Source organism: Candidatus Pelagibacter sp. HIMB1542 (assembly GCF_052047835.1).
GTDB lineage: Bacteria > Pseudomonadota > Alphaproteobacteria > Pelagibacterales > Pelagibacteraceae > Pelagibacter.
Genome location: NZ_JBNAJB010000001.1, coordinates 287,929 through 345,599 on the forward strand (window position 1 = coordinate 287,929; position 57,671 = coordinate 345,599).

Annotated in this window: 58 protein-coding genes, 1 tRNA gene and 1 pseudogene (2 of these 60 only partly in view); 31 read left to right on the plus strand and 29 right to left on the minus strand. The window is 31.2% G+C overall.

Going from position 1 to position 57,671, the window contains the following annotated elements; translation table 11 throughout:
• The 3 genes in view from ACTTBI_RS01515 to ACTTBI_RS01525 are tightly spaced (at most 9 nt apart) and all read left to right on the plus strand, a layout consistent with a single transcriptional unit that may run on beyond the window.
• A protein-coding gene (locus ACTTBI_RS01515) for an ABC transporter permease (RefSeq protein WP_440648075.1) crosses the window boundary here: on the plus strand, positions 1–1,439 show its 3' portion. Its footprint begins 67 nt before the window's first position; only the last 1,439 of its 1,506 coding nucleotides appear in the window; its start codon lies beyond the left edge, outside the window; it ends in the stop codon at positions 1,437–1,439.
• Positions 1,440–1,448: 9 nt separating this feature from the next.
• Complete coding sequence (locus ACTTBI_RS01520) at positions 1,449–2,066, plus strand: LysE/ArgO family amino acid transporter (RefSeq protein ID WP_440648073.1); 618 nt, start codon at positions 1,449–1,451, stop codon at positions 2,064–2,066.
• A complete protein-coding gene (locus ACTTBI_RS01525; RefSeq protein ID WP_440648071.1) occupies positions 2,063–2,818 on the plus strand; it encodes an alpha/beta fold hydrolase in 756 nt (251 codons plus the stop codon). The genes ACTTBI_RS01520 and ACTTBI_RS01525 overlap by 4 nt, the downstream gene beginning before the upstream one ends.
• On the opposite strand, the gene ACTTBI_RS01530 is transcribed toward ACTTBI_RS01525, so the two are convergent.
• The 7 genes from ACTTBI_RS01530 to ACTTBI_RS01560 form a co-directional block, all read right to left on the minus strand.
• Positions 2,805–3,470: an HAD-IA family hydrolase gene (locus ACTTBI_RS01530; RefSeq protein ID WP_440652297.1), complete on the minus strand. Its 666-nt coding sequence runs from the start codon at positions 3,468–3,470 to the stop codon at positions 2,805–2,807. The genes ACTTBI_RS01525 and ACTTBI_RS01530 overlap by 14 nt on opposite strands.
• Complete coding sequence (locus ACTTBI_RS01535; RefSeq protein WP_075505887.1) at positions 3,467–4,348, minus strand: carbohydrate ABC transporter permease; 882 nt, start codon at positions 4,346–4,348, stop codon at positions 3,467–3,469. Before ACTTBI_RS01535 ends, ACTTBI_RS01530 begins: the two co-directional genes overlap by 4 nt.
• Before the next feature lie 2 nt (positions 4,349–4,350).
• A complete protein-coding gene (locus ACTTBI_RS01540) occupies positions 4,351–5,379 on the minus strand; it encodes a carbohydrate ABC transporter permease (protein ID WP_440648067.1) in 1,029 nt (342 codons plus the stop codon).
• A 49-nt stretch (positions 5,380–5,428) separates the two neighbouring features.
• Positions 5,429–6,649 (minus strand): ABC transporter substrate-binding protein, encoded by a 1,221-nt coding sequence (locus ACTTBI_RS01545; protein WP_440652298.1) that lies wholly within the window; start codon positions 6,647–6,649, stop codon positions 5,429–5,431.
• An 85-nt stretch (positions 6,650–6,734) separates the two neighbouring features.
• Positions 6,735–7,862, minus strand: coding sequence for a cobalamin-independent methionine synthase II family protein (locus ACTTBI_RS01550; protein ID WP_440652299.1), 1,128 nt, complete (start codon positions 7,860–7,862; stop codon positions 6,735–6,737).
• Positions 7,863–7,865: 3 nt separating this feature from the next.
• Positions 7,866–8,828, minus strand: a complete 963-nt coding sequence (locus ACTTBI_RS01555) for an ester cyclase (RefSeq protein WP_440652300.1) — start codon at positions 8,826–8,828, stop codon at positions 7,866–7,868.
• The gene (locus tag ACTTBI_RS01560) at positions 8,828–9,772 is read right to left on the minus strand and encodes a cupin domain-containing protein (protein ID WP_440652301.1); all 945 of its coding nucleotides are present in this window, start codon (positions 9,770–9,772) and stop codon (positions 8,828–8,830) included. Before ACTTBI_RS01560 ends, ACTTBI_RS01555 begins: the two co-directional genes overlap by 1 nt.
• Positions 9,773–9,821: 49 nt before the next feature.
• Here ACTTBI_RS01560 and ACTTBI_RS01565 point away from each other — a divergent pair, with 49 nt between their 5' ends.
• A complete protein-coding gene (locus ACTTBI_RS01565; protein ID WP_440652302.1) occupies positions 9,822–10,907 on the plus strand; it encodes an ester cyclase in 1,086 nt (361 codons plus the stop codon).
• On the opposite strand, the gene ACTTBI_RS01570 is transcribed toward ACTTBI_RS01565, so the two are convergent.
• The 6 genes from ACTTBI_RS01570 to ACTTBI_RS01595 all read right to left on the minus strand — a co-directional run bounded on the left by ACTTBI_RS01570 (position 10,904) and on the right by ACTTBI_RS01595 (position 17,853).
• Complete coding sequence (locus ACTTBI_RS01570; RefSeq protein ID WP_075505893.1) at positions 10,904–11,269, minus strand: rhodanese-like domain-containing protein; 366 nt, start codon at positions 11,267–11,269, stop codon at positions 10,904–10,906. The two genes, ACTTBI_RS01565 and ACTTBI_RS01570, sit on opposite strands and share 4 nt — an antisense overlap.
• Positions 11,270–11,293: 24 nt before the next feature.
• Entirely contained in the window at positions 11,294–12,574 is a 1,281-nt protein-coding gene (gene hisD, locus ACTTBI_RS01575; protein ID WP_440614200.1) for a histidinol dehydrogenase, read from the minus strand.
• 61 nt (positions 12,575–12,635) lie between these two features.
• Positions 12,636–13,547, minus strand: a complete 912-nt coding sequence (locus tag ACTTBI_RS01580) for a bifunctional enoyl-CoA hydratase/phosphate acetyltransferase (protein ID WP_440652303.1) — start codon at positions 13,545–13,547, stop codon at positions 12,636–12,638.
• Between the two features lie 4 nt (positions 13,548–13,551).
• Positions 13,552–14,607 carry an ABC transporter ATP-binding protein gene (locus tag ACTTBI_RS01585; protein ID WP_440633527.1) on the minus strand — a complete coding sequence of 352 codons (1,056 nt, stop codon included), beginning with the start codon at positions 14,605–14,607 and terminating at the stop codon, positions 13,552–13,554.
• A 3-nt stretch (positions 14,608–14,610) separates the two neighbouring features.
• Positions 14,611–16,803, minus strand: a complete 2,193-nt coding sequence (locus ACTTBI_RS01590; RefSeq protein WP_440652304.1) for an ABC transporter permease — start codon at positions 16,801–16,803, stop codon at positions 14,611–14,613.
• 12 nt (positions 16,804–16,815) lie between these two features.
• Positions 16,816–17,853 carry an ABC transporter substrate-binding protein gene (locus ACTTBI_RS01595; protein ID WP_262590513.1) on the minus strand — a complete coding sequence of 346 codons (1,038 nt, stop codon included), beginning with the start codon at positions 17,851–17,853 and terminating at the stop codon, positions 16,816–16,818.
• 155 nt (positions 17,854–18,008) lie between these two features.
• Between ACTTBI_RS01595 and ACTTBI_RS01600 the strand changes: the two genes are divergently transcribed.
• On the plus strand, positions 18,009–18,857 hold the full coding sequence (locus ACTTBI_RS01600) for a bile acid:sodium symporter family protein (RefSeq protein WP_440652305.1): 849 nt from the start codon (positions 18,009–18,011) through the stop codon (positions 18,855–18,857).
• On the opposite strand, the gene ACTTBI_RS01605 is transcribed toward ACTTBI_RS01600, so the two are convergent.
• The gene (locus ACTTBI_RS01605) at positions 18,850–19,806 is read right to left on the minus strand and encodes a MarR family transcriptional regulator (RefSeq protein WP_440652306.1); all 957 of its coding nucleotides are present in this window, start codon (positions 19,804–19,806) and stop codon (positions 18,850–18,852) included. The two genes, ACTTBI_RS01600 and ACTTBI_RS01605, sit on opposite strands and share 8 nt — an antisense overlap.
• A 114-nt stretch (positions 19,807–19,920) precedes the next feature.
• Between ACTTBI_RS01605 and ACTTBI_RS01610 the strand changes: the two genes are divergently transcribed.
• Complete coding sequence (locus tag ACTTBI_RS01610) at positions 19,921–20,118, plus strand: hypothetical protein (protein ID WP_440652307.1); 198 nt, start codon at positions 19,921–19,923, stop codon at positions 20,116–20,118.
• On the opposite strand, the gene ACTTBI_RS01615 is transcribed toward ACTTBI_RS01610, so the two are convergent.
• From ACTTBI_RS01615 to ACTTBI_RS01625, 3 genes are read right to left on the minus strand one after another with little or no spacing between them, the layout of a single operon-like run.
• Positions 20,098–21,111 carry an Ldh family oxidoreductase gene (locus tag ACTTBI_RS01615; RefSeq protein WP_440652308.1) on the minus strand — a complete coding sequence of 338 codons (1,014 nt, stop codon included), beginning with the start codon at positions 21,109–21,111 and terminating at the stop codon, positions 20,098–20,100. The genes ACTTBI_RS01610 and ACTTBI_RS01615 overlap by 21 nt on opposite strands.
• Positions 21,112–22,266 (minus strand): epoxide hydrolase family protein, encoded by a 1,155-nt coding sequence (locus ACTTBI_RS01620; protein WP_440652309.1) that lies wholly within the window; start codon positions 22,264–22,266, stop codon positions 21,112–21,114. It lies immediately after the preceding gene.
• A 3-nt stretch (positions 22,267–22,269) separates the two neighbouring features.
• Complete coding sequence (locus ACTTBI_RS01625) at positions 22,270–23,757, minus strand: aldehyde dehydrogenase (RefSeq protein WP_440634456.1); 1,488 nt, start codon at positions 23,755–23,757, stop codon at positions 22,270–22,272.
• A 224-nt stretch (positions 23,758–23,981) separates the two neighbouring features.
• On the opposite strand from ACTTBI_RS01625, the gene ACTTBI_RS01630 reads away from it, so the two are divergent.
• The 3 genes from ACTTBI_RS01630 to ACTTBI_RS01640 all read left to right on the plus strand — a co-directional run bounded on the left by ACTTBI_RS01630 (position 23,982) and on the right by ACTTBI_RS01640 (position 26,905).
• Positions 23,982–25,022: a TRAP transporter substrate-binding protein gene (locus ACTTBI_RS01630; RefSeq protein WP_440614214.1), complete on the plus strand. Its 1,041-nt coding sequence runs from the start codon at positions 23,982–23,984 to the stop codon at positions 25,020–25,022.
• A gap of 90 nt (positions 25,023–25,112) precedes the next feature.
• Complete coding sequence (locus ACTTBI_RS01635; protein ID WP_440633518.1) at positions 25,113–26,396, plus strand: TRAP transporter large permease; 1,284 nt, start codon at positions 25,113–25,115, stop codon at positions 26,394–26,396.
• Entirely contained in the window at positions 26,396–26,905 is a 510-nt protein-coding gene (locus ACTTBI_RS01640; protein ID WP_440652310.1) for a TRAP transporter small permease, read from the plus strand. Before ACTTBI_RS01635 ends, ACTTBI_RS01640 begins: the two co-directional genes overlap by 1 nt.
• Positions 26,906–26,923: 18 nt before the next feature.
• Here the strand turns inward: ACTTBI_RS01640 and ACTTBI_RS01645 are convergent, their stop codons facing one another.
• The 3 genes from ACTTBI_RS01645 to ACTTBI_RS01655 all read right to left on the minus strand — a co-directional run bounded on the left by ACTTBI_RS01645 (position 26,924) and on the right by ACTTBI_RS01655 (position 30,674).
• A complete protein-coding gene (locus tag ACTTBI_RS01645) occupies positions 26,924–28,849 on the minus strand; it encodes an ABC transporter permease subunit (RefSeq protein ID WP_440652311.1) in 1,926 nt (641 codons plus the stop codon).
• Complete coding sequence (locus ACTTBI_RS01650) at positions 28,849–29,646, minus strand: ATP-binding cassette domain-containing protein (RefSeq protein ID WP_179850418.1); 798 nt, start codon at positions 29,644–29,646, stop codon at positions 28,849–28,851. Before ACTTBI_RS01650 ends, ACTTBI_RS01645 begins: the two co-directional genes overlap by 1 nt.
• A gap of 86 nt (positions 29,647–29,732) precedes the next feature.
• Entirely contained in the window at positions 29,733–30,674 is a 942-nt protein-coding gene (locus ACTTBI_RS01655; RefSeq protein ID WP_440614218.1) for an ABC transporter substrate-binding protein, read from the minus strand.
• A 202-nt stretch (positions 30,675–30,876) separates the two neighbouring features.
• Here ACTTBI_RS01655 and ACTTBI_RS01660 point away from each other — a divergent pair, with 202 nt between their 5' ends.
• From ACTTBI_RS01660 to ACTTBI_RS01670, 3 genes are read left to right on the plus strand one after another with little or no spacing between them, the layout of a single operon-like run.
• Positions 30,877–32,223, plus strand: coding sequence for an aspartate aminotransferase family protein (locus tag ACTTBI_RS01660; RefSeq protein WP_440652312.1), 1,347 nt, complete (start codon positions 30,877–30,879; stop codon positions 32,221–32,223).
• A 30-nt stretch (positions 32,224–32,253) separates the two neighbouring features.
• Positions 32,254–33,372, plus strand: a complete 1,119-nt coding sequence (ald, locus tag ACTTBI_RS01665) for an alanine dehydrogenase (RefSeq protein ID WP_440652313.1) — start codon at positions 32,254–32,256, stop codon at positions 33,370–33,372.
• Positions 33,373–33,374: 2 nt separating this feature from the next.
• On the plus strand, positions 33,375–35,819 hold the full coding sequence (locus ACTTBI_RS01670; protein ID WP_440652314.1) for a GcvT family protein: 2,445 nt from the start codon (positions 33,375–33,377) through the stop codon (positions 35,817–35,819).
• A gap of 9 nt (positions 35,820–35,828) precedes the next feature.
• Here ACTTBI_RS01670 and ACTTBI_RS01675 read toward each other — a convergent pair whose 3' ends face one another.
• Complete coding sequence (locus tag ACTTBI_RS01675) at positions 35,829–36,302, minus strand: DM13 domain-containing protein (RefSeq protein ID WP_440652315.1); 474 nt, start codon at positions 36,300–36,302, stop codon at positions 35,829–35,831.
• Between the two features lie 58 nt (positions 36,303–36,360).
• Here ACTTBI_RS01675 and ACTTBI_RS01680 point away from each other — a divergent pair.
• Positions 36,361–36,437 (plus strand) — tRNA-Met (locus tag ACTTBI_RS01680).
• Position 36,438: 1 nt separating this feature from the next.
• Here the strand turns inward: ACTTBI_RS01680 and ACTTBI_RS01685 are convergent.
• Positions 36,439–36,966: an adenine phosphoribosyltransferase gene (locus ACTTBI_RS01685; RefSeq protein WP_440618283.1), complete on the minus strand. Its 528-nt coding sequence runs from the start codon at positions 36,964–36,966 to the stop codon at positions 36,439–36,441.
• A 33-nt stretch (positions 36,967–36,999) separates the two neighbouring features.
• Here ACTTBI_RS01685 and ACTTBI_RS01690 point away from each other — a divergent pair, with 33 nt between their 5' ends.
• The 8 genes from ACTTBI_RS01690 to ACTTBI_RS01725 are packed head-to-tail and all read left to right on the plus strand — an operon-like array spanning position 37,000 to position 43,724.
• Positions 37,000–37,872: an S-methyl-5'-thioadenosine phosphorylase gene (locus ACTTBI_RS01690; RefSeq protein WP_440652316.1), complete on the plus strand. Its 873-nt coding sequence runs from the start codon at positions 37,000–37,002 to the stop codon at positions 37,870–37,872.
• On the plus strand, positions 37,869–38,939 hold the full coding sequence (gene mtnA, locus ACTTBI_RS01695) for an S-methyl-5-thioribose-1-phosphate isomerase (RefSeq protein WP_440652317.1): 1,071 nt from the start codon (positions 37,869–37,871) through the stop codon (positions 38,937–38,939). Before ACTTBI_RS01690 ends, mtnA begins: the two co-directional genes overlap by 4 nt.
• Positions 38,936–39,571, plus strand: a complete 636-nt coding sequence (locus ACTTBI_RS01700) for a class II aldolase/adducin family protein (RefSeq protein ID WP_440652318.1) — start codon at positions 38,936–38,938, stop codon at positions 39,569–39,571. The genes mtnA and ACTTBI_RS01700 overlap by 4 nt, the downstream gene beginning before the upstream one ends.
• Complete coding sequence (speD, locus tag ACTTBI_RS01705; RefSeq protein ID WP_440652319.1) at positions 39,571–40,611, plus strand: adenosylmethionine decarboxylase; 1,041 nt, start codon at positions 39,571–39,573, stop codon at positions 40,609–40,611. Before ACTTBI_RS01700 ends, speD begins: the two co-directional genes overlap by 1 nt.
• A 57-nt stretch (positions 40,612–40,668) precedes the next feature.
• Positions 40,669–41,520: a transporter substrate-binding domain-containing protein gene (locus ACTTBI_RS01710; protein WP_440652320.1), complete on the plus strand. Its 852-nt coding sequence runs from the start codon at positions 40,669–40,671 to the stop codon at positions 41,518–41,520.
• 44 nt (positions 41,521–41,564) lie between these two features.
• A complete protein-coding gene (locus ACTTBI_RS01715) occupies positions 41,565–42,257 on the plus strand; it encodes an ABC transporter permease (RefSeq protein ID WP_440618288.1) in 693 nt (230 codons plus the stop codon).
• Complete coding sequence (locus ACTTBI_RS01720) at positions 42,257–42,934, plus strand: ABC transporter permease (protein ID WP_440633503.1); 678 nt, start codon at positions 42,257–42,259, stop codon at positions 42,932–42,934. Before ACTTBI_RS01715 ends, ACTTBI_RS01720 begins: the two co-directional genes overlap by 1 nt.
• 1 nt (position 42,935) lies before the next feature.
• The gene (locus ACTTBI_RS01725) at positions 42,936–43,724 is read left to right on the plus strand and encodes a phytanoyl-CoA dioxygenase family protein (protein ID WP_440652321.1); all 789 of its coding nucleotides are present in this window, start codon (positions 42,936–42,938) and stop codon (positions 43,722–43,724) included.
• Here ACTTBI_RS01725 and ACTTBI_RS01730 read toward each other — a convergent pair.
• The gene (locus tag ACTTBI_RS01730) at positions 43,714–44,103 is read right to left on the minus strand and encodes a DUF6165 family protein (RefSeq protein WP_440652322.1); all 390 of its coding nucleotides are present in this window, start codon (positions 44,101–44,103) and stop codon (positions 43,714–43,716) included. The genes ACTTBI_RS01725 and ACTTBI_RS01730 overlap by 11 nt on opposite strands.
• A gap of 32 nt (positions 44,104–44,135) precedes the next feature.
• On the opposite strand from ACTTBI_RS01730, the gene ACTTBI_RS01735 reads away from it, so the two are divergent.
• On the plus strand, positions 44,136–45,077 hold the full coding sequence (locus ACTTBI_RS01735) for a glycosyltransferase family 9 protein (RefSeq protein ID WP_440652323.1): 942 nt from the start codon (positions 44,136–44,138) through the stop codon (positions 45,075–45,077).
• Here the strand turns inward: ACTTBI_RS01735 and ACTTBI_RS01740 are convergent.
• On the minus strand, positions 45,067–46,140 hold the full coding sequence (locus tag ACTTBI_RS01740) for an AbrB family transcriptional regulator (RefSeq protein ID WP_440652324.1): 1,074 nt from the start codon (positions 46,138–46,140) through the stop codon (positions 45,067–45,069). The genes ACTTBI_RS01735 and ACTTBI_RS01740 overlap by 11 nt on opposite strands.
• 80 nt (positions 46,141–46,220) lie before the next feature.
• Here ACTTBI_RS01740 and ACTTBI_RS01745 point away from each other — a divergent pair, with 80 nt between their 5' ends.
• The 3 genes from ACTTBI_RS01745 to ACTTBI_RS01755 are packed head-to-tail and all read left to right on the plus strand — an operon-like array spanning position 46,221 to position 49,196.
• Entirely contained in the window at positions 46,221–47,201 is a 981-nt protein-coding gene (locus ACTTBI_RS01745; protein ID WP_440652325.1) for a tripartite tricarboxylate transporter substrate binding protein, read from the plus strand.
• A 28-nt stretch (positions 47,202–47,229) separates the two neighbouring features.
• Positions 47,230–47,700 (plus strand): tripartite tricarboxylate transporter TctB family protein, encoded by a 471-nt coding sequence (locus ACTTBI_RS01750; RefSeq protein WP_440652326.1) that lies wholly within the window; start codon positions 47,230–47,232, stop codon positions 47,698–47,700.
• Entirely contained in the window at positions 47,697–49,196 is a 1,500-nt protein-coding gene (locus ACTTBI_RS01755) for a tripartite tricarboxylate transporter permease (RefSeq protein ID WP_440652327.1), read from the plus strand. The genes ACTTBI_RS01750 and ACTTBI_RS01755 overlap by 4 nt, the downstream gene beginning before the upstream one ends.
• Here ACTTBI_RS01755 and ACTTBI_RS01760 read toward each other — a convergent pair.
• From ACTTBI_RS01760 to ACTTBI_RS01770, 3 genes are read right to left on the minus strand one after another with little or no spacing between them, the layout of a single operon-like run.
• Positions 49,193–50,083: a DMT family transporter gene (locus ACTTBI_RS01760; RefSeq protein ID WP_440652328.1), complete on the minus strand. Its 891-nt coding sequence runs from the start codon at positions 50,081–50,083 to the stop codon at positions 49,193–49,195. The two genes, ACTTBI_RS01755 and ACTTBI_RS01760, sit on opposite strands and share 4 nt — an antisense overlap.
• Positions 50,080–51,162 (minus strand): glycosyltransferase family 4 protein, encoded by a 1,083-nt coding sequence (locus tag ACTTBI_RS01765; RefSeq protein WP_440652329.1) that lies wholly within the window; start codon positions 51,160–51,162, stop codon positions 50,080–50,082. Before ACTTBI_RS01765 ends, ACTTBI_RS01760 begins: the two co-directional genes overlap by 4 nt.
• Entirely contained in the window at positions 51,162–51,716 is a 555-nt protein-coding gene (locus ACTTBI_RS01770) for a thioredoxin family protein (protein ID WP_440652330.1), read from the minus strand. The genes ACTTBI_RS01765 and ACTTBI_RS01770 overlap by 1 nt, the downstream gene beginning before the upstream one ends.
• Positions 51,717–51,736: 20 nt before the next feature.
• On the opposite strand from ACTTBI_RS01770, the gene ACTTBI_RS01775 reads away from it, so the two are divergent.
• The 3 genes from ACTTBI_RS01775 to ACTTBI_RS01785 are packed head-to-tail and all read left to right on the plus strand — an operon-like array spanning position 51,737 to position 53,496.
• Positions 51,737–52,249, plus strand: coding sequence for a gamma carbonic anhydrase family protein (locus tag ACTTBI_RS01775; RefSeq protein WP_440652331.1), 513 nt, complete (start codon positions 51,737–51,739; stop codon positions 52,247–52,249).
• 11 nt (positions 52,250–52,260) lie between these two features.
• A complete protein-coding gene (locus ACTTBI_RS01780; protein WP_440652332.1) occupies positions 52,261–53,178 on the plus strand; it encodes an ROK family protein in 918 nt (305 codons plus the stop codon).
• Between the two features lie 27 nt (positions 53,179–53,205).
• Positions 53,206–53,496 (plus strand): DUF1330 domain-containing protein, encoded by a 291-nt coding sequence (locus ACTTBI_RS01785; RefSeq protein WP_440652333.1) that lies wholly within the window; start codon positions 53,206–53,208, stop codon positions 53,494–53,496.
• Here the strand turns inward: ACTTBI_RS01785 and ACTTBI_RS01790 are convergent.
• Together ACTTBI_RS01790 and ACTTBI_RS01795 are read right to left on the minus strand one after the other, a co-directional pair.
• A complete protein-coding gene (locus ACTTBI_RS01790) occupies positions 53,493–54,098 on the minus strand; it encodes a flavin-binding protein (protein ID WP_440652334.1) in 606 nt (201 codons plus the stop codon). The genes ACTTBI_RS01785 and ACTTBI_RS01790 overlap by 4 nt on opposite strands.
• 3 nt (positions 54,099–54,101) lie before the next feature.
• Entirely contained in the window at positions 54,102–54,977 is an 876-nt protein-coding gene (locus ACTTBI_RS01795; protein ID WP_440652335.1) for an NAD(P)-dependent oxidoreductase, read from the minus strand.
• 11 nt (positions 54,978–54,988) lie between these two features.
• Between ACTTBI_RS01795 and ACTTBI_RS01800 the strand changes: the two genes are divergently transcribed.
• The 3 genes and pseudogenes from ACTTBI_RS01800 to dusA all read left to right on the plus strand — a co-directional run.
• A complete protein-coding gene (locus tag ACTTBI_RS01800; protein ID WP_440652336.1) occupies positions 54,989–56,197 on the plus strand; it encodes an MFS transporter in 1,209 nt (402 codons plus the stop codon).
• A 45-nt stretch (positions 56,198–56,242) separates the two neighbouring features.
• Positions 56,243–56,623: pseudogene (rpoZ, locus tag ACTTBI_RS01805) on the plus strand (DNA-directed RNA polymerase subunit omega); the annotation flags it as partial.
• Between the two features lie 180 nt (positions 56,624–56,803).
• Positions 56,804–57,671, plus strand: partial view of a tRNA dihydrouridine(20/20a) synthase DusA gene (gene dusA / locus ACTTBI_RS01810; RefSeq protein ID WP_440652337.1) — the 5' portion only. 125 nt of this gene lie beyond the right edge of the window; 868 of the gene's 993 nt are visible here — the first part of the coding sequence; it begins with the start codon at positions 56,804–56,806; the stop codon falls past the right edge of the window.

Genomic DNA, 57,671 nt, shown 5'->3' on the forward strand with positions numbered 1-57,671 from the left:
CTGAATATTATATTAAAGAATTTCAAAAAATTGGTAGCAAACCTTCTTTTTCATTTTCATTCAATTTGTATGCTGGAATTTTAGGACCAATATGGTTTGGAATGAGAAATATTTGGAATTGGGCTTTGGCTTTCCTAATAATAGAGACTTTTTCTGTAGTTCAAATAATAAGAGGTTTGTTTGGTAATATTACCAAAGAAGCTGTAGAAAAAATCAAACAAGTTGAATCAACAATAGCTTTTAGAAATAAGCAGTTAGAAGCAGCCATTACAAATAATCCAGATAAAGTTGATGTTTATAAAAGAAATATCAAATCACTAGAAGATGCAATGCAAGGCTATATAGATGAAGTAGCAAGAATTGAAGCATCAGCTATTTGGATTACGATTTTTGGTATTGGATTGTTAATTGCCATTAAAATTGTTCAAGGAATACTAGCTAACTCGATATTAGAAAAAAGATATTCAGAATGGTTATCAGACAAAACCCTAAGACCTGGAATGCAAGTTAAGAATTTTGTATCAAGCGCAATGTTTGCTGCAGTTATTATGTTTTTTTCTGTAGTGCATTATAGTTTTCCTGGTGTAATTTCATTAATGGATGATTTTCCAACTCATCCAGATATCAGGTTAACATCAATAAAATGGGTAGAAACAATCTTTGATTATGCAGTATTGAAAGGAGATGCGTTATTTACAGCAATTACCATAGGTATTAGATCAGTACTAGATTTCTTAGAGTTACTTTTTGTAAAAACTCCTTGGATAGTAATTATTACAACCATCGTAACCTTAACTGGATTAGCGGCAGGACCTAGAGCTGCAATATATTCAGCAGGATTTTTGTGCTACATGGGATTTTTAGGTTTCTGGGTTAAAGCTATGACAACATTAGCTCTTTTAGGAACAGCAGCAGTATTAAGTATTGTAATTGGTATTCCTCTTGGAATTTTTTGTGCAAGGAGACAAAGATTTTATTCAATGATCAGACCGATTATGGATTTCATGCAAACAATGCCTGCTTTCGTATTCATGATTCCTGTAATAGCATTTTTTGGAACTGGAAAAGTTGCAGCAGTTATTATTACAATGATATTTGGTGGAACACCTGTAGTTAGGCTAACAGTTCTTGGTTTAAGAGGAGTGCCTGAAACAATTAGGGAAGCCGCAATCGCTTATGGTGCATCTAAATGGTACTTGCTTAGAAAAGTAGATTTACCATTAGCAACTCCATCTATATTAGCAGGTGTTAACCAAACAGTTATGTTAAGTTTAGCAATGGTAGTTGTTGCATCATTAATCGGTGCCAAAGGTTTAGGTCAAGATGTATTAGAAGCGCTTCAATACGCAAACGTAGGACAAGGTATTTTAGCAGGTGTTGCTATATTATTTGTGGCTCTTATTCTTGATAGAGTTGTTCAGGGTAGAAAACGAGTTTAAGAAAAATCAATGGAATACGCACTGTTAGGTTTTTTTACTGGCCTAAGTTTAATTTTAGCAATTGGTGCTCAAAACATTTTTGTAATTGAACAAGGTTTAAAAAAACAGCATGTATTTCTAGTTTGTTTTATTTGCTCAGTTTCTGATTTAATATTAATTTTTTTTGGAATTTTTTTATTTCATTTTTTTAATCAATTTTTTAATTCAATAGTTGAATTTATTTTTAACCTTCTTTTAGTGGTTTTTTTAATTCATTTTATTTATTCAAAAATTAAAACTCATTACAAAGAAGTTAATTTTCAAAGTAATGTTATTGCGGTATCAAAGTTAAATATTTTCTTAAAAACATTAGGGTTCACATATTTAAATCCACATGTTTACTCTGATACAGTTTTTATTCTTGGAAATTTTTCTAAGAACTACTTATTAAATCAAAAACTTTCATTTGCGATAGGTGCATCTTTTGCTTCATTTTTGTTTTTCTTTATTTTGGGATATTTATCAAATTATCTTTCCAAGTATGCTAATGACAAAAAAATATGGCAGGTAATAAATATATTCATCATAGCTTTTATGAGTTTTTTAGTTTTGTTTATTTTAAAGGAAATGATAATTAAGCTTTTATGAGTAATATTTTTGTAGATGATAAAGGTGAAGGTTTTCCATTTGTTTTAGTACATGGATATTTAGGCTCCTCAGAGATGTGGTGCTTTCAAAAAGATTACTTTTCAAAAAATTTTAGAGTTATTGCTCCTGCACTTCCTGGTTTTGGTGAAAGTCATAATGTGCAATCATTAAATTCTATTAATGCGATGGCAAAAAAAATAATTGAAATACTAGATGAAAAAAAAATCGAAAAATTTAATTTAATTGGACATTCAATGGGTGGAATGATTGTTCAAGAAATAACAAAATTAATTGGTGATAGAGTTAATAAATTAATCTGTTTTGCAACAGGATCTATTGGAGATATCCCCGGTAGATTTGAAACTATGGACGAAACAAGAGAGAAACTTAAGAAAGAGGGTGCTGAAGTATCATTTTCAAGAGTTCCACCTAAATGGTTTGTAAAAGGGGATAAAGATAAAAATTATTTTTTATGTGCTAATGCAGTTAAAAATGTTTCATTAGAAACTGCTGATAACGCTTTACTCGCAATGAAAAATTGGAGAGGTATTGATAATTTGAAAAACATTAAAAATGACACCTTAATTATATGGGGTGATAAAGATATCTCTTACAATTTTGAACAGGTCGACACGTTAAATAAAAATATTAAAAATAGTCGTCTAGAAATATTTAAAAATTGCAGTCACAATGTTCACTTAGAAGAACCAGATAGATTTAATAATCTGGTAAATGATTTTATTTCAGAATAATATTTTTATTTAATTTCTCTAATTTTTTAAAATCGTTCTTAAACTTTTTATTTAAGTGAAACTTTCCTGGAAAAATTATGCATTTAATTTTTGCTTTAACTGCTGAATTTAAACTTTCTTGAGAATCTTCAATAGCTAAACATTGGTTAGGTTTTAATTTAAGCTTTTTTAATGCAAGAAGGTATATGTCTGGATTTGGTTTTAAATTTTTAACTAATTTTGAATTTCCAATAAAATTGAAGTTTTTTGGACTAATTGATTTTCTTAATGAGAAAAGAATAGAATTAATATTATTTTTTGAGGTAGAAGTTACAAAAGCTAGTTTAATTTTTTCTTTATTACAAACATTAATTATATTTTTAACACCAGGTCTTAATTTTAAATGATTTTTTTTTAAATAATTATTGAATAGTTTAGTTTTTAAATCTCTTAATTGCTTAGCATTAACTTTAATACCTTTTGTTCTTGCATATTCTGTTATTCTATCTCTACCACCTGATTTGTTTAGAAGTTTGATATATTCTTTTTTAGTCCAATACCAATCCAATCCTTTTTTTTTAAATGCTTCATTAAAGGATTTTCTCTGAATTTCTGATGTTTCAACGAGAGTTCCAATAGAACCGAATAACAAGGCTTTGTAATTTTTCTTCAACCTTTTACAGCTCCAGTAGTTAAACCACTGATAACTTGTCTCTGGAAGAACATGACTAACATAAATAATGGTGCCGTTGCAGAAACTACCGCTGAAACTGCCCACATTAGATTACCCTCATGTTGGTTAGTTCCTAAATAACTTTGTATCTTTGGAACCATTGTATGATTTTCTTGATTAAGTAGTAAAGCTGTTACCGTGAAATCATTATAAGCAAGCATTAAACTAAATAGTCCAGCGGTAATAACTCCAGGCCACATCACTGGCATTATAATATGCCTGAATGCTTGAAAATATGAACATCCATCAATCAACGCACTTTCATCAAGCTCTTTTGGAATTGTTTTAAAGAATGAATAGAGTAACCATAAAGTAAATGGTTGATTAATAGCAACTAAAACAACAATAGTTGTTGGCAGTATTCCCCATATTTGTAATTCAAAAAATGGAAATAGATAACCCGAGACTAGAGTTATATGTGGCATAGCTCTAAAGATTAAAGCTGCCATTAAAATCCAAAATGCGTATTTCTCAGTTGATCTTGAAAGAGCGTACGCTCCCAGAGTTCCCAAAAACAATGAAATACTAACAACAAACACAGTAACAATAATCGTATTTTTGGACGCTTTCCAAAATTCACCCTCAAACCAAGCTTCATGATAAGCATTTGTTGTAAATTTTTCTCCAGTTTCAATCAAGGTATTAAAAGCTGAAACAGCATACCACCAGTCTGACCTTGAGAAAAAATCTGCTCTTACTTTAAATGATCCCCAAAAAGTCCAGATGAATGGAAAGCATGCAACTAATAACCAAGAAATAATAAATATGGTATTAAATGTTTTTAAAGTATTTGATTTTTTATCTAAACCGTAATCCATATTTATCTCGCAGTTTTAAATTCTTTCCATGTTCTAACTAATACAGGGGCAAGCAAAATAGCTATTCCGATGATTGTCATCATTGATGTCGCTGCAGCTGAACCAAATAAAATAACCTCTTCATTTACTAAGTTATCGTAAATTAACCATGAAAGAGATTGCGCACTACCTTCAGCACTAAAACCTATAATTGGCTCAAAAACTCTAAAATTGTCCATCAATGATATTAATGCAACAAATGTTACTACCGGGTAGATATGAGGTAGTACAATATGTTTAATTCTTTGAAATCTTGAAGCACCATCAATAATTGCAGCTTCAATAGGTTCCTGAGGAACTGTTTGAAGCGCAGCATAAAAAACTACAAATGCAAAAGGGGAGTGATGCCAAATTCCATATATAATAATTGTTATCCACGTGAGAGTTTTAGACGATTTCAAAGACAAATATGGATCATTCATTAAATTTTGAATATTAGCTCCAATTATTCCTTGAGAGTCTATCATCCAGAATAATACCAAAGACCCAACTAGTGGAGTTACAATCATTGGTAAAATAGTACCAAAAATTAAAGGACCTCTAATTTTTCTTGAGATTGCGTTTAAACTCAAAGCTATAATAAAACCTAACAACAAGACATTTGGAGTTACAAATATGCAATAAGTTAATGTAAATATTAGTGCTTTGTAAAATGGTAGATTAGTTACTTGGTCAACAAATTCACCAAAAGTTTCTGTTTCATTCCAAAATTTTTTTATTTCTTCTGTTGCTAAATGATTTCTATCTATATACGTCCCAAAACCATTAAATTTTCCAAGAGGTTTTGCCTCTCTTATTTTAGTAGTTGCTTCATTGTCGACTACAATTGAAACAGTACAGCCAAATGGATCACATTTTTTAACCTCTTTAACTACTTGATCATGTTGAGCATAAAAAGATTGAATTCCAGTAGAAATGATAGGAAGCCCAATAAATAGGACCATTGCTAATCCTGTTGGTAAAAAAAACCAAAAAAATGTTTTATTAGGCATTGAAAATTTTTGTTAAGTGGGGACCAAGTCCCCACTTAAAGATTAGATTTTATAGAAAGCCTTGTTCTTTAGCTTTACTAGTGTAAGCAGCTTCAACATCTTTCAATGCTTGTTCAGCTGACTCTTTACCTTGTAAAAACTCAACAATCTCACTTCCTAATGCGCCATGCATTAAACCCATTTGTGGTAACATTGGATATGGTTTTGCACCCATTTTTACAGCTTCAATTACACCAATAGATTTTGGTCCTGGAACAAATCCTTCTACTAACCAAACAGCTTGGTCAGCAGCATCAGCAACCATTTTCTTGTTCGATGCAGCATGCGCTAAAGCTCTAAATGTCGCTTCAGCATCAGCATCAGGTCTATTTTTTGCAAGTGTGAAACCATCCCACCATAAAGTTGCAGCAGGGATATTTCCACCAGCAACAGTAGCTGGACCTGTTAGTTTTGTAGCTTTAGTAATATTAGCATCACCTTCATCATCTAAAAGTGTACCTGATCTAGAAGCCCACAATGTCATTAATGCAACATTTCCAGCTTCCCATTCAACTTTGATAGCTTCACTATCATGTGTTAAATAATCTGGGTTACTTAATTCAGATAATTTTTTAAGCATGTTTAAAGTAGCAACACCTTTTGCGTTATTTATATTTGGTTCTGCACTTCCAGACTTAAAGAATTCACCACCATGACCAATGTACATGTTCACAAACTCTTCTGCTAAGTTCCAACCTGCTTTGTAAGCAGCAGCATATGGATATTGCATTTTTCCTGAAGCTCTAATTTTTTCAGAAGCAGCAACTACCTCTTCATATGTTTTCGGAATAGCTATACCAAGATCTTTTAAAACATCCTCTCTATAGTATAAGTGTTGAGTGTTAGCCATAAATGCTACAGCCATTACTTTTCCATCAATTGTGATCAATTGAGAGTCTTGAATTCCTTTTCCATATTTTTTAACAAGATCATCCAAAGGTCTTATTAAGTCTTGGTTCATTAAAGGAACGATTGAACTGTTTGCTGCAATTCTAGCTGAAAATTCAGATGGATTTGCAGTAAGAGCTGGCACTGCGATTTTATTGTGCTCAGATGAATGAGTCACTTTAAAATCTGCACTTCCTTTACATTGTTTAGAAGTTTCAACGAAAGTTCTTAATGCAGGAAAATCATTAGCCAAAATATTTATTGAACCACTTTTAATGTTACAATCTGCATTTGCAGAAGTTCCAAAAAGTAAAAACAATAAAGTAACTAGTATTTTTCTCATATGTTTTCTCTCTTTATATTTGTTGTTAAATTATAATTTAAGTTCAAAAACTATATCTATTAAGAAGTTTAAATTAAAGAGGTAATTAAATCACTTTTGACGCAAGTTCTGCGCCATGCACCAAAGACTCTAGCTTCTTATAAACAATATTTTCATCAACATTTCCAAAGCCAGCAAAGGTACTAAAACCACAATCTGTTCCAGCAACCAGTTGATCTTTCTCAACAACTTTTGAATAAGTTACAAGTCTATTTTTTACAACCTCGGGATGTTCGACAAAGTTTGTGGTTGAGTCGATTACTCCAGGAGCAATTATTTTGTCGTTTGGGATTTTTAAATTTTCAAAAATTTGCCACTCATGAGAATGTCTTGGATTTGACGACTCAATTAAATAAGTTTGTATATTAGCCTTTAAAGCTATAGGCATAATTTTTTCTAGCGCAATGTCATGTAAATGGGGTCCTTCATAATTTCCCCAGCAAATATGCATTCTTATCTTGGAGCTATCTATATTGCTAATAGCGTTATTTAAACATTCTATTTGTTTTTCTGCTCTTCTTAAAAATTCTTCTTCTGATAAATCTTTAAAAGTCATGTGTCTTGCAAGAGCTAAATCTGGACAATCTAACTGAAGTTTTAATCCATTTGATGTAATTTCTTCATATTCATCTTTCATCAGGTTAGATAAATTTTCTAAATATTCATCATCATTTTTATAAAATTTATTGGGTAAGAAAGCTGAAATAACTCCTGGAGAAGCAGCATTCATGAACGCATCTTTATGATTATTTTTTTCTAAAGCTTGTTTAAAATTATTTATGTCTTTTGTTAGGGAAGTTTTATCTTTAATTTTTAATTCACTTGTACAACAAGGTCTTGTGTAAGTAGGAGTACCACCTGTTCTTGCAATTCTTTCTTTAAAAGATGGAAAGTCATCTAAATCTTTTGGTGCTTTTCTTTCACTCTCTCCTGAAAAGCCATCAATTCGATCTTTAACATAAGTTGCATAGCTAATCTTAGACATTTCACCGTCACTAATATAGTCAATTCCAACTTCTATTTGTTTTTTAACAATATTGTCTACATCTCTTTGAACAATTTCATCAAATTGATTTAAATCTATTTTTTCTTTTTGATCTTTCTTAAATAAAAGATCAGACAATTCATTTGATCTTGGTAAACTTCCTACATGTGTTGTTTTAATTTTACTCATAATTTATTTCATTAAAATTTGTTTCCAAATTGCAATCTCATCAAACAAAACCCATTCTCTTATAACATTTTCATCAATTATTTCTGCATGGTTTATACCCATTATAAAAATATTTTTATTTGATTTTTCTCCAAATTCTTCAGTGTCTTTAGAATGTTTACCCTCTAGAAACCATCTTATTGATGCTTTAGGATTTTTGTCTTCCTCTTCTAAATAACCAATGTGCTCAACAGAAAATTTCATATTACTCAAAGTATTTTTTAAAGCATTCCAAAATTTCATTATATCCTCTCTCCCATGTCCGATTTTGTTTCCAGGCCAATAAATAGTTGCAGCTCTTGCATAGTTGGAAAAATCATAATCATCTTTAAAGATATTTTTTAATATTTTGGAGTATTTACCTCCAGCAGAATCATTAGGTACAACGTCTTGTTTGTAATCTGAATTCATCTCAGAATTTGAATTAAATAATTGTTTTGCTTTTTCAACACCACCTTCTTTATCTATAAGCATTTGCGCAAAATCTTTTGGTGTAAATCCTATTTGTCTTACCATTGCACCTTGATCACGAACAATCCATTCATCATAGACTTGATTATTTTTGCATGCACAATCAGCAATTACTCTGTAATAAATATCTTTACCAGTTGGTTTGCCGTATGAACCATCACCAAGATGTGTTCCTTTACTTAAAATTCTATGAGATGAATGATAACCGATATCATCATTTCCATTCCAAATCACATCTTCACCAAGCAATTGTCTGTTAGGAAATTCTTTTAAGGTCGCATAAGTAGCATCGATTACAGGTTTGTTTCCATAGGTGACACCAAATGGTGATCTAACTGGAATGTTATCGCTATAAAATTGACCAATAGACTCAACATCTTTATTTTCCCAAATTTGTTTAGTTATTTTTAGTATGTAATCAGGAAAGTTTTTATATTTTGGATCAAAACCTTTCATTAGATTTGTGTTACACAATTTAAGTAACTGTCCTCATTTTCATCTATTTTAATATTAACTTTTGAATTAATTGGAATAGAAATTGTGTCTTTAGCATTTAAAACACACTTAAAATCATCAATCATAATTTCCCATTTTCCAGTTCTTGAGAACATTATTGTAGGTTTTTCAAATTTTAAATTATTAATATAGCCTTTACTGGATTTTAAAATTGAAAGATTAAATCCGGTATCTTGATTTATTACTGGAGAGAACTCTTTTTTTTCAAATTTGCTTCCAAGAATTTGAATTAAATTAACATTCTCATTGAGTTTGTTTTCATGTTTTGAATTTTCATTACTTTTACATATAAACTTTTCTAGTTGATCCAATTTATAGTTATCAAATTTTTTTATTTCCTCTTGAGAAATAGGCTCGAGAATTGTTTTTCCGTCTGGAATTTGATTAACAGATAAATCAATTAATGAATTATCATTTAATAGTGCCATACCAGTTTTTTTTGCTTTTTCTAAAACACTTGGAACCCAAGTTATTATTCCAGGATCATCTCCACCTAAAACAACAAAAATTAGTCCTTCTTCGTCACCTGCGTTTTCAAATGCTCTAAACATGTTAGTTGGTATTGAAATTATGTCACCAGCATTCAAAATTGTTTCATCTTTTCCTTCTGCTCCCCAATAAAATCTCCATCTACCAGAATAAATAACAAATACTTCTGCAGTTGTGTGACTATGTAGGCCCGAACCATTTTGGGGAAGTGCTGACACAGCGCCTAAATTAAAACTATGAGGCATAGCAATTTTTATAAATTGTTTGCTATCTTCAGCTACACCAGGTCCAACTATAGAATAATTTTTTCTTTCTTTGTGACCTTCAAGTTTTCCTTCCACAAAGGGCAGGGTGCTTGGAACCAACTCATTAAATTTTGCTAACCTATTTTCCATATGTTTTTCTAATTGAATTATGTTATTAACCCTACTTAAATTATTATAAATGCCAATACAACAATTTGATACAGGTTTAAAAGAACGGCAAGGTGTAAAAAAATTAGAAATTACACCTGAAGAAAATTTCAATAATAAAACAAAAGTAAGAGGCTACTTAAAAACAATTATAGAAGGTGGAATATCTAAATTAGATCAAAATTTAGAAAATTATTTTGACAAAGATGTAAAAGTTAATTGTTTTCACCCTGTTAATGAATTTGAAGGTGCAAATACATTTAAAGAAAAATTTTGGCTACCTCTATTTGAAGCTTTTCCAGACATTGAGAGAAGAGAACAGATAGTCATTGGGGGTACATTTAGAGATAAAGTTCAAGTTGGATCAGTATCGATGCTTTCAGGCACATTCAAAAAATCTATTTTTGGGATAAAGCCAATTAATAAAATGGTAAATCTTAAATGCTGTGAAGTTCATGAATTGAAAAATGATAAAATTGTAGAGAGTTATATCTTAATTGATTTATTAGATTTAATATTTCAAACAGGAAAAAATCCAATTAATCCTTCAAGAGGTTCAGAGGGAAATTGGCTAAATCCAATTAATACAGATGGTGTAAATTATTTTGAAAAAGATATGAAAGTTTCTGAAGCAAGTTTAGACCAATCATTAACGATGCAAAGAAGCTTGAATATAAAGCCAGAGTTGGAAACTAATTCAGATGAAGAATTAAAAGATAAATTAATTAATCATCCACAAAGTGAATTTTGGCATGATAAAATGATATGGTATGGACCAAGTGGAATAGGCACTGGAAGAAACTTAGAGGGATTTGTTGATAACCATCAGTTACCATTTAGAAAAACTTTTAAAGAAAGAAATTATTGGAAACTAGGACATTACTGTGAACTTGGCGATGGAAACTTTTCAATGACTGCTGGCTGGCATAGCATACAAGCAGTTTATGGATCAGATGACTGGTTAGGATACAAATCTAATAATCAAAAAGTTACTATGAGAGTGATGGATTTTTACCATCACCACGAAGGTAAAATTAGAGAAAATTGGGTGCCTATAGACTTAATACATATACTTAAGCAAATAGGAATTGATGTTTTAGAGTTAATTAAGGACTAATCTTTTAACTTATCCCACTCAGACATACCGCCTGTAATATTTTTAACGTTTTTAATTCCCATTTCTTTCATTGTTTTTGTAGCAAGAGTTCCTTGACCACCTAAGCCACAAAATACAACATATTCTTTGTCAGGATTATTTTTAAAAGTATCGTTTTCAATAGGACTTCCTTCAGCTAAATAAAATTCTAGCAAACCTCTATCTAAATGCATTGCATTTCCAATAGTCCCTTTAGAAAAACTTTCTTTATCTCTAACATCAATAAATTGAACATTAGGATCATTTAATTTCTTCTTTGCTTCTTCAGCAGTGATGTTTTCAATTTCATTGCTGACGCTCATTACTTCTTCAAATTTTTTCATGTTAAATCCTATTTAATAAATTGTTTAGTAACCGTATTTTTTCAATCTAACATCACCAGTTCTTGCATGAGCTTCCATTCCTTCATATCTTGAAAGTCTAGCAGCAGCTGCTCCAACAAGTTCAGTAGATTCTTTAGTCATTCTTTGGAAACTTAAAGTTTTGATAAATTTACCAACAAACAACCCACCCGTATATCTTCCAGCACCTTTAGTTGGAAGAATATGATTTGTTCCTGAACATTTATCACCATAAGCAACAGTTGTTTCTTCACCGATAAATAAAGAGCCGTAATTTTTTAATCTTTTGTGGAACCACTCTAAGTTTTTAGTTTGAACTTCTAAGTGTTCAGGTGCGTACTCATCACTAATTGTCGCCATTTCCTCGTCTGTATCACAAAGAACAACTTCTCCGTAATCTCTCCAAGCAGCTTCAGCATTAGTTCTTGGTAACTCAGGAAGATCAGCAATTAGTTCAGGCACTCTTTTAATTACCTTTTCTGCTAATTCTTTACTTGTTGTCCAAAGCCAAGCAGGTGAATTATATCCGTGCTCTGCTTGACCCACTAAATCTACTGCAACGATTTCTGGATCTGCGTTTTCATCAGCAATAATTCCAATTTCTGTTGGACCTGCAAATAAATCAATACCTACTTTACCAAATAAAATTCTTTTAGCTTCAGCAACAAATTGGTTTCCAGGACCTACCAATATATCAGCAGGCGCATTTCCAAATAAACCATTTGTCATTGCAGCTATTGCTTGAACTCCACCTAAATTCATAATTACATCTGCACCACAAAGATCAGCTGTGTAAACAATAGTTGGATGAACACCAACACCAGGTTTTGGAGAGCTACATACTAAAATATTTTTAACTCCTGCTACTTTTGCAGTTGTTACACTCATTACTGCAGATGCAATGTGAGCATATCTTCCAGCAGGTACATAACATCCAGCTGTATTAACAGGAATTAATCTTTGACCTGCATATAAACCTTCAGACAATTCAACTTCAAAATCTTGACCATAATTTTTTAATTGAGCTTCCGCAAATTTTCTCACTCTTTCGTGAGCGAACTGAACATCATCTTTAGTTTTTTGATCTAAATTTTTTTTAATATCTTCAATTTTTTCTTTAGAGATAACTACTTCACCTTCATACTTATCAAATTTTTTAGAAAGTTCTTTGCAACCTTCTTCTTTGCTTGTTTCAATATCTTTAAGAATATTTTCAACTATTTCTCTTGTTTTTGTATCATCAGTTGATGATGTTTTTGGTGATTTTTTTAAGTATGTAATTGCCATTTCTCTCCTTTTAAAATTTAAAGTTTTTTAGGTTAATTTCTAAAAAAATTCAATTAATCATTTAGTCCAAAGCTACTACTGCCGCAGCTATAGATGCTAATCTTGCTTGCGCTTCATCAGATCTACTAGTTATTACAACTGGAACTTTTCCTCCAACCACAACTCCTGCAGCACAGGCACCCATGAAATAAATCATCATTTTAACTAGAGCATTTCCAGTTTCAACACTTGGAACCAACAATACATCAGCTTCTCCTGCAACTAAATTTTTAATGCCTTTAATACCAGCAGATTTTTTAGAAATACTATTATCAAAAGCTAAAGGTCCAAACACATCTGCGTTTAAATTTTCTTCTTTAGCAAGTTTTGTTATTTCAGCAGCTTCAATTGAACTTGGTACACTATCCAAAACTTCTTCAGTTGCAGATAATACAGAAACTTTTGGTCTTTCAATTCCTATACGATTTGAAAAATTTATTACATTTTTGAGAATATGCATTTTGGTTTTAACATTTGGCAAAACATTTAAAGCACCATCAGTTATTATTAATGGCTTATCATCTTTTCCAATAGTCATATGCCAGATATGACTTAATCTTGTTTTACCCAATAAGTTGTACTCTCGCTTTAAAACTTCTTTCATAAGAACATCAGTATGAATATGTCCTTTAACAATTATTTTAACTTTACCTTCACTTGCAAGTTTAGCTGCAATTTTTGCCGTATTGTTTTCAACTGGCTCATGGATAAGTTCATATTTTGAAATATCCCACCCAAGGTCTTCAGCACATTTTTGTATTTCAACTTCATGACCAATAAAAACTGGTTCAATTAGATTTTCATTTACAGCATCTTGAACAGACAACATAGGTAAAGGTTTACCAGCATTTACTACTGCAACCTTAACTCCTTTTTTACTATGAGCTCTATCTAACAGTTTATTTGGACAGACAATTTCTTTATTTGAAAGCATAATTTTAGTCGTTAAGAATTTTTACTTCTTGCTCATTTATACTCAAGAAAACTTCTTCTCCAACTTTAAAAATGTCATTTGTATCACCAGATACGACATATAATTTGCCAACTTTTGAATTTAAAATATATTGATAACTACTGCCCACAAAAGATGCATTATTTACAGTAGCATGAATACAATTATCACCTTTATTTCTATCAATTGATATTTTTTCTGGTCTTAAGGCAACAGAAATATCTCCATTTAATTCATTGTCACTTTGAATTTTGATATTCATTTCAGCTATTTTGATATCATATGAATTTGAATTTTTATTTATAACCTCGGCTTTCACAACATTTGCATCACCAATAAAGTTTGCAACAAATTTGTTTCTAGGAAAATTATAAAGATCTTTTGGACTACCTTCTTGAGCAATCACGGCATTGTTCATTACAATTACTTTGTCTGAGATTGCCAAGGCTTCTTCTTGATCATGTGTTACGTAAATAGTTGTAACTCCTAATTTTTGTTGTATTTCTCTAATGTCTTCTCTTACTTGTCTTCTTAATTTTGCATCTAAGTTTGAAAGAGGTTCATCAAACAGAAGCACTTTTGGCTCTAATACAATCGCTCTTGCAACAGCAACCCTTTGTTGTTGTCCTCCAGATAATTCTGAAGGCATTCTATTTTCATATCCTTCAAGGTTTACTAGTTTTAATGTTTCTAATGATTTTTGAACGTATTCTTCTTTATTTACATTGATCATTTTTAAGCCATAAGAAACATTTTCCAATACACTCATGTGTGGAAACAAAGCGTAAGATTGAAATACCATAGACACGTCTCTATCTGTTGCAGGCAGTAATGTTACGTCCTCATCATCAACTAAAATTTTTCCACTTGTAGCTCTTTCTAGACCTGCAATAATTCTTAGTGAAGTAGTTTTCCCACATCCGGATGGACCAAGCAAAGTTGTCAACGTTCCAGCTTCAAATTTACAACTAACATTATCAACAGCTGTAGTTTCGTTAAATTTCTTTGTAATATTTTCAAACTTTACTTCAGCTTTTTTCATTATCTAAATTCCCTGTAAAATTGATGAATTTTGATCTCTTCTTCCTAGTTTACGTTTTCCTATTATTAATTGCATTAACATAATTGTAAACAACATTACTACAATTAAAGCAGATGAATATACTATCGCTAAACCATAGTCATTATTTTCTAATCTTCCTAAAATATAAGATACTGCTAGATCGTAATTTGCACTGACCAAGAATATAACAGCACTAATTGCTGTCATTGCTCTTACAAAACTAAATACTAATGAAGCAGTAATTGCTGGTTTAAGCAATGGAAGAATTATATTTCTAAAAGTTTGAGCACTTGATGCATTTAAAGTTGAAGAAGCTTCATCTAAATGAGGATCAAGTTGGTTCATGGCAGCTATTCCAGCTCTTACACCAACTGGCATATTCCTAAATACAAATGCAATTACTAAAATAATTCCTGTCCCTGTTAGCTCTAATGGTGGAACGTTAAAAGCAAAAACATAACTTACACCAATAACACTACCAGGTATTGCAAAACTCAACATGGTTCCAAATTCAAAAGCATTTTTGCCTTTAAATCTATGTCTTGTTAAAAGATAGGCAGTTAAAATTCCTATTGCAGCAGTTGGTAAAGATGAAATCAAAGCAATTGTAAATGTTGTATTAAATGAATTCCACGCAGTTCCAGTCCATAAAAATCCTCTATCTTCTACCCACTCAACACTGAAGGCTTCAATATAATGTTTTAAAGTAAAGCTATGATCAATGCCCCACATTTCTACAAATCCACCAAACATAATCATGACGTAGATAATAAAAGTTAGTAAAGCCCAAGGAAGCACTGTTGAATAAATTACCCATTTTGTTTTATTCGGTAGCTCAGGATGAACACCACTATCTCCTTTACCAGAAATTGAAATATAAGATTTTTTTCCTAACCATTGATTTTGAAGATAAAAAACAACTAAGACTACGGACAATAAAATCATTGCAAGTATTGCTGCTTTAGTTTCATCATATTGTGCACCTACAATTGTAAAAAATATTTCTGTTGATAGAACATCGTACTCAGCTCCAAGGACTAACGGGTTTCCAAAGTCTGCTAAACTTTCAATAAAGCCAAGTAGAAATGCATTGGCTATTCCTGGCCTCATTAAAGGCAATGTAACAGTTTTAAAAACTTGCCACTTTGAAGCCCTTAATGTTTGTGATGCCTCTTCCATTGATGGGCTGACACTTTCTACAACACCAATTAAAACTAAAAACGCAATAGGTGTGAAAGCAAGAGTTTGTGCAAACCAAATCCCTGGTAAGCCATAAATCCATCTTGAAGGTTCGATATCAAATCCCCATTCAAGAAACGAACTCACAACACCAGTTCTTCCAAATAAAATTATGATAGCTAAACCAATTACAAATGGAGGGGTAATGATTGGTAAAACAGATAATATTCTAACTGTTTTTTTAAATTTAAAACTGGTTCTTGCAATTAAAAGAGCAAAACCTAAACCTAAAATTGTCGATGAAAAAGCTGTAAGTGTACCCATGGTAATAGTGTTCCAAAAAACACCACAAGCATAGTCACTATATAAACAATCTAATCCCCATATCCCTTTGTTAAAAATCTTATCTGAAAAATTACTAATTTCGTAACCACCTTCAGTTCCTTTAAAGGCTACACCAAACATTCTAAATATTGGAAAAAAAACAAAAGTAGATACTAAAATAATTATACTTCCAATACTTCCTACAATAAAATTATCTCCATTTAACCAGCCACGAGATGCAAGGCCGTGAGTAATATAAAATATAAAAGCACAACATGTTAGTACTGCACCTGAACCCATTCCATATTGATTTTCTACATCTCCAAAAATTGATTGGAATATTTCATAATTCCACCCTCTGATCCCAACAGCAAAACCTTGTAAGAAAAAATAAAAGAAACCAAATAAACCTGAGTACAAAAATATTTTTGAATACAGAGGATTGGTTTGATTTAATTTAATTGTAGTTAAGGGTAAAAATAATGGAAAGATTAATGGGAATAACCAATATTTTTTATTTATAAAAACTTGAGGTAGGGCAGATCCGTAATCTTCTAAAGAATACTCTAAAATCCAATTGATTGAGAAAAACCCGTCACCTGTTACATACCATGGAAAGAGAAAGAAACCTGTTCCACCAATTAGTATCCAACAAATGACGAGCCCTCTCATTAATTCCTAAAATTATCTAGGAATTACAGATACGTCTTTATCCCACTTAGATAACAGACTCGCTCTTGTTGCTTTATCTCCATAAACTTTAAAATTGTAATCAATCAAGTTTATAGTTGATAAATCTGGAGCATCAGGATCAGCTTTTGCTTTAGTATTAGATGGTACTTGCAAAGATTTTCCTGAAGTGAACACCATAGTTTGTATTGCAGGACTTAATGCCCAGTCATAAAACTTTTTAGCTTCCTTCATATTTCTTGCACCAGCAATAATACTCATTGATCCAACCTCATAACCAGTTCCTTCTTCAGGAGAAACAGTTACTACAGGTAAACCTTTCTTAGTTTGTTTCACACCATCGTGTTGGAAACAAATACCAATTAAGTTTTCACCTCTTCCAGTTGCTTTAATTGGAGCAGAACCAGATTTAGTATAAGTGTTTATATTTGCATGAAGTTTCTTCATGTAATCCCAACCTTTATCTTCTCCAAAAATTTGAAGAATTGTAGCTAAAGTTGTGTAAGCAGTTCCAGATGAATTTGGATTTGCTACTTGGATTTCACCTTTGTAAATAGGTTTTGTTAAGTCCATCCATGATTTAGGAGCTGGAAGACCTTTTTTTGCTAAAAGATCTTTATTGTATCCAAAACCTAATGCACCAACATAAATTCCTACAGATTTATAGTCAGCATTTTTTGCTTGGTTTTGAGCTGCTGGTAATAAATCATCAAAGTGTTTTGATTTATATTTTTCAGTTAAATTTTCCTGAGCAGCTGTTAAGTGTGGATCACCAGTTCCACCAAACCAAACATCACCTTTTGGATTAGAAGCTTCTGCTTTAATTTTTGCAAAAGTTTCACCACTACTTGCTCTTGTCATTGCAACTTTTGTGCCTGTTTCTTTTTCATAAGCTTGTTCAAGCATTTCACAAACATCAATTTCAACACTGCAATATAAAGTTAACTTTGCAGCAGAAGCTTTGTTTGTTAAGCCAAACATTGTTAATGAAAAAAGAAGGACAATAGATGCTATTTTTAATAGTTTATTCATAATATCCTCTCTAAAGTTATATTAACGAGAAAGTTATTATGATTTTAATTTAATTGTTACCGTTTTATTACAAAATACACCTTCAGGTTTAATTTTTTTTTTAGTTATCCATATCAGATGTATGATATAAAAATTTTTATTGAGAGGGTAGATATTTGGAGATTGTAACTAAAATAGCACCGTTAGCTTTAGCGTTGATAATGCTTGGCCTAGGACTTGGTTTATCTGTAAAAGATTTTACGAGAGTAATTAGAAATCCAAAAGATTTTTTAATTGGAATAACTTGCCAATTAATTCTTTTACCAATTGTAGCTTACATATTGGTTCTAATTTTAAGATTACCAATCGAAATAGCTTTAGGTTTAATGATTATAGCTGCAGCACCAGGAGGTGTTACATCAAATGTTCTGACCAAGTTTGCAGATGGAGATGTAGCTTTATCAATTTCTTTAACAGCTGTTGGAAGTTTAATTAGTATTATTTCAGTTCCATTTATAGTTTTTACTTCAGCTGGAATACTAGGGGTTACTGAAATGTCTACAGATATTACGATGACAGGGATTGCACTTAAAATGGCTCTGGTTGTAACTGTTCCAGTAATTATAGGAATGGTTATAAGAGCATTTGCAGAGAATTTTATCTCTTCAAATATTAACATTGTCAATAGAACTACTAGTTTATTATTTGTTATTGTATTTGCAGCAATATGGATTGAGGAAAGAGAAAATATTTTTAATTATTTAGCTCAAGCTGGAATAGCGGTTTTAATTTTAAATATAGTGATGATGATTTTAGCTTTTTATATTGCTAAAGTTTTTGCAACTGGAGTTGCTCAGAGAAAATGCATTTCTTTAGAGTGCGGCCTTCAAAATGGAACTTTAGCAGTATTTGTTGCATCTCAAATTTTTAATGATGTTGCTTACATGATACCAATAGCTGCTTATGCTTTAGTCATGTATATTACGGGATTTATTTTTATATATATTTTAAGAAGATCTAGTTAATTGTAGCTTTATTTAAAATTTTATAAATTAGTTCTGAAATTTCTTTTATTGTTTGTTCTTGTATTTTTTGGGTTTTTGAAAAAATTTTTTCATCAATTTTAACTGAAATTAATTTTTTTTGATCCATTTTTGCTAAACCTCTTTTAATTAAAAAATTAACTTTTCGAACAACAGTCGGTCTTGGAATACCTGTAATCTCTGATATTGACATGGAATTCAAACCAACTGTATCTGCATAAGATATTCGCTTTCTCCACTTTTCAATATCTATATCCTGGATAATAAATTTTTTACTTGATGATGCATTTGATATTATAAGCAAAGCTACGCATAATGTTTCTAAATCTTTTGTTTCTTTTCTCCATCTGAAAAAGTAAGAAAAAATAAATTTATAAAATTCGTACCAACAATATGAGAAATTATTCTTAATAGTATCTGTTATTTCATTGGAAGAAAAAGAGTTTGGAATTTTATTTTCTTGTTTTAAAATTTTTGAAGAAATTGATACCAAATACGATATATTTTTTAATGCACTTATTGGCTGTACTGTTTCATAAGCAGATCTATCAATAAAAATTTTTTTTCTTGTTCGTCTAATTACGCCTATTTTTTCTAGATAAATAATCTTTCTTCTTACATTTTCTTTAGGCATTTGAAGATCTCTAGAAATTTCAATTATTTTAATTGCTTCGATTTCTAAAGTTTTGTCTTTATAAAAGGTGTTGTAATCGACCTGAATTCCATTTTTTTTAAAAAATTTAAAATTATTATTAACCAAATAGATCAAGATCATATACATTTCTATGTCTTTGAAATTTGAATAAGCACTAATTACCCATTCAGATACAAATTTATAAAAAGCTGGAACGAAATTATTAAATTTTTTATTGATTACTGATGTAACCTTTTTTTCATCCAGTGCATCAGATATGCTTGGTAGTGTGCTCATGATTTAAAAAAACCCAATATGGACAATACATAAATAAGAGTCAACCCATTTTGGACATTCCTAATATGTAATAATGTAACTATTAATGATTAAATGATTTTGTATTTAAAAATTATGAGTACAAAAAGCTTAAATAGAACATCCGTTGAAATTGAGAACCCCCCTCAAAATATTGAAGCTCCACAAAGAGTGAATGTGGATGTTCTAAAGCAAAGACTTCTTGAAGAGAAAAAAAAAGAAAAAGTTAAAAGAACAATCATTGTTTCTTCTGTTGTTGCTTGTTTAGGAGTTTTAACTTTTTTTACTTATTAAAGTTTCTAAATCTTTTTTAATAATATCAGGAATATTTATTTCTTTTTTAAGATTTTGTTTGTAACGATTAAATTTGTTTTGTCCTGGATACATTATTTCTTTAACACCTTTAATCTTAGGAAGTTTTTTTATTGTTTTAATATTGTCTTTAATTCTTTGATTATAATTTTTTTGAAATAAGTTTGCTTTAAACGTTATAAACAAATGTCCAATATTTTGCGGACCTGTAAAATCATCAAAAGGATCTTTAACTCGACCTGCATGATTTCCTCCTGTTAATACTCCACTTAAAATATCAACCATCCAAGCAAGTCCTGAACCTCTAAAACCAGCAATAGGTAATTGAACTCCTGCTAATGCTTTTTTCGCATCAGTAGTTGGTTTTCCAAATTTATCTAATGCTACACCAGCTGGAATTGTTTGATTGTTTCTTGCAGCAACTCTAATTTTACCTCTGTTAATCATTGAAATTGATGTATCTAAAATAAAAGGAATTTTAGAACCAGTTGGAGTTCCAAAACAAATTGGATTAGTTCCAAATAAAGTTTTTAACGCACCATGAGGAGCAACTGCTGGGGGAGCATTTGTATAAATCATTGCTATTAAATTTTTCTTAACCGCTTGTTCTGCGTAATAACCTGATAAACCATAGTGACCACTATTTTTTACCGCAACCATTCCAATACCAGTTTTTTGAGCATTTTTGATTGCAGTTTTTATTCCAAGATCAGCAGCAACAAATCCAATACTATTGTTTGCATCAATATGTGAGATAGAAGATGAAATTTTTTTAATTTTTATTTTTGGTTGTGGATTAATTACTTTCTTAGAAATTCTATCACAATACATTTTAAGTCTTGATAAACCATGACCATAAGCACCAACTAGTTCTGCATTGATTAAAGCATTAGCAGAAATTAAAGCATGATCTTTACTTAAACCAAACTTTTGAAAAATCTTAATTACTTGTTTTTTTAATAGGGGTGTTTTCACTTATTTGAATATTTTTAAATCTTCGTTAAAAAAATTTTTAATATCATTAATTAATAAATTTGGAACCTCTAAAGCTGCAAAATGACCACCTTTAGGAAATTTTTTCCATCTTTTAATATTAAAAATTCTGTTTACGTAAGATTTTGGAGGCCACTCTAGCATTTCTTTTGGAAATTCTGCTATTGCTGTTGGAACATTTATTTTTTTAAAATTTTTTGGAAAAGACCTGCCACCTTCTTTTCTTCTTCCAAAATAAATCCAAGCAGCAGTATTAAAACTATTTGTTATTATATAGATCATTATGTTTGATATTAATTCATCATTTGAAAATGTTTTTTCTATCTTCCCTTTATTTAGGTGTGACCAACCGTGAAACTTTTCTAAAATCCAGGCGGCTGTTCCGACCGGACTATCTATCATTGCATAAGATAAACTTTGTGGCTTTGTTGCTTGTTGAGTTCTGTAGCCTTCCTGCATTATTTGATCAGAGTTGAATTTTTTTTCCCATTTTTTTTCTTTATTATTTCTTGGTCCTTTTGGATGTCGGATTGGCAAACAATTAATATGAATTCCCTTACAATTTTTTGCACTATCAAGACCAATCCATGCAGCAATAGTCGCTCCCCAATCTCCACCTTGCACAATGTAATTTTTATGACCTAAATTTTTGACCATAAATTTATTTAAAATTTTTCCAATCTTTCTTGGACCTAAAGCTTTTTTAATCGGAGTTGAAAAACCAAATCCTGGTAATGAGGGCACAATGACATCAAAACCATCTTCAATTTTTCCACCAAATTTTTCAGGATGAGCAAGCTTTGGAATGATATCAAAAAACTCAATTACACTACCTGGCCAACCGTGCAAAAGTAACAATGGTCTAGATTTTGGATTTTTACTTTTTTCAATAATAAAATGCAGATTTATACCATCCACATTAGTCTTATAGTTTTTAAAAGAATTAATTTTGTTTTCAAATTTCTTCCAGTTATATTTTGAAACCCAATATTGAGATATTTTTTTTAAATAATTATAATTAGTTCCATACTCCCATCCATTTACATTTTGCATCATGTTCCACGGATAGGCTCTTACTTTTTTGTAAATATTATTAAGCGTGCTTTTAGGCACACTTATTTTGTATGGTTTGATCATCAATTAGTTATGACTTATCCAAATAGTTTTCGTTTGAAGAAATGAATTTAAAGCTTCAGTACCTTGATCTCTACTTAATGAGCCTGATTGCTTATATCCCCCAAAAGGTGTTTTGATATCTCCCTCAGAAAAAGTATTCACTGACACAGTTCCACAAGGCAAACTTTTAGCTAAATGAAATGCTCTGTTTATGTCTTGTGTAAACACACTTGCATGTAATCCATATTTAGAATTACTTGCAATTTTCAAAGCTTCTTCATCATTTTTTACAGTTAACACTCCAAGCACAGGTCCAAAAATTTCCTCTTGAGCGATAGTCATATTTTCTTTTAATCCATCAAACAAAGTTGGTTTTGCATAAAAACCCTTTTGCTTCTTACTTGAAACTCCACCAGATAAAAGTTTTGCTCCTTCATCAATACCTGTTTGAATATATCCATCAACAGTTTGTAGGTGACCTTTAGAAATCATAGATCCCATATTTGATTTAAGATCTAATGGATCTCCAACTTTTAACTTTTTAACTTTTTTGATAATTTTATGTAAAAATTCATCTTTAACTTTCTTATGAACTATCTGTCTCATATTGGCTGAACAGTTTTGTCCACCATTCCAAAATGCAGAATTCATCGCGTTATCTATTAAGTCATCAGTAATTTTAGCATCTTCTAATACTATAAACGGACTTTTTCCTCCCATTTCTAATGCAACAGGTTTTAAATTACTTTCACTTGCGTATTTTAAAAAGTATCCTCCAACCTCAGTTGAACCTGTAAATGAAACTGCATCAACATCTTTATGTCGACCTAAAGCTTCACCAACATCGCCATAACCTGGAAGCACATTTAAAACACCATCCGGTACACCAGCTTCTTTTGCAATTTGAGCAACTCTAATAGCTGTGAGTGGTGTATCCTCCGCTGGTTTAATTATTACTGAACAACCCGCTGCAAGTGCTGGGGCCATTTTCCATACCGCCATCATTAAAGGAAAGTTCCAAGGAACAATTCCAGCAACAACACCAATTGGTTCTTTAACAATTAAACTAGTAATAGATGGCTCTGTTGGACCAACTTTTCCAAAAACTTTATCAATTAATTCTCCATACCACTGAAAATGCATTGGAGCATCATTTGCAACTTCATTAATACAATCAGCAATAAGTTTACCTGTGTCTATACATTCTAAAACTGAATTTTCATCACCATGTTTTCTCAGTAATTCAGCAAATTTTAATAAAACTTCTTTTCGATGTTCAGGTGAACTTTTAGACCACACTCCACTATTAAATGCCTTTCTTGAAACTTTAACTGCCAAGTCAACATCCTTATGATTACATTTTGCAACAGCACAAAGTTTTTTACCAGTTGCAGGATTAATTGTTTCAAATTTTTGTCCATCAATAGCATTTACATATTTACCATTAATAAATGCTCTTCCTTCAAATTTAATTTTACTAGCTATTACTTTATATTTGTTACCTGAACTCATAAATTTTTCCTATATTGAATTTATTTTATTTATTAAATTTAATCTAAGGTTCCTAAAGATTAAAATAAATAGATTTACAAAAAGATTAATCATACAATTCAAAACTGCATCACTATAAAATAATTTTATAATAACTACTTTTTTTCTATACTTCTAACTTAAAGTTAATTAGGCTTCAATTAATTTAAATTGATACTTTAACTAACTAAGAGGAGATAAATAAAATGTTTATTAAAACAATAAGCAAGACACTTATAAAAGTGGCTGCAATTATTTTCTTTGCACAAGCTGCTTATGCAGAAGTAACTCTTAAGCTTGGAACTACTGGTAGATTGGGTATGCCAATTGGTGACGCAATTGACCAGGCTTTAATACCAGCTATGGAGAAAGCATCTGGGGGTAAAATGAAAATTGAACCTCACTACCAAAGAAGCTTATGCGCAGAACAAAAATGTGGTGAACAAGCTAACCAAGGGCTTATAGCTTTGTGGACTAGTTCTACTGCAAACTATGGTAACTTTGGGCCTGAATTAGCAATTTTCGATTTGCCTTTTATTTTCAAATCATTAGAGGACGCTAAAAGAATATCAGATGAATGGTTAGCTGAAAGACAGTGTAAACTAGCTCTTGAAAATGCTGGTCATATTTGCCTTTCTGTATATTCAAGTGGAGGATTTAGACAGCTTGGAAATGCAACTAAACCTGTTCACGAACCAGATGATATGAAAGGACTTAAATGGAGAACTACTAAAAGTCCTGTTGAGTTCATGCTAGTTAAAAACTGGGGTGCAACACCAACACCTTATGACTGGAGTCAATTATATCAAGGTCTTCAATCAGGTGTAGTTGAAGGTCAGTATGTTGCTAGTCCATGGCAGCATGTAGCAAAACTTCATGAAGTTGCAAAATATTTCACTGAGATCGGAGGAATGTGGTCTGGAAATATCTTAGCGATGGATGCTAAACAGTACAATGCATTGTCTGACCAACAAAGAAAATGGTTACATGAAGCAGCTGATGCTTATGGAGAAAAAGTAAACGAGTTGGATAACGCTTGGATTAAAAATGGTGAAGATGCAATTAAAGCATCTGCTAAAGAGTGGTATGTTCCAACAGAAGCAGAAATGACTAAGTGGAGAGCTGGTGCAATCGGTGCTTGGTTAGATGCTAAGGGTACTTTTGAACCAGAAGTTGCTAAAAGAGTGCTTCTTGAACAAGGTATGGATGGATTTGTAGCTCAGTTAGAAGCAGCTGGAGCTCTATAAGTCTTCAATTAAAACTTTGTGAAGACCATTTAGTTCTATTTTAGAATTAGATGGTCTTTACCTAAAAAAAATCATAACTTATAAAGATCTATGGAAAGTATTATTTTACTTGTCGTACTCCTTTTGCTAATTTTATTAGGAGCTCCAATTGGCTTTATATTAATACTCATACCATTTGTTTATATTCTATTAACAGATGCCGTTCCTCTCGTTTTAATTCCCAGTCAAATGTTTACCGCTATAGACTCGGTTCCATTGACTGCCATTGCATTCTTTATGTTAACAGGTGAGCTGATGACAAGTGCAACAATTACTGACCGTTTAGTTGCTTTAAGTAGAGCATTAATTGGCCGTATAAGAGGAGGGTTGGCTCAAGTTAATGTTCTTGTGAGTATGTTTTTTGCAGGCATGAATGGTTCTGTTGTAGCAGATACTGCAACTGTTGGAGCGTTAGTTTTACCAGCTATGAAGAAAGCTGGTTATCCTGCAGCATTTTCAGCTGCGGTTACAGGTGTAAGTTCCACAATAGGAGGAATTATTCCACCCAGTATCATGATGATCGTTCTTGCTAACGCAACTGAAATTTCAATTGCATCTTTATTTGCAGCTGGGATTGTTCCAGGTATTTTGATTGGTGTTGTTATAATGGTAATCAATCATTACTTTGCAGTTAAATATAATTTCGAGCGTAGTGATCAGCCGTTCTCAGTTCGTCGAGCTGGTAAAGAATTGTATCGTTCTTCATTTGCTCTTTTAATACCTTTAGTATTAGTAGGTTCGGTGATGGGAGGTGTCGCATCGGTTGTTGAGGCAGGTGCTATCACTGCTTTAGTTGCTTTGTTTACTGGTGTATTTGTTTACCGAACTATCAAATGGAAAGATTGTACTGGTGCTTTTCGTAGAGCATTCCGTAATTCAGCAATGGTTTTTATCATTATAGCTGCTTCAGGACCTTTTAGTTGGTTACTTACCTCACTTGGAGCAATTGGTGACCTTGAAACTTGGCTTTTAGGTTTAGCGGATTCTCCAATATTATTTATTTTAGCATTAATATTGTTTATTTTTCTTCTTGGAACCGTAATGGACTCAGCAGTAAACATTATCATTGTTGGTCCAGTGCTTGTGAATGTTATGTCTCAAGCAGGTTTTCCTGAAGTACAAGCTGCAATCGTTGTAATAGTAGGATTTTTAATTGGATCAGTTACACCACCAGTTGGTGTTGCGTACTTTACATCTGCAACAATAGCTCAAGTGCGTTTAGAAAAAGTAGCTGTTGCTTTAATTCCTTACCTGGTTGGACTATTTTTACTTTTATTTTTTATCTTAGTTGTTCCAGAATTAACAATGTTTCTTCCTAATCTATTGAGTAATTAATGATGAAATTTTTGAATAGTATTGATCGTTTTGTTCATAGGGTGCTTGAAGCTATGTGCTCAATATTTTTAGCAGCAATGGTTGGTTTCACTCTTTATAATGTTACGATGAGATATGTTTTTAATAATCCTCCTGTATGGGGAGATCTACTTACAGTATTAAGTAATATTTGGTTGATGTTTATAGCACTTTCTTTGACAGCTAGAGATAATGAACATGTAGCTTTAAATTTAATATATGAAAAATTACCAGAGAGAGTTTCCTTATACATTCGTCAGTTCTGGAAAGTTATGATTATGATAATTGGTATCGTCTTAATTATATATGGAATTGAACTTGTAGAAGGTATGAGAGGGAAGTATTGGGAAATGTGGTATTTTGAAATTAGTATGCAGGGTATTGAGTTCAAACCTAATTATATGCCTAAAAAATATGCAGTTGCAATTTTGCCATTAGCTGGATTTTTAACTACCGTTGGTGCTGCAATAAGTTTTATTAAAAAAGTCTAACTTTTAAATTAATGTTAATTAACCTTTGCCTCTCCAAGGTATAGTTTTATCAATTATTTTTCTTAAAGTAACATCGAATAATAAACCAAGAAGACCCATAATAAATATCGTTATCCAAATGACTTCGTACTGAAAGTATTTTTTAGCAACGTTTTCAACAAAACCAATACCAGTGGTTCCAGCTAAAAATTCTGCTGCAACTAGTGTTCCCCAACACATACCAACTGCAACCCTTATTCCAGTTAAAATTTCTGGAAGAGAATTTGGGAAAATTACATATCTTAAGATTTGTTTTTTTGTAGCTCCTAATGAGTGAGCAGCATGAATTTTTGATAATTGAGTTCCTGATGCTCCAGCTCTTGCTGAAATAATCATAATAGATAAAGAGACCATAAATAATAAAAATATTTTTCCAGAGTTATCAATTCCAAGTACAGAAATAATTAAAGGAGCCCAAGCAAGTGGTGGGACCGGTCTATAAAGTTCAATTAATGGATCAAAGAAGCCTTTTGCAAATCTATTAAGACCCATAAATAATCCTAATGGAACACCAATAATAATTCCAAACACTAATCCTAAAAATACCCGCATAAAAGAATCCCAGATATGTCCGTATGGAACTGGAACTTTGAATAATTTAAAGTCACCAGTAACAACTTTTAAAACATTGCTTTTAAAGTTCTCTTTAACTATTCCATCTTTTGTATGAACTGGATACTCACCAGGTAAAATATCAGCTATCCAATCTGGTAAAACAAAGCCAATCATTTTACTAACATCAACCATTTCAATCCATAAAAGAGGAACATTTTTGTATCCAACACTTGGTTTAGACATCAATACAAACTTATTAAATGTATCAGATGGTTTAGGTAACCATCTACCAGAACCTTGTTCTGAACAAGTAGGTCCACTTGCAACAATTGTTCCAGCAGGAAATAAAAGTATATCGATTAATCTTAATCCAGCTTGTTCTTTATTTTGTAACTCATCAAACTCTATGATTGCTGCTTGCATTTCATTTAATGCATTAGGAGGGTAGATACTTGCAAATTCTATTCTTCTTGCAATTTTAACTATATTTTTTGCATAGTCAGATGCTATTTCTTCACTATCATCTAAATCTTTTCTGTAAGCTTTAATGTCATCTTTAAGTTGTTTAATTGAGCTTTTGAAAGGTGGATTATGATTTTTTAATTTAAAAAACTTGTCATCAATTTTTTTTAATTCTGCTGCAGCTGCATGAAATTTTAAACCTTTATTTGTTTGAGGTGCAGTTGGTATTTCAATTGTATTTTCAATAGACCCACTTCCAGAATCTATTGTAGTAATTCCCCAGCCACCTTGTTCATCAATAAGTTTTTGTCTTTCAGTTTTTTGTGCATCTGTCTCAAAGGGATAATCTTTCTTTTGGAAATTAGAACTTAGAAGTTTTATTTCTTCCGTTATTTCTTGAAGTTTAATTTTGGTATCCATTTCCATTAATTCTTCACTTGTTAACAGTGGAATTAATTTAGAAGTTCTATCAATGTAGCTTACAAGAATTGTTTTTTGTTGATCATTTAGATCTGGAGATCCATTTATTTCATTTGCAATTTTTACAAGATTTTTATTTTCAATTTTAATAATGGATGTACTTTTGAACTCTCTTTCTTCAATAGGGAACTGATATTTTAAACCTAATAACGACTCATTAATTTTAGCAACCTGACATAATTCATTAGCTGATTTTGGATAAAAACCTTTTGCAATATCCCATGAATAATAAAGCCAGAGCATCAGGATTGCACTACTTCCAACAATTACCCAGTGCGTTCCACCTTTAGCTCTTTCTGGATTTCCAAAAACTGCATCTACTTTTTCAGTTCTGATTAATCTTCGTCCATAAAGAATACACCCAATAACTGAAACGATAATTAATATTGTTACAAATTGGGTTAACATTAATTATCTTTCCCCATTATTTCTTCTTCCATATTCCAGATCATGGATAAAATTTCTTCTCTAGTAGATGAAAATTCTTTATTTTTTTTAATTTCTCTTAAATCTTGAGTAAGGCCCATTTCAGCAAATGGAAGATTGTACTCTTTATGTATTCTTCCAGGTCTTGGTGCCATTACATATAATCTTTCACCAAGTAAAAGAGCTTCTTCAACAGAATGAGTAATTAAAATAATTGTTTTTCCAGTTTCTTTCCAAATTTTTAAAACTAAAGACTGCATCTTTTCTCTTGTTAATGCATCTAAAGCACCTAATGGCTCATCCATTAAAATTAAATCAGGATCATTAATCAAACATCTTGCAAGAGCAACTCTTTGCTGCATACCACCTGATAATTGATAAGTAGGAGTGTTACCAAATCCTTTTAACCCAACTATATCTAACCATTCTTCAACTTTTTTTGCGGTTACTTCTGGATCTTCACTTTTCATACGAAGACCAAAGTTTACGTTTTCAGCAACTGTTAACCATTCAAACAAAGCACCTTGTTGAAACACCATTCCTCGTTCAACACCAGGTCCATCTATTTCATTATTGTTTAAAGTAATTTTTCCCGAAGTCGGTCTTAAAAATCCAGCAGTAATATTTAATAAAGTTGTTTTTCCACAACCAGATGGGCCAAGAACAGTAAGTAGTTCTCCTTTTTTTAAAGTAAAACTCACATCTTTTAATGCATGAACCGTTTCTCCTTTTGGAGTTTTAAAAATCATATTTAGATTTTGAGAAACAAGATCACTCATAGCGCCCTTATATTAGAAATTTTTTAAAAAAATAGGCACTAATTTTTTAAATTAGCGCCTATTTAAAAAGTCTTAAACCTTTAAAATTATAAAGGTAAGAAACTTGTGTCTACGTTACCAGCTGGAGTTCCCATTCCTTTTAAGAACCCATCTAGGTTTCCGCTCTCCATAGAAGCTTTAGTTTCTTCTGGAGTTAAGAATTTAAATCCACTTAAAGTTTCTTTCATGTCAGCAACAGTCATTTCAGAAGCTTTTGACATAGCATTCATATCAGATTTACCTGATCTGTATCTGTCGTTTGCTTCGTGAGTTACTTCGATGAAAGTTCTTAGCATTCCTGGATTTTCTTTCATGAATTTATCTGTAACAGATGTGATATCTATACCTAAAATACCAGCTGCTCTTGCTTCATCTACAGTTAATAATCTTGAACCAACTGCAGTTGCTGCTTTAATAGAGTTACCACCAAATAAACATGCCATTACAACATCACCGCTTACTAATGCAGCAGCACCTTCTTCAGGGTCCATTTGAATAATATCCATTTTACTTCTGTCAGCACCAACAACTTTCATACTTTCGTCAAAAACGTATTCAGCCATTGTTCCAAGTGGAACAGCAACTTTTTTACCTTCTAATTCAGTAGCGTTAGCTTTTGTAATTCCAGATGCATTTGATGTTACACAAGTAGTTCCACCCATTCCGTATTCCATAGCAATATCCACTAACTTAAGTGGTGCATTTGATTTTACAGCATTGATGAAGGGTACTAAACCTTGTGAGTAAGAAATATCAATATCTCCTGCTAACATTGCATCAGTCATAGCTCCACCGTTAGTGAAGTTTGTCCACTTAACTGGTACACCAAGAGCTTTTGCAAAATTTTTCTTCTGCATGTCCTCTAGATTTGGACTTGGCCATTCTAGAAAGTATGCAACTCTAACTTCAGTAGCTGCAGAGTTTGCAACTGAAATTGAAAGGTTAAGAGCAAAAATAGATCCTAGAATAAAACTTAGTATTTTTTTCATTTATTCCCCTATGTTAATTTAATTAAATTATCCTTATTTAAATTCAATTTTGGGTGGTTGTAAAACAAAAAGATAAGCTCAATTAAAAGTTGTATACATATGACGCATCATTTTGGATGGTCAAAATATTTCTAGCAAAGCAATTGATTTAGTCTAATAGTTGGAAATATTTATAACAGTTAATAAAGAGAGAAAAAAATTTATGAGCTCAGAGACAAGAACTTCAGTTCCAAATTCATTAAATGAACATTGGATGCCGTTTACATCGAATAAAGATTTTAAAGCAAACCCAAGATTAATTACTGAAGCAAAAGGAGTTTACTTAAAAACTCACCATGGAAAAACTCAAATTGATGCAAGCTCAGGATTATTTTGTAATCCATTAGGACATGGAAGAAGAGAAATTACAGAAGCAGTTACCAAACAATTAGAGACTTTAGATTATGCACAGCCTTTCCAACAAGGTTTTGGTGGTTCATTTGAATTAGCTACAAAAATTTCAAAACACACTCCAGGTGATTTAAATAAAATGTTTTTTACAATTTGTGGTTCAACTGCTGTTGAAACTGCAATTAAAATTGCAATTGCTTATCATAGAGCAAAAGGAAATGCTCATAGATTTAGATTTGTAGGACGTGAAAGAGGTTATCACGGAATGAATATTGGCTGTGTTTCAGTTGGTGGAATGATTAATAATGTTAAAACATTTGCTAGCATTTTAATGCCAGGTGTTCAACACATGAGACATACACATTTACCAGATCATAAATTTGTAAGTGGTCAACCTGAAACAGGAGGAGATCTTGCAGATGATCTAGAGAGAATTGCAAGTAACTTTGGACCAGAAAATATTGCAGCATGTATCGTAGAACCAATTGCCGGATCTACTGGAACTTTAGTTCCACCAAAAGGATATTTACAAAGATTAAGAGAAATTTGTGACAAACATGGGATTCTTTTGATATTTGATGAAGTGATTACTGGATGGGGAAGAACAGGTTCTTCTTTTGCAAGTCATGAGTTTGGTGTTACTCCAGATTTAATGACTATGGCTAAAGCAACAACTAATGGTGTTGTTCCAATGGGTGTAGTTGCATGTAAAGATGAAATTTATGATGCAGTAATGGATGCTTCACCAATGGGATCTGTTGAATTATTTCATGGATATACTTATTCAGGAATTCCAGTTGCAGTAGCAGCAGGTTTAGCTGTTCAAGATATTTTTGAAAAAGAAGATATCTTTAACAGAGCAAAAAATTTAGCACCTTATTTCCAAAAAGGATTATTTTCTCTTCAAGATTTAGAGTCAGTTGAGAACATAAGAGGTTATGGAATGATGGGTGGTATTGATATGAAAATGAATACTAAACCAGGTAAAGCAGGTTATGAATGTTTTAAAGCTTGTTATGAAGCAGGTGTGAACTTTAAAGCAACTGGTGACTGTCTAATTATCGCTCCTCAATTTATATGTGAAGAAAAACATATAGATGAGATTATTGATAAACTAAGAACAGGTATTACGAACTATCAAAAAAACCAAAAGAACTAATTAGTTTAATTAAAGACATGGAGAGTGCTTATGAAGATAGGCGTACCTAAAGAGATAAAACCTCAAGAAAATAGAATAGGGCTAACACCAGAGAGTGTTAAAACCTTGGTTTCTGAAGGTCACGAAGTTATTGTTGAAAACAATGGTGGTTTTGAAGCTGGATTCGAAAATGATCAATATACAAATGCAGGTGCAAAAATAGCAAGCACAGCAGCTGATATTTTTAATGATGCAGACATAATTGTTAAAGTTAAAGAACCTCAAAAAGTTGAGGTTGATATGATTAGAGAAAATCAAATTGTTTACACATATCTTCACTTAGCAGCAGCAAAAGAATTAACTGAAGGTTTAATTAAATCAAAGAGTGTTAATATAGCTTATGAAACTGTAACAGATGATAATGGGAGATTACCTTTATTAGCCCCAATGAGTGCAGTTGCAGGACGTATGTCAGTACAAGCTGGTGCTCATTGTTTAGAAAAAAATCAAAGTGGAAGAGGACTTTTGTTAGGTGGTGCTCCAGGTGTAACCGGTGGAACTGTTGTAATTTTAGGCGGTGGTGTTGTGGGTGAAAACGCTGCAGTTATTGCAACAGGAATGCAAGCTAAAGTTCATATCGTTGATAAATCAGAGGCTAGATTAAAACAATTAGTGGAGATGTTTGGTGACAAAATTATTCCTGAACAAAGTGACAAAATTGATCTTCCAAAATTAGTTTCTGAAGCAGACTTATTAGTTGGAGGAGTTTTAATTCCAGGTGCTGAAGCTCCAAAATTAGTTACTAAAGACATGATCAAAAGAATGAAAAGAGGATCTGTTATAGTTGATGTTGCAATTGATCAAGGGGGATGTGTTGAAACAAGCAAACCAACTACTCACGGTGAACCAACTTATATCGTTGATGATGTTGTTCATTATTGTGTAGCAAATATGCCAGGTGGAGTTCCAAGAACTTCAACATTAGCGTTAAACAATGCAACGTTACCTTATCTAGTTAAACTTGCTAACAATGGTTATCAAAAAGCACTAAGTGAAGATAAAAACTTTTTAGCTGGATTAAATGTTCATAAAGGAATGGTTACTTATAAGGCAGTTGCAGATGTATTTGGTCACAACTTTGTAGATCCAGGAGAAGCTGTCAAACATTAGTAATGGAAAAAAAGTATCCTTCTAGCACAAAGGTAGTTGTTGTTGGAGGTGGAGTAATTGGTAATTCTGTTGCTTACCACTTAACAAAATTTGGCTGGAAAGATGTTGTTCTTTTAGAAAGAGATCAATTAACATCAGGTACAACTTGGCATGCAGCAGGATTAGTTAGTCAATTAGGCCCAACAGCAGCTGTTACAAAAATTAGAAAATATACTTTAGATCTTTATAAAAAATTAGAGAAAGAAGTTGATCACTCGGCTGGTTTAAGAATTAATGGAGCACTATCAATTGCTCAAACAGATGCTAGATGGCAAGAACTTCAAAGACAGGCAACTACGGCTCAATTGTATGATGTTGATATTAAGATTTTAGATAAAAATCAAATAAAGAAAAATTATCCAATTATGTACACAGAAGATTTAAAAGGTGGAGTGTTGATGCCTGGTGATGGTGCAGCTGATCCAAGTGGTGTTACACATATGTTGGCAAAAGGTGCAAGATTAGGTGGAGCAAAAATATTTGAGCAATCACCTGTTGAAACAATATTAACTAAAAATGGTAGAGTTAGTGGTGTTAGAGTTAATGGGCAAGATATTGAATGTGAATATGTGGTTCTTGCAACAGGTATGTGGTCTAGACAAATTGGAGAAAAAATAGGAGTAAGCATTCCTTTATATCCTGCAGAACATTTTTATGTAATTACAGAGCCAATTCAAAATCTCTCACCAACATTACCTGTAATTAGAGATTTTGACAGCAGTACTTATATTAAAGAAGATGCTGGAAAACTTTTAATTGGAATATTTGAGGGTAAATCAATCCCTGCATTTAAAGATACTAATAAAGTTCCAGAAGATTTTTCATTTGGTGAATTTCCAGAAAATTTTGATCATTTTGAACCATATTTAGAAAAATCCATGAAACGATTCCCAGTTTTAGAGCAAGCTGGAATTAGAAAGTTTTTTTCTGGACCAGAGTCTTTTACGCCTGATACCAATTCTTTATTAGGCGAAGTCCCTGAAGTTAAAAATTTATTTGTTAGTTGTGGCTTGAATAGCATAGGTATTGGTAGTGGAGGAGGAGTTGGAAAAGTAACTGCAGAATGGTTAATGACTGGCCATATTAACAAGGATATTTTTAATTATGATATCAAGAGATTTCAAAAGTTTCATTCAAAATTAGGTTTTATTAAAGATCGTATTACGGAGTCACTTGGAGATTTGTATGGAATGCATTGGCCTTATAAACAACACAAAACATCAAGAAATGTAAAAAAATTACCATACCACGATGAATTAAAAAGTTTTGGTGCATGTTTTGGAGTTTCAGCTGGATATGAAAGACCAATGTGGTTTGCTCTTGATGGAGAAAAAGCAGAGTATGAATACAGTTATAATTACCAAAACTGGTATCCATCAGTTAAATACGAAACTAACAACACACTAACAAATGTTGGTCTATATGATTTGTCTCCTTTCTCTAAATTTGAAATTAAATCCGAGAAAGCACATGAAGATCTTCAGAGAATTTGCACATCAAATATAAAACAGGAACCTGGAAAATGTACTTATACTCATATGGTCAATAAAGATGGAGGAATAGAGACAGATCTTACAGTAGTTTGTATAGATCAAAATCATTTTAGAATTATTAGTTCTGCAGCAACAAGAGAAAGAGATAAATTTCATATTAAAAAGCATCTATCGGATAATGTTGAGTTAACTGACATTACTGATGATTATTGTGTGTTTGGAATATTTGGGCCAAAGAGTAGGCTGTTAATGCAAGATTTAAGCTCAGACGATTTTAGCAATGAAAATTTTAAGTTTGCAAATTCAAAATATATTGAAATTGACGGAACTAAAATATGGACCCAGAGACTATCTTACGTTGGAGAGTTAGGTTATGAGCTATATGTTAAAAATTCTGAGTCTAAAAATATATATGAGAAATTAATAGAAAAAGGTAAAAAATATAATTTATCTAATTGTGGAATGCATGCATTAGATACAATGAGAATGGAAAGTGGTTTTTTACATTGGGGTCATGACATTTCACCAGAAGAAAATCAATATCAAGCTGGTCTTAACTTTACAATTAGTTATAAGAAAGACTTTAATTTTATTGGAAGAGAAGCATTGGAAAAAATAAAAGATAAAAAAATTGATAGGAAGTTTGCTATGTTTGTCCTTAAAAATAATGAACCAGGAAAACCTCTTCTACTTCACGATGAACCAATTTATATAGACAATAAAATAGTTGGAAGAACTACATCGGGTAATTATTCTTTTAACTTCAAAAAAAATCTTGCGTTTGGTTATATAAATAATGACTATTCAGATGATGAACTTCTAAATGGAAAAATTTCAATAGAAATAGAGAAAATTAAATATCCTGCTGAAATTATCTTTAAACCATTAAAGCAAACTAATTTTAAAAATAGTTAATAAAAAAAATTATTGGTATTTAGCTGCAGTTATAAATTCACTGAAACTTTCACACCAAATAACTAGGGTATTGAATTTACTTACATCTACATTTAAAGGAACATCAACAACAAAGTTTTCAAAGCTTTTAATCTCTGCTACATATTTAGCTTCATCTTTAATTGGTAAAAATTCATCCTCATGTTGTGTAAATTCATTTGTTAGATAAAGTTTATAATCTGGCCCGGGTGCAATTGCACCATTAACTGTAATTTTTGTATTTGAAATTGTAACTTTTGCTTCTCCCCAGTGAAATGGATCACTCCCTCTTAAATCTCTTACAAACTCAGTTTGATATTGAGATTTATTTTCATACTCATTAATTTTACTTATTTCGACTGACTCTGGTGCGGTTAAAATTGGTAGAAAATATACACCTAAGCCAAAACCTATTATTAAAAAGAAAAAGTGGCTGATAAATAGAAGAGTAATTTTTTTTTTCATAAGAAATTTACTTATAGTTGAAAGAGTTAATAAATGTAGTATAAATCTCTCACTTCATGGCGGGGTAGCTCAGTTGGTTAGAGCGCGGGACTCATAAGCCCGAGGTCAGTGGTTCGATCCCACTTCCCGCTACCATTTAATGTCCTGGAAATTCTATTAAGTTTTCAACTTTATAATTTTTATTTACCAAATTATCTGATCCACCTAAATCAAATAAATTAATAACAAAAACAAATGCAGCTACTTTTGCATCACACATTTCAACCAATTTAGCAGCAGCTTCTGCGGTGCCACCAGTTGCAATTAAGTCATCAATTATTAAAACAGACTCATCTTTTAAAATAGAGTCTTTATGAACCTCAATAGTTGCAGTTCCATATTCTAATTCAAAATCTACTGAATGTACTTCAGCTGGTAACTTATTTTTTTTTCTCAACATTATAAAAGGTTTTTTAAGTATATAAGAAACAGCAGAGGCAAACACGAAACCTCTTGATTCTATTGCAGCAATTTTATCAATTTTGTATTTTTTAGATCTTTCAATAATTTGATTAATTGTTTCAGCAAAAGCTTCCTCGTTTTTAATTAGAGTAGTTATATCCCTAAATAAAATACCTTTTTTAGGATAATCAGGAATTGATCTAATATGATCTTTTAAATTCATAATACTCAATTATAAATAAATATATTTTAAATTATGACAACAAATAAATTAGCGATAATTGGTGGAAGTGGTCTTTATGATGTTGAAGAATTTACTGACAGAGAATTATTACAAATTGATACACCTTGGGGTAAACCATCTGATCATATATTAAAAACTAATTATAAAAATAAAGAAGTATATTTTTTACCTAGACATGGAAGAGGGCATTTTGTTTCTCCATCTAATATAAATTTTAGAGCAAATATCGATGCGTTAAAACAGTTAGGTGTTACTGATATTGTTTCAGTTTCAGCCGTAGGATCTCTGAAAGAAGAATTGCCACCTGGAAAATTTGTTATTGTTGATCAATTTATTGATAGAACTTTTGCAAGAGTAAAATCTTTTTTTGATGATGAAATCGTTGCTCATGTATCTATGGCACATCCTACATCTAATGGATTAATGAATGCTTGTGAAGATGCGATTAAAAAATCCAATATAGAATATCAAAGAAATGGAACTTATGTTGTTATGGAAGGTCCACAATTTTCTACATTGGCAGAATCTAATTTATACAGATCTTGGAAAGCAGATGTAATTGGTATGACCAATATGCCTGAAGCAAAACTCGCAAGAGAGGCAGAAATTAGGTATGCATCAGTTTCAATGGTTACAGATTTTGATTGTTGGCACCCAGATCATGAAAACGTTGATGTTCAACAAGTGATTAAAGTTTTGTTAGGAAATGCTGAAAAAGCAAAAGTAATGATTAAAAATTTGATTGATAATTTTGAAAGTCATATAGATCCAAACGATCCAACTAATAATTGCTTAGATGTAGCCATTATTACTGCCCCAGAAAAACGAACCCAAAAAACAATAGACAGGTTAAAAACGGTTGCGGGTAGGGTTTTGAGTAAATGAGAATTCAAGGAAAAGAATACCGAACAATATGGTATGAAGATAAAATAGTAAAAATAATTGATCAAACAAAACTTCCACATCAATTTATAATAAAAGATCTTAAATCAATTAAAGATGCAATAAATGCAATCAAGGTAATGGAAGTTAGAGGCGCTCCTTTAATTGGGGCAACAGCTGCCTACGGAATAGTTTTGGCTATTCATGAGAACAACTCTCGCGAATTTATAAGTAAATGTTCGGAAGAATTAATTGATTCAAGACCTACTGCCATAAATTTAAAATGGGCAGTTGATCGTATGATGAAAAAATTATCAGGGATCAATACCGACCAAATTTTAGATATTGCTTTAAAAGAAGCTAAAGAAATTTGTGATGATGATGAAAAATTTTGTGAGAATATAGGTATAAATGGATTAAAAATAATTGAAGAAATCTACAATAAGAAAAAAAGTACAGTAAATATTTTAACTCATTGTAATGCAGGTTGGTTAGCAACTATCAATTGGGGTACAGCGACATCACCAATTTATCATGCTCATAAAAAAGGAATTCCAGTTCATGTCTGGGTAGATGAAACAAGACCAAGAAATCAAGGTGCAAATTTAACTTCATATGAGCTAAATGAGGAAGAAATTCCAAATACAATTATTGCTGATAATACTGGTGGTATTTTAATGCAAAGAGGCGAAGTTGATATGTGTATTGTTGGAACAGATAGAACTTTGTCCAATGGAGATGTATGCAATAAAATTGGAACTTATCTAAAAGCTTTAGCTGCACATGATAACAAAGTCCCTTTTTATGTTGCACTTCCAAGTTCAACAATTGATTGGAATATCAAAGATGCAAAAGACATTCCTATTGAGGAAAGAAATTCTCAGGAATTGTCTCATGTTGAGGGTATTGATGAAAACAATCAAGTTAAGAAAGTTTTGATATACCCACAAAAAAGTAAAGCAATGAATTTAGCTTTTGATGTAACTCCTGCAAAATATGTAAGTGGATTAATTACTGAAAGAGGAGTATGCAAAGCTTCCACCAATGGACTAAAAAACTTATTCAAATGAAAAATTTGAGTTCTGAAATTATTCGATATTCAATAATGTTGAATACAAAAAAATTATCAGCTTTAAGATCTGGAAATATCTCAGTAAGGTATAAAAATGGTTTTTTAATTACCCCGTCTGGAAAAAAATACTCAACTTTAAAAAATAAAGATATAGTTTTCGTTTCATTAGACGGTAAGTTTGACAAGAAAAAAGGTATTCCCTCTTCAGAATGGAAATTTCATCAAGATATTTATAAAAATAAAAAAGAAGCTAAAGCTATTGTTCATGCTCATTCAACAAATGCAACTGCCGTATCTACTCATAATAAAGGAATACCTCCTTTTCATTACATGGTTGCAATGGCAGGTGGCTATGACATTAAATGTGCAAAATATGCAACCTTTGGAACAAGAGAGTTATCTATAAATATTTTGAGAGCTCTAAAAGGTAGAAAAGCTTGCTTAATTGCAAATCACGGTCAGATTGCATTTGAAGATAATTTACCAAAAGCTTTTGAGTTAGCTGAAGAGGTTGAAAATATATCGCTTCAGTATATAACGAGCCTGAAATTGGGTAAGCCTAAAATTCTTTCTATAGCAGAAATGAACAAAGTTTTATTCAAAGCTAAAAATTATAAAAAGGATAGCTAATGACCAAAGTTGGAGAACATATAACTCTAGATATCATTGGAACTACAAAAGAATACGATCCTTCAGTTTATGAAAAAGTAATTCATGAAATTGCAAAAGCTGCAAAAGTTACAATATTAAATATTTCTAAATATAAATTTGAACCACAAGGTTTCACAATATTAGCTCTTTTAGCAGAAAGTCATATTAGTTTTCATACATTTCCTGAAAAAGGAATTATTAGTTTTGATTTTTTTACTTGCGGGAAAGTAAGTCCTTCAGTTGCAATTGATATAATTAAAAAAGAATTTGAACATACAAGAATTGTTAAAAAAGAATTTAATAGAGATACAAAATCACTTTATCATGACATTTATAGTTCTCCAGGTTTACAAAAATCTTATGTAGTAAATGATGTTTTGGAAGATTTTAAATCCAAAGTTGGTCAACATATTGAAATTTTAGATCTTGAGCAGTTTGGAAAATCATTGTTTATAGATGGTGAAATTCAAGTTGCTGCAACCGATGAACACTTATACAGCTCTACATTTGTTGGTTCAGGTTTAAATTTAAACAAAGATAATGAAAGAGCAGCTATCATCGGAGGTGGAGATGGTGGAGTTGCAAGAGAATGTATTTCAAAAAATTTTAACTTTATTGATTGGTATGAGTTAGATCCGGAAGTTGTAGATGTTTGCAATAAACATCTTGGTGATATTGGAAAAAAAGCTACAGAAAAAAATTCAGTTAAATGTGTATGGGGAGATGCATTTGAAAGTATTAAATCAGTTGCTGATGATACTTACGATCATATTTTTGTCGATCTTAATGATGATCAGTTTTGCATCGATCTTGCGGCAAAAAATATGGATTCATTGGTGAGAATATTAAAACCAAAAGGAGTAATTACAGCTCAAGTTGGTAGTCAGGATAAAAAACCTAAGCAAGTTGATAGTTGGTTAAATGTCTTTAATCAAAATTTTGGTAATGCTAAATTATCTAGAGTTTACATACCAAGTTTTGATTGTGCTTGGAATTTTTCATCATCAATAAATCATTAATTTTTCTTTTTTCTTTCTAAAAATTGTGAAATAATTATTCCAATTAAAGGAGAAAATATGAATATATTCAAAAAAACTATTTTAACAGTTCTAGCTTCTTTTTTGATCATCGGAAATGTTTCTGCTGAGAAAATTAAAATTGGAACTGAAGGTGCTTATCCTCCATGGAATTCAAAAGATGCTTCTGGCAATTTAATTGGGTTTGAGGTTGAGCTAGCTCAAGAGCTTTGTAAAATTATGAAGTATGAGTGTACAATCGTTGAGCAAGATTGGGATGGTATGATACCTGCATTAGTAATGAGAAAATTTGATGCAATCATGGCCGGCATGTCAATCACTGATGAAAGAAAGAAAACAATTACTTTCTCACAAGGTTATGCTGATGAAGTTGCATCTCTTGCTGCAATAAAAGGTTCAAGCTTAGAAGGCATGGATACACCAGAAGGTATCAATTTATCTTTAGGTGGTTCTAGTGTTAAAAAAGCACTTAAAACTCTAACTGATGCTCTTGCTGGAAAAACAGTCTGTACTCAAACAGGTACAATTCACCAAAACTTTTTAGAATCTGGTGATGTTGGAAGTGTAAATGTTAGAACTTACAAAACTCAAGACGAGGTTAACTTAGATTTAACTTCTGGAAGATGTGATGTTGCGCTTGCTGCAGCTGTAGCGTTTACAGATTATGCAGATAAATCTGGTAAGCCAGTTGTTTTAGTTGGACCAACTTTTTCAGGAGGTGCATTTGGAAATGGAGTTGGTGTTGGAATCAGACAAGCTAGTGATAGCAAAATCGGAAAAAGAGACGCTAAAATCTTAAAAGATTTCAATAAAGCAATTAACAAAGCTAGAAAACAAGGAATAATAAGCAAACTTGCAATTAAACATTTTGGTTTCGACGCTTCTATGTAATTAATTTTGGATTTGGCGACTATAATATATAGTCGCCAGTCTATATGGAACTTCTTGCATTTGGAAAAACAGGTTGGGGTGACGAGTTATTTTACGCAACCTTAATGACTGTTGCTGTATCTGTTACAGCGATGTTAGTTGGCTTCCTGTTTGCTTTAATTTTTACTCCTCTTAAACTTTCAAAATATAAAACACTAAACTTTATAGGTAATTTTTACACGACAGTAATTAGAGGTGTGCCAGAACTATTAGTAATATATTTATTATTTTTTGGGGGGAGTGGTGCAATCATGTATGTTGCATCAATATTTGGTTATTACGAATACATAGAGATTAATGCATTTATTACTGGCGCAGTTGCGATTGGTATAATTTCAGGAGCTTACTCAACAGAAGTTTTTAGAGGAGCCATTCAGTCTATTGATAAAGGGCAGTTCGAAGCTGCTAAAGTTTTAGGAATAAGCAAGTTTGGTCAATTTTATAAAATAATTCTTCCTCAAATGTTAAGATTAGCAATTCCAAATTTAAGTAATGTTTGGCAAATTACTTTGAAGGATACCTCTTTAATATCAGTAACTGGTTTGGTCGAAATCATGAGACAATCTTATATTGCTGCAGGGTCTACAAGAGATCCATTATTTTTTTATTCTTTTGCAGCAGTTTTATATTTATTGCTCACTTACATAAGTATGAAGTTAATTAATAAATTAGAAGCAAAATATAGTAGGGGTTATTAATGGATTTTGATTTAATGATCACTAGTTTTCCAAAACTCTTAGGAGCAACTGTTATTACTTTAAAACTTTTATCAGCATCTTTGTTTTTTGGATTATTTCTTGGATTATTTTTTGCAATCTTAAGATTAAACAAAAATATATTTATTAATAAATTTGCTTATGGATACTCTTATGTTTTCAGAGGTACTCCTTTATTAGTTCAAATTTTTATTATCTACTTTGGATTAGGACAAATTGAATATTTAAGATCAACAGTTTTATGGGTTGTTTTAAAAGAGCCTTATTGGTGTGCAATTATTGCCTTTACATTAAATACAGGCGCATACACGTCTGAAATTTTAAGATCTGCATTTCAAACTATAAAACCAGGAATTATTGAAGCTGGGAAAAGTCTAGGTATTTCAAACAAAATTATATTTTATAAAATTCAAATACCTATTGCGATTAGACAATCTCTTCCTGCCTATGGAAATGAAATAATTTTAATGATGAAAGGCACTTCATTAGCAAGCACAGTAACACTAATGGACTTAACTGGTGTTGCTAAATACATCATATCAACAACATTTAAGCCTATAGAAGTATTTATTGTGGCTGGTGGAATATATTTGTTTATGACTTTTGTTATTCATAATGTGATTAAGTATTTAGAAAAAAAATATAGCTTCCAACAATAAAATGTATCTTTCTCAAAAACAGATTGATGATTATCAAAATCTTGGTGCAATAATAATTAAAGGTGCATTTCAAGATTGGATTGAGCCATTAAGAAATGGTTTTCAAAAAGTTTTAGACAACCCTAGTCAACATGGAAGGGAAAATGTAAGTGTGAATGAGGGAAGATTTTTTGAAGATTATTGCAATTGGGAAAGAATAAAAGAATTCAAAAATTGTATGTTTAATTCTCTTGCTGCTCAGATAGTTGCTGAAGCTACAAATTCAAATTCTATACAAATTTTTCATGACCATCTTTTTATAAAAGATCCAGGTACAAACAAAGAAACACCTTGGCATCAAGACATGCCATATTATTGTGTTGATGGAGATGATACAGGAAGTTTTTGGATACCATTAGATGAAGTAAATAAAGAAAATAACCTTAAATTAATTTTAAGATCACATAAATGGCAAAAACTTTTAAGACCCACTAAATGGTCTAACAATCAACCTTGGTATGAAGATGATAGTTCTTTTATGAACCTTCCAAAAAAAGAAGAATTTGAAGAAGATGTATTGGTTCCAGATATAAATTTAGGTGATGCAGTTTTGTTTAATTTTAAAACCGTTCATGGTTCCACAGGAAATCAAAGTTCTCAATCTCGTAGAGCATTTTCTATGAGATTTATAGGTGATGATGTTACTTTTACTGAAAGAGGTGGTCCAACATCACCACCATTCGATGGAATTAATTTAAAATCAGGAGATCGGATGAGACAGGATTGGTTTCCAAAAGTTTTTAGTAACTAGTATACTCTTTAATCTCTTTAATAGCAGAACCAGTATGGTTATTCATTTCTAATTTTATTTTTGCACGATCATCATTTAAAAAATGAACATCTCTAGAAAGTTTTATAAATTTTTCTCCGAAATCTTTATTTTTCTCACAATCTCTTTTATCATCTTCAATAACCCAAAGTTTGGCATTTATATCTTTTAAGTCTTGAAATAATTTTTCAAGTTTCTCATCGGACTGAACATTTTTTTCTAACTGATTTTTAAGAATAGAGTGCTCATTGTTTATAAAACTTAATTTTTCTGGGTCTTTAATTTTATCTTGTTTGATTTCTAATATTGAAATCTTGTCTAAAAGTTCACCAACAGAAACCTCGACTATAATTTTATTCATAAAACTTTATACTATGTTAAGTTGTTAGAATTATGTCTAATATTTTAATTATTAAACATGGATCTTTAGGCGATATAGCTCAAGCGTGTGGGGCAATTCAAGATATTTCTGAAAATCATAAAGAAGATCAAATTCATTTATTAACAACAAAACCTTATTTTGAACTATTTAAAAAAAACCCACATATTTCAAATGTTATTCTAGATAAGAGATTATCAAAAATTAATTTAATTTATTTATATTTACTAATGAGGGAGATTAAAAAACATAATTTCTCAAAAGTTTATGATCTTCAAAATTCAAGTAGAACATCTTTTTATAAAAACATTTTATTTCCTAAAGCTGACAAAACCATTTGGAGTTCAACAGAAACAACTCTACCAGAAGGAACAACCAAAAAAGATTTTGATAAAGATTCTGTTCTTTCAAGATTTGATCATCAGTTAAAATCTTCAGGAATTAATACCAATCATACAATGAAACCAGATTTTTCATGGAGTACAGTTGATATTTCAGAAATAAAAAAAAGTTATGAACTAGATAAATACATAATACTTTTTCCTTTTTGCTCACCTCATTTAACTTCAAAGAAATGGCCTTATTATAATGATCTAATAAATATGATTAATGAAAAATTTGAAAATAAATTTAAAGTGGTTACAGCTCCTGGACCAGATGAAATTAAAGATGCAAAAAATATAAATGCTTTATGTGTTTTAGATAATGGCAAAGCTTTAAATATTTCACAATTATCTGCATTGATTAAAGATAGTTCATTTGTGGTCGCTAATGATACTGGACCCGCTCATATAACCGCACACTTAGGATCAAGGGGTGTTGCTTTATTTGGTTCTCACACTACTCCATTTAAAGTCAGTATTGAAAGAGATAACTTTACAGCAATACAAGCCCCCGAATTATCAAAACTCTCGGCAGAAAAAGTTTTTGAAAGACTTTCTAAAATTATTTCTTAATTTTTTCTAAAACTCTTAAAAATATTGGAACTGTGAAAAGGATAAAAAGTAATCTTATAATATGATGAAAAGCAACAAAGTCTGGGTCTAAATCAAAAGCAATTGCTATAACTGCCACTTCATAAATTCCTCCAGGACTAAAAGATAATATTAAAGTTAAAATATTTGTATCAACAAAGAATGTTGCAATAAATGAAGCAAGTAAGCCCAATGTCACCAATATTACTGTCGCTACGATACTATGTAGTGAATTGTTTGCAATTTCCTTCACTGTTTTTTCAGCAAATCTACATCCAACAGAAGAACCAAGAATTAACAGACAAAAATTTACTGTTTCGTTTGGCAATTTATACGTTGCTACATCTGTAATTTGTAATAGGCCGCTTGCAAATAATGTTCCTGATAATAAGGCTGCTGGCACTCTAATTTTCTCAAAAACAAAAATAAAAAATAAAGAAGCAACAATAAGTAAAATTAAATTTAAATGATTTTGAGCCAAGTAATTAAATTCATCATTTAACAAAACATCATTTTGAGTGTTATTTACTATAATAAATGGAATGACGGTTATTATGATGATTAATCTAATTAAGTGAGAGGTTGCAACTTGAGATAAATCCGTTTTTTCATTTTCAGCTAAAATCATTAATGGACCTAAAGCACCAGGAGCAGCAGAAAATATAGAGGCTTTGTTACCGTAATTTGCAAATTTTTGCAGATACTTAGCAACAACTAAAATACAGATTATTATGTAGATTAGCATAATTATCGAAGTCCAAATCCAATCAAACATTTGATTAAATAGATTTTGATCTATGTAATTTCCAATATGCAAACCTAAAATTATCAAGATAAAACTTAATATAATTTTAGGCATAATGATTTTTAGTCCTGATAATGCAGCAATTGATGTGATAATCATAGGACCTAAAAACCAAGCAAGTGGAATATTGAATTGTTCCGCAATTATTGCACTTGGTACACTTATCAAAAAAACAGTTAGAAATTTTAATGTAAATAACTGAGACAAATTTTCTTTGATTTTCTGAGTCGATGAATTCATCTTTAAATTTCTATATGATTGACACTACTTTATATTAAATGTTTAATATAATTTAATTAATAAACAAGAAGAGAGGTATTATGAGAAATCTTAAAAAATTATTTTCAGTATTATTCTCAGCAATCCTATTATTCTCAGCAACAACTACTAGCTCAGTAGCAATTGATAAATTGCACTTTGTAATCGGTGGTGGTGCTGGTGGTGGTTGGGATGGAACTGCTAGAGGTACTGGAGAAGCTTTAACAAAAGCTGGTATGTTAAAAAGTGCATCATTTGAAAATATGTCAGGTGGTGGTGGTGGTAAAGCACTTGCTTACATGATTAATACTAAACCTGCTAATACAGTTTTAGTTCAATCTACACCATTAGTATTAAGATCAATTACTAGACACGAAGGTTACGTAAAAGGTAGCGGAACTTTATCTTATAAAGATGTTGTGCCGATTGCTGGTGTTATTGGTGACTACGGTGCTATTGCAGTTGCAAAAAACTCACCTTACAAAAACTTTAAAGATGTAGTTGATGCATACAAAAAAGATCCAAGCTCAATTAAAATGGCTGGTGGATCAGTAAGAGGAAGTATGGACCATTTAATTGGCGCTTTAGCATTCCAAGCTGCAGGTGCAGATCCAAATGCTGTTGCATACATTCCTTATGATGCTGGTGGAAAAGCTTTAGCTGGACTTTTATCTGGAGAAACTCAAATCATTTCAACTGGTTTAGGTGAATTGATGGGTGCAAGAGACCAAGTAACAATTATTGGTATTACTGCTCCTTCAAGAGTTTCTGATGCACCAGATGCACCAACTCTTAAAGAACAAGGGTATGATGTACAATTCGTTAACTGGAGAGGTTTCTTTGGCCCTCCAGGTATGAGCAATTCTGATAAAGCTGCAATTGCAAAAATGCTAGGCGATGTACAAAAAACTCCTGAATGGGAAACAGTGAGAGCAAGAAATGCTTGGGTTAATATTTATAACCCTGAAGGTAAGTTTGTTTCATTCTTAGAAAAACAAACTGAAGAAATGACAGCTCTTATGAAAAAACTAGGAGTTATCTAACCTTTGGTTAGAAATTAAAATTAGAGCAGTGAATATAAATACTACAAAAATTATATCACTGCTCTTTTTTATTTTTTCAGCATTTTATTTATATTTAGCTTATCAAATTCAAGTTTTTACATTTGATGAAAATGCTCCATTTAATGCTAGAACATTTCCAATTTATTTAGGTTATGCAGGATTATTTTTTTCTGGATTAAAACTTATTTTACCAGACCCAAATACAATTAAAGTTGAGCATAAAAATTTAGAGTATAAAAAAACTGGTATACTTATACTTATTGCAATTATTTATGGAGCTACAATTTTAAAAGTTGGTTATTTTTTAACTACTTCATTCTTTTTATTTGCTTCATATTATTTTTTAGGAGAACGAAGGTGGATTTTAATGTTCTTATTATCCTTTCCATTTGTTGCTGCCTTTATGTATTTGCTTCATGGTATTCTTGATATTTATTTAAGAGATCCATTTCTACAATTAATTGGAGTTATGGGATGATCGAAGGAATACTAATTGGATTAACAACAGCACTTACATTTCAAAATATACTTATGGTTATGGTTGGTTGTTTTTTTGGAACAATCATTGGAATGCTTCCTGGTCTTGGTCCAATGACTGCAATTGCTTTAATGATACCTATTACATATGGTTTTGAACCTGCAACTGGATTAATTTTAATGGCTGGAGTTTATTATGGAGCAGTATTTGGTGGATCAACTTCTTCAATACTATTAAATGCCCCCGGTGTTCCAGGAACAGTTGCAACTTCATTTGATGGTTATCCAATGGCACAACAAGGTAAAGCTGGAAAAGCTTTAGCTATTGCAGCATGGAGTTCATTTGCTGGCGGAACATTATCTGCAATTTATTTATTATTTATGGCACCAAGCTTATCCAAAGTAAGTTTATCTTTTAGATCACCTGATTATTTTGCTTTGATGATTTTAGGTTTAACAGCCATTGCAGCTTTTTCATCTAAGGGACAATTTTTAAAAGCAATGATGATGGTTGTCTTAGGTTTAATGTTAGCATCTGTTGGTCAAGATAGTTTGTCTGATATTACAAGATATACATTTAATAATATGAACTTAACTGATGGGATTAGCTTCGTACTAGTTGTGATGGCAACTTTTGCGATGAGTGAAGCTTTAACAATTATTTTAAAGAGAAATGATCCAACAACTGCTGCTAAACAAGTTTCATTAACTGAATTAGGGTCAATTAAAATTAATAAAGAAGAACGAACTAAAATGTATAAAACAATTCCAAGATCATCAGTAATTGGTTTTTTAATTGGTGTTTTACCTGGAGCTGGTGCAACAATTGCTTCCTTTTTGGCTTATGGAATGGAACGAAACTTAGTTAGTGATCAGGAAAAAGAAAAATTTGGTAAGGGAAGCGTAAATGGTTTATCAGCACCAGAAACTGCAAATAATGCCGCTTGCTCTGGTTCTTTTGTACCAATGCTTACTTTAGGAATTCCTGGGAGTGGAACTACAGCTGTTATGCTAGGAGCTCTTTTAGGTTTTGGTGTTCAGCCTGGACCTAGACTTTATATGACAAACCCAGAGATTTTTTGGTCAATAATTATGTCAATGTATATTGGGATGGTAATTCTTCTTATATTAAACTTACCACTCATCCCTTATATAGCTAGAATTCTTGCTGTTCCTAAAAATTATTTAATTCCTTTAATTTTATTTTTCTCTGTTACCGGGATTTATGTAATGTCATTTAATAATTTTGATATTTATTTAATGATTGGGATAGCAGTAGTTGCAACTTTTTTAAGATTATATGATTTCCCTATGCCACCTTTGATATTAGCTTTTGTACTTGGTGGATTGATGGAAGAAAACCTTAGAAGATCTTTATTATTAAGTAATGGTTCGTGGGAATTTTTGTGGGACAGAACATTAACTGCATGTATCCTTGCTACTACAATTTTAATTGTAGTTTGGCATATCTACAAAACCTTTAAGAAGAAAAATTAAGATTTAATATCTATTCGTTTTCTAATAATTTCTTTATCAAGCTTCATTTCACGATAAGACATAATGAAAACTCCTAAAAATATAATACTAGCACCAATCCAAGTGAAGAGATCAGGGATTTCGCTAAACACAAAATAGCCAATTAAAGATGCAAATACTAAACTTAGAAAAGAATAGGGTTGTGTCATGCTTACATCAACTAATTTATAAGCGTGATTAATACAAAGATGCAACAATGTGCCAGATAGACCTGCAAAGAACAAATAAATCAAAGTCTGTAAACTAGGTGTTTGCCAATAAAACATTGCAATAAGGAAACTAAAAATAGTCATATAACAGTATCCATAAGATAAAATTGTAATTGAACTATCGTCTTTGGTTATAGTTTTTGTAATTATAATCACTATTGACCACATAAAAGAAGATGCCAGTGCCATGTACACTCCAATAGAGATTTCAATAATACCTGGTCTTAAAATTACCAGCATACCAATAAATCCTAAAACTAGTGCAAAACTTCTGTAGATATAAATTTTTTCTCCAAGAAACAAAACAGCCAAAATAGTTACTATGAAAGGAACAACAAAAGATATTGCTGTAGCTTTTTCAATTGGCATCATTGTTAAAGCTGAGAAATATAAAAGCATTGAAGGCAAGTTTAGAACTGCTCTAAGAAAATGTTTTTTATGATGATTAGATTTAAAAACTGCAAATTTAGTTTTTAACATATAAGGAAAAATAATCAGGAAACCAAATAAAAATCTAAAAAAACCTGCCACATAAACATTAACTTCCTCTTGTGCTAACTTTAAAAAAGTTAACATTAATGTTCCACAAAAAACTGAAATAATAATTAAAAAAATTGCTAATTTATTATTTGAAATCAATTTAGTATCTTTTTGTATTCTTCAATTATTTTTGACCATTGAAATTTATTCACAAATTCTTTTGCATTTTTTCCATGTTCTAAATATTTTTTATTTTCTAACATTGAGTTAATTGAAGAATAAATATCATCAAGATTATTTCCATCACATATTAAACCAGTATTTTTATGATCTATTGCATCTGCCGCACCTCCATCTTTACCACCTATAGATGGTACACCGTATTGTGCTGCTTCAACGTATGCAATTCCAAACCCTTCAACAGATTTTTTATGAATTATAGATGGCATTACAAATAAATTTGACTTAGCAATTAGTGCATTTTTTAAATCATCACTAATATCTTTAAAAAACATTACTTGTTCATCTAAATTTAATTCTTTTACTAATTTTTTAATATTTTCTTCTTCATCGCCGTATCCAATACAAATGTAGACGATATCTGGATAGATTTGTTTTAGATTTCTAAGAGCCATCACTACTTTTTCATGATTTTTTCTTTTATCAAATCTTGAAACAGTAATTAATCTTGGCGTTTTAACTTTTAATAAGCTTTCAATTTTTTCTAATGATTTTTCGTTTAATTCTTTTGGTAGATCTACTCCACAATTTATAACAACAATTTTATTTTCATTAACACCGCATTCAATAGCAAGGTTTTTAGTATACTGTGAGTTAGCAATAACTTTTTCTGCATTGTTGAGAACATTTAAAATTCTTTTATTTTGAGTGGATCCTTTAGGATGATTAATCTCTTTGCCATGTATAAGGCAATATTTTTTTTTAGAAGTTTTGATAAGTTCCAAACTTTTCCAATGATCTCCAATTATTCCTTCAACTTTATTCTCTTTAACAAACTCATTAATTAATTGAGCTTTTCTGTATTTTCTAAGAAGTTTTATTCCACCAACTCTCTCGATTGAAAACGAGGCTTGTTCATCAAAATCTTTATGATTATCAATATGATCTGCAAAAACTTTTATCATAAAGTTTTTAGACAACTCTCTTGATAAACCCCACATCAAGCTTTGCATTCCACCAAGCTCAGGAGGAAAAGATCTAGTAACAATTAAATACATTAATTAGTTTTCCACTTTATACTACAGCCAGCACTAGGAATTTGGTCTTTAGGACCTTCACCTGTTTCAGCAATTTGTTTCATAGCTTTTAACAAATCACTTTCACCTTCTTTAACAGGCATAAGATTTCTCAATTCTCTTAATCTTCCACGATATTGAAGTTCTAAATTTTTGTTATATCCAAAAAAATCTGGTGTGCAGACAGCGTCATATGCCTTAGCAATATTTTGTGTTTCGTCGTTTAAGTAAGGAAAATTAAAATTGTTATCTTTTGAAAATTTAATCATATTTTCAAAAGAGTCTTCTGGATAATTCTCAGCATCATTTGCACAGATTGCTACAGAATTTATTCCAATTTTTTTTAATTCATTGCAATCTTCAACTATTTCTTTTGTAATGGCCTTTACATAAGGACAATGATTACAGATAAACATTATCAAAGTTCCATTTTCTCCCTTGATATCATCTAACGAAAGAATTTTATTTTCAGTTGATTTTAATTCAAATGGAATAGCTTTTTGACCAAAATCACATATTGGAGTTTGTATTGGCATACTGTAAGAATATATAAATTATGTTTTATGATTTAAAAGATAAAAAACCAAAAAACTCTGGCGAAAATTGGGTAGCTCCAAACGCAACTGTAATTGGAGATATCACATTAGAGAAAAATACAAGCATATGGTTTAATGCTGTTTTAAGAGGAGATATAGAAAATATTCATATAGGTGAGGGATCTAATATTCAAGATGGTAGTGTATTACACACAGATCCTGGCTGTCCGTTAAGAGTAGGTAAAAATGTTACTGTAGGTCATTTAGTGATGCTTCATGGATGTACCATTGGAGATAATAGTTTAATTGGAATTGGAGCAGTAATTTTGAACAAAGCAAATATTGGAAAAAACTGTATCATTGGAGCAAAAGCATTAATAACTGAAAATAAAGTGATACCTGACAATTCTTTAGTTGTTGGTTCTCCGGGAAAAGTTATAAGAGAAGTGACTGATGAAGAAAAAAAAGCTGTAGAGGAAAATACTAAACACTATCAAGATAACTGGAAGAAATATTCAAAATCAATATTTTAAATATTAAATCTATGAATAAAAAATTTAAAATTGGTATTGATTATGGAGGCACTAAGATTGAAGGAATTTTAATTGACGATAAAGGAAATCAAATTGAAAGAAAAAGATATTATTATGATAAAAACTATGTTTCTGGAATTGATACAATAAAAAAACTTGTTGATGAATTTGACGATATTAGTAATCAAACCTGTAGCGTAGGACTAGGGATACCAGGATTTTCATCAAAAGAAACCAAACTAATAACAAACGCAAATTCGTCATGGTTAAATGACAAACCTTTTCAAAAAGATTTAGAAATTGCTTTAAAAAGACAAGTAAAATTAATGAATGATGCGAATTGCTTGACTTTATCGGAAGCAATTGACGGTGCAGGAAAAAATTATGACTCTGTATTTGGAATAATAATAGGTTCAGGTTTTGGAGGAGGTTTATCTTATAAAAAAGAAATAATTGAAGGTGCTAATCAAATAGCAGGAGATTGGGGGCATCAACCATTACCTTATCCAACTGATGAAGAAATTAAACTAGAGGTTAAATGTCCCTCAGGTAATTGTGGAAGACCCATATGTGCAGAACAATTTATTTCAGGAACTGGTTTTACAAATATATTTAATAAAAAATATAATACAAATCTTACAACAAAAGAAATTGTAGAATTAGATAAAAATGATGATGATCGTGCTAATTTAGAATTTTCTTTATATGAGGATAGAATGGCAAGATTATTAGCTGTAATGATTGGTATTTTTGATCCTGGTGCAATTGTTTTAGGTGGAGGCATGTCAAATATTGAAAGATTTTATAATAATATTCCAAAATTAATTCCCAGATATACATTTGCAAAAAAAATAGAAACGAAAGTTTTAAAAAATTTACACGGTGACTCAAGTGGTGTGAGGGGAGCAGCTTGGCTTTGGAATAATTAACAGAACAATTAATAAAGGAAGGGAATTATGTCAGCAGGTTACGTTATAGCTCAATTAAAAGTTACAAATCAAGAAAACTATAAAGAATATGTGGCTAAAGTTACAGAGGTTGTAAAAAAATTTGGTGGAGAATATCTAGTTAGAAATGGTGAATATCAAGTAGTAGAGGGCGAAGATAATTTTCCAAGATTAGTAATCATTAAATTTCCATCATATGAAAAAGCTTTAGAATGGTATCACTCTGATGAGTATAAGCCAGTTAAAGATATTCGTCTTCAAAACTCTGAAGGAAGCAATATAATTGTAAAAGGGATTTAAGGTACTAACCAGGTATCTTTATTGTTTACTAAATCAAATTTTGCTCTTCGATGACCTTTAGCGGCTAAATATAACCATTCTATTGATTTTATTTTGCACTGAATAACCGTAAAATTTTTGTAACCCTCTTCACTTTGTTCTTTAGTGTAATCAAAATTATCAAGCTCAGGTTTCAGTCCAGATGTAGGAGTATCAGACATAGTTCCTGGTCCTTTATCAACTAAATAACATTTTCTAGATATGTGTTGGGTTTTTGACCAAGATTCTTTAGTAACTTCGTTATTATGATTAATGGTACACTCTACTTTTAGCCTAACCTGAATTTTTTCATCTTTATCATAAAACAACATTGCTGCATTATTGTTAGATTTTAATTTTCCAATTTTATCAGAACGAATATCGCTATGATACTGAACTAAGTTATTAGATTGATCTGATTTTCGAAGAACTACAATTCTACCATCTAAATCAGATTGGCTACCACATATAAATACAGGTATTCTGAAAGACGAGCTTCTGTCTTTGACAGCATTATTTAACATAGACCAAATTTTCTTTTTGATTTCTACAAAGTCCTCATAATAAGGAACGGTATCAGTCACAGATTATTTTTTCTTTTTTAATCGAGCAATAAGAGCAGAACTGTCCCAACGGTTACCACCCATTTCTTGTACCTCAGCGTAGTAGCCATCTATGATTTCTGTGATTGGCACAGGTGAACCATTTCTTTTTGCTTCTTCAATTGCAATTTTTAAATCTTTTCTCATCCAGTCAATTGCAAATCCATAATCAAACTTATCATCAGTCATAGTTCGATATCTATTTTCCATCTGCCAAGACTGTGCTGCACCTTTAGATATAGTTTCCATTACTTTATCCATATCTAAACCTGCATTTATTCCAAAATTAATTGCTTCTGATAAACCTTGCACTGCTCCAGCTATACACATTTGGTTCATCATTTTAGTAAGTTGACCACTTCCACAGGATCCAATTAATTTTACTTTTTTACTGTAGCAATCAATTACTGGCTCTGCTTTTTTAAAAACTTCTTCATCACCACCAACCATTACAGTAAGTATTCCACCCTCCGCACCAGACTGACCTCCAGATATAGGTGCATCTAAAAATTCAAAACCTTTATCTTTTGCAGCTTTATATAATTCTCTGGATACTTCTGCAGATACAGTTGAGTTATCAATAAATATTGATCCAGCTTTTGCTGTGTTAAATAATCCATTCTCTCCTGTAGCTACTTCTCTTAAGTCATTATCGTTACCCACACATGTAAAAATAAAATCTGCACCTTCTGCTGCTTGAGCAGGAGTATCAGCCATTTTACCTTTGTATTCACCAATCCATTTTTCAGCTTTTGATTTTGTTCTATTAAAAACAGTTACATTGTGTCCGGCTTTTGATATATAACCAGCCATCGGGTAGCCCATAACCCCAAGACCTATGAAAGCAACATTACAAGTCATAATTTTTATCTATGTTTAAAAGTTTAAGTTTAAAAGTAATTTTATTTGGTTTTATTTTTACATTTTTTTCAAGTTTTGGACAGAGTTATTTTCTTGGTTTGTTTAACACTAGTATTAGAGAAGCTCTTTCCATATCTCATGGACAATTTGGTTCAATTTATGCTTCCGCAACTTTATGCAGTAGTTTTATTTTAATATGGGTTGGAAAAAAAATAGATGATTTTAGTGCAATTAAATTTGCATATTTTGTAATTATATCATTAAGCATATCTTCATTTATATTTTCTAAAATCAATTCAATAGTTTTTTTATTTTTAGCAATTTTTTTAATGAGGTTATTTGGTCAAGGGTTAATGTCTCATACTGCTAGTACTACAGTTTCAAGATATTTTGATAAATCAAGAGGAAAAGCATTAAGTACTTCTTGGCTAGGTTTGTCATTAGCAGAATTTATTTTACCAGTTTTAATAGTATATTTTTTGACATTCATACATTGGAGAGAGTTGTGGGTGGGATTTTCTTTAATTATTATTTTATTTCTACCTATTGCTTCTATTTTTTTAATAAATAATTTAAATATTAATTCTAGAGAGTCTGACAGTAATAATAATTCTCAAGAGGATACAATTAAACAATGGACTAGAGGAGAAGTATTAAAAGATTATAAGTTTTATATTATTTGTGGGAACTTATTGGCAATGCCATGGATTTTTACAGGCTTTGCAGTTTTTCAATCATTTGTTCAAATTTCTAAGGGATGGGGTCCATATGTGATAGCTCAATCTTTTATGGCCTATTCGATTAGTTCTGTTTTGACTTTATTTATAACTGGTATTTTAATAGATAAGTTTTCAAGCAGGAAATTATTAATTTTTACAAACATTCCAATGTTGATTGCAGCTTTAATATTGATAGTTTTTGATCACCCAATTGTTTCATTTATTTTCTTAGGATTGATGGGGATAACAAATGGTTTTGCAAATGTTTTAGGTACATCTACATGGGCAGAACTATATGGTGTAAGATTTATTGGAGGAATAAAGGCTATGACTTCTGCTCTTATGGTGTTCTCCACTGCTTTTGGAACTGCTTTGTATGGTTTTTTAATAGATAAAAATTTTACAATAGAACAAATTGCTACTTTTTCAGCAATATATGTTGGGTTTATGCTAGTGCTTTTATTCCTCATAAAAAATAAGCTAAATCCACATTATTTATAAAAAATATCCCTTGATTTTTTAAGACTCACTGTGTAGATACTGCGCATGGCAAGAGTAACAGTAGAAGACTGCATCGATAAAGTAGAAAGTCCTTATGAACTAGTTTTAGTAGCTAAAGAGAGAGCTACTCAACTTAATGCTGGTTTAGAACCAACAATAGATAGGGATAATGACAAAAATACAGTGATATCTTTAAGAGAAATTGCTGAAGAGAAAATTAAAGTATCAGATTTAACTGAAAGTGCAGTTTACAAACTTAGAAAACACGTTGAACAAGTTGATGACGGTGTAGAGGATGATGAAGATATAGGTGACGATTTTGAAAATCTTTACAAAGGAGAAATTTCAAAAAGTGGAACTCCAATTTTGCCATCAAAAAGAGCAAGAAAAACTCCAGAAAAAATTCAAGTATCAAAGGAAGATCTAGATGAATTATCTGAAACAGCTACACCTGAAGTTGACGCTTCAGTTGGTCAAGAAACTATGAATGAACAAGGTGAAGTTTCATTAGATGAAGTTTCAGAATCAGAAAATCAAGAAGCAGATGTTGCTTCTGAAGATCCAGAAGCTTCAAACTCATAAAAAAATAATATAAAGTCTTAGTTTATGAATAGGTTAGTATCAGTTGCTCCTATGATGGACTGTACAGATCGTCATGAACGATATTTTCTCAGACTAATATCTAAAAATATACTTCTTTATACCGAAATGGTTGTCGATGAAGCAATCAATAGAGGTGATAAAAAAAAATTACTAGAATTCAATATCAATGAAAAGCCAGTAGCACTTCAATTAGGTGGATCTTCACCTAAGTTACTAGGTGAGGCAACAAAAGTTGGAGAAGATTTTGGTTACGATGAAATTAATTTAAACTTAGGATGTCCAAGTAGAAAAGTAGAAAAAAATAGATTTGGTGCTTGTTTGATGAAAGAGCCAAGTTTAGTTGCAGATTGTTTAAATGAGATGCAATCAAAAACAAAATTACCTGTAACGATAAAAACTAGAATTGGATATGATAGTGTCGAAGATTATGAAAATTTATACAATTTTATATCTACACTTAAATCCACAGGAGTTAAAACTTTTATTATTCATGCAAGAAAGGCTATGCTTGGTAAGTTTACACCTAAACAAAACCTAAACATTCCACCTTTAAAATATGAGTTTGTTTATAAATTAAAAGAAGATTTTCCAAATGAAGAAATAATTATAAATGGAGGAATAACTTCTGTTGATCAAATTAAACCACATTTAGAAAAAACAGATGGTGTTATGATTGGAAGAGCTGCTTATCACACACCTTATTTGTTAGCAGATATTGAGAAAGAAATTTTTAACAATGAGGACATTCCTAGTAGGCAAGATGTTGTTGAGCAGTTAATTCCTTATGTAAAAGATGAATTGAAAAAAGGAACTCGTTTAAATCAAATTATGAGACACACATTAGGTTTATTTCACGGTCAATCTGGTGCCA

Excerpts from the sequence above, each read along its gene's own strand:
- ACTTBI_RS01775 (WP_440652331.1), top strand. The coding sequence starts at position 51,737 with ATGTTTTATGATTTAAAAGATAAAAAACCAAAAAACTCTGGCGAAAAT.
- ACTTBI_RS01580 (WP_440652303.1), bottom strand. The coding sequence starts at position 13,547 with ATGCTTTCAAATAAAGAAATTGTCTGTCCAAATAAACTGTTAGATAGA.
- ACTTBI_RS01595 (WP_262590513.1), bottom strand. The coding sequence starts at position 17,853 with ATGAATAAACTATTAAAAATAGCATCTATTGTCCTTCTTTTTTCATTA.
- ACTTBI_RS01545 (WP_440652298.1), bottom strand. The coding sequence starts at position 6,649 with ATGAGAAAAATACTAGTTACTTTATTGTTTTTACTTTTTGGAACTTCT.
- ACTTBI_RS01660 (WP_440652312.1), top strand. The coding sequence starts at position 30,877 with ATGAGCTCAGAGACAAGAACTTCAGTTCCAAATTCATTAAATGAACAT.
- ACTTBI_RS01555 (WP_440652300.1), bottom strand. The coding sequence starts at position 8,828 with ATGAAAGGTTTTGATCCAAAATATAAAAACTTTCCTGATTACATACTA.
- ald (WP_440652313.1), top strand. The coding sequence starts at position 32,254 with ATGAAGATAGGCGTACCTAAAGAGATAAAACCTCAAGAAAATAGAATA.
- ACTTBI_RS01650 (WP_179850418.1), bottom strand. The coding sequence starts at position 29,646 with ATGAGTGATCTTGTTTCTCAAAATCTAAATATGATTTTTAAAACTCCA.
- ACTTBI_RS01800 (WP_440652336.1), top strand. The coding sequence starts at position 54,989 with ATGTTTAAAAGTTTAAGTTTAAAAGTAATTTTATTTGGTTTTATTTTT.
- ACTTBI_RS01535 (WP_075505887.1), bottom strand. The coding sequence starts at position 4,348 with ATGGATTACGGTTTAGATAAAAAATCAAATACTTTAAAAACATTTAAT.
- ACTTBI_RS01540 (WP_440648067.1), bottom strand. The coding sequence starts at position 5,379 with ATGCCTAATAAAACATTTTTTTGGTTTTTTTTACCAACAGGATTAGCA.
- ACTTBI_RS01740 (WP_440652324.1), bottom strand. The coding sequence starts at position 46,140 with ATGAATTCATCGACTCAGAAAATCAAAGAAAATTTGTCTCAGTTATTT.
- ACTTBI_RS01675 (WP_440652315.1), bottom strand. The coding sequence starts at position 36,302 with ATGAAAAAAAAAATTACTCTTCTATTTATCAGCCACTTTTTCTTTTTA.
- ACTTBI_RS01720 (WP_440633503.1), top strand. The coding sequence starts at position 42,257 with ATGGATTTTGATTTAATGATCACTAGTTTTCCAAAACTCTTAGGAGCA.
- ACTTBI_RS01745 (WP_440652325.1), top strand. The coding sequence starts at position 46,221 with ATGAGAAATCTTAAAAAATTATTTTCAGTATTATTCTCAGCAATCCTA.
- ACTTBI_RS01520 (WP_440648073.1), top strand. The coding sequence starts at position 1,449 with ATGGAATACGCACTGTTAGGTTTTTTTACTGGCCTAAGTTTAATTTTA.
- ACTTBI_RS01780 (WP_440652332.1), top strand. The coding sequence starts at position 52,261 with ATGAATAAAAAATTTAAAATTGGTATTGATTATGGAGGCACTAAGATT.
- ACTTBI_RS01795 (WP_440652335.1), bottom strand. The coding sequence starts at position 54,977 with ATGACTTGTAATGTTGCTTTCATAGGTCTTGGGGTTATGGGCTACCCG.
- ACTTBI_RS01610 (WP_440652307.1), top strand. The coding sequence starts at position 19,921 with ATGAGTACAAAAAGCTTAAATAGAACATCCGTTGAAATTGAGAACCCC.
- ACTTBI_RS01645 (WP_440652311.1), bottom strand. The coding sequence starts at position 28,849 with ATGTTAACCCAATTTGTAACAATATTAATTATCGTTTCAGTTATTGGG.
- ACTTBI_RS01635 (WP_440633518.1), top strand. The coding sequence starts at position 25,113 with ATGGAAAGTATTATTTTACTTGTCGTACTCCTTTTGCTAATTTTATTA.
- ACTTBI_RS01590 (WP_440652304.1), bottom strand. The coding sequence starts at position 16,803 with ATGAGAGGGCTCGTCATTTGTTGGATACTAATTGGTGGAACAGGTTTC.
- ACTTBI_RS01570 (WP_075505893.1), bottom strand. The coding sequence starts at position 11,269 with ATGAAAAAATTTGAAGAAGTAATGAGCGTCAGCAATGAAATTGAAAAC.
- ACTTBI_RS01725 (WP_440652321.1), top strand. The coding sequence starts at position 42,936 with ATGTATCTTTCTCAAAAACAGATTGATGATTATCAAAATCTTGGTGCA.
- ACTTBI_RS01620 (WP_440652309.1), bottom strand. The coding sequence starts at position 22,266 with ATGATCAAACCATACAAAATAAGTGTGCCTAAAAGCACGCTTAATAAT.
- speD (WP_440652319.1), top strand. The coding sequence starts at position 39,571 with ATGACCAAAGTTGGAGAACATATAACTCTAGATATCATTGGAACTACA.
- ACTTBI_RS01690 (WP_440652316.1), top strand. The coding sequence starts at position 37,000 with ATGACAACAAATAAATTAGCGATAATTGGTGGAAGTGGTCTTTATGAT.
- ACTTBI_RS01655 (WP_440614218.1), bottom strand. The coding sequence starts at position 30,674 with ATGAAAAAAATACTAAGTTTTATTCTAGGATCTATTTTTGCTCTTAAC.
- ACTTBI_RS01565 (WP_440652302.1), top strand. The coding sequence starts at position 9,822 with ATGCCAATACAACAATTTGATACAGGTTTAAAAGAACGGCAAGGTGTA.
- ACTTBI_RS01710 (WP_440652320.1), top strand. The coding sequence starts at position 40,669 with ATGAATATATTCAAAAAAACTATTTTAACAGTTCTAGCTTCTTTTTTG.
- ACTTBI_RS01525 (WP_440648071.1), top strand. The coding sequence starts at position 2,063 with ATGAGTAATATTTTTGTAGATGATAAAGGTGAAGGTTTTCCATTTGTT.
- ACTTBI_RS01640 (WP_440652310.1), top strand. The coding sequence starts at position 26,396 with ATGATGAAATTTTTGAATAGTATTGATCGTTTTGTTCATAGGGTGCTT.
- ACTTBI_RS01605 (WP_440652306.1), bottom strand. The coding sequence starts at position 19,806 with ATGAGCACACTACCAAGCATATCTGATGCACTGGATGAAAAAAAGGTT.
- ACTTBI_RS01700 (WP_440652318.1), top strand. The coding sequence starts at position 38,936 with ATGAAAAATTTGAGTTCTGAAATTATTCGATATTCAATAATGTTGAAT.
- hisD (WP_440614200.1), bottom strand. The coding sequence starts at position 12,574 with ATGGCAATTACATACTTAAAAAAATCACCAAAAACATCATCAACTGAT.
- ACTTBI_RS01770 (WP_440652330.1), bottom strand. The coding sequence starts at position 51,716 with ATGCCAATACAAACTCCAATATGTGATTTTGGTCAAAAAGCTATTCCA.
- ACTTBI_RS01715 (WP_440618288.1), top strand. The coding sequence starts at position 41,565 with ATGGAACTTCTTGCATTTGGAAAAACAGGTTGGGGTGACGAGTTATTT.
- ACTTBI_RS01785 (WP_440652333.1), top strand. The coding sequence starts at position 53,206 with ATGTCAGCAGGTTACGTTATAGCTCAATTAAAAGTTACAAATCAAGAA.
- ACTTBI_RS01630 (WP_440614214.1), top strand. The coding sequence starts at position 23,982 with ATGTTTATTAAAACAATAAGCAAGACACTTATAAAAGTGGCTGCAATT.
- ACTTBI_RS01670 (WP_440652314.1), top strand. The coding sequence starts at position 33,375 with ATGGAAAAAAAGTATCCTTCTAGCACAAAGGTAGTTGTTGTTGGAGGT.
- ACTTBI_RS01685 (WP_440618283.1), bottom strand. The coding sequence starts at position 36,966 with ATGAATTTAAAAGATCATATTAGATCAATTCCTGATTATCCTAAAAAA.
- ACTTBI_RS01550 (WP_440652299.1), bottom strand. The coding sequence starts at position 7,862 with ATGAGTAAAATTAAAACAACACATGTAGGAAGTTTACCAAGATCAAAT.
- ACTTBI_RS01755 (WP_440652327.1), top strand. The coding sequence starts at position 47,697 with ATGATCGAAGGAATACTAATTGGATTAACAACAGCACTTACATTTCAA.
- ACTTBI_RS01560 (WP_440652301.1), bottom strand. The coding sequence starts at position 9,772 with ATGGAAAATAGGTTAGCAAAATTTAATGAGTTGGTTCCAAGCACCCTG.
- ACTTBI_RS01730 (WP_440652322.1), bottom strand. The coding sequence starts at position 44,103 with ATGAATAAAATTATAGTCGAGGTTTCTGTTGGTGAACTTTTAGACAAG.
- mtnA (WP_440652317.1), top strand. The coding sequence starts at position 37,869 with ATGAGAATTCAAGGAAAAGAATACCGAACAATATGGTATGAAGATAAA.
- ACTTBI_RS01735 (WP_440652323.1), top strand. The coding sequence starts at position 44,136 with ATGTCTAATATTTTAATTATTAAACATGGATCTTTAGGCGATATAGCT.
- ACTTBI_RS01625 (WP_440634456.1), bottom strand. The coding sequence starts at position 23,757 with ATGAGTTCAGGTAACAAATATAAAGTAATAGCTAGTAAAATTAAATTT.
- ACTTBI_RS01585 (WP_440633527.1), bottom strand. The coding sequence starts at position 14,607 with ATGAAAAAAGCTGAAGTAAAGTTTGAAAATATTACAAAGAAATTTAAC.
- ACTTBI_RS01765 (WP_440652329.1), bottom strand. The coding sequence starts at position 51,162 with ATGTATTTAATTGTTACTAGATCTTTTCCTCCTGAGCTTGGTGGAATG.